Origin of the sequence: Flavobacterium sedimenticola, assembly GCF_030053345.1 — a bacterium.
In the GTDB taxonomy this organism is placed as follows: Bacteria; Bacteroidota; Bacteroidia; order Flavobacteriales; family Flavobacteriaceae; genus Flavobacterium; species Flavobacterium sedimenticola.
The window spans coordinates 57,672-115,342 of record NZ_JASGBP010000008.1 but is presented as its reverse complement, the minus strand read 5'-3'; the positions used below and the strand labels follow the sequence as shown (position 1 = coordinate 115,342).

The 57,671-nt window shown below is 40.6% G+C and carries 57 protein-coding genes and 1 pseudogene (2 of these 58 cut by a window edge); 10 read left to right on the top strand and 48 right to left on the bottom strand.

Annotation, left to right across the window (positions count from 1 at the left end):
- The 40 genes and pseudogenes from QHT84_RS11780 to rpsL form a co-directional block, all read right to left on the bottom strand.
- A protein-coding gene (locus tag QHT84_RS11780) for a CTP synthase (protein ID WP_283239760.1) crosses the window boundary here: on the bottom strand, positions 1-483 show its 5' end (the start). 1,134 nt of this gene lie to the left of the window's left edge; the window shows 483 of its 1,617 coding nt (coding positions 1-483); its start codon is at positions 481-483; its stop codon lies beyond the left edge, outside the window.
- Between the two features lie 155 nt (positions 484-638).
- Entirely contained in the window at positions 639-866 is a 228-nt protein-coding gene (locus QHT84_RS11775) for a DUF3820 family protein (RefSeq protein WP_283239769.1), read from the bottom strand.
- Between the two features lie 2 nt (positions 867-868).
- Positions 869-1,273, bottom strand: a complete 405-nt coding sequence (locus tag QHT84_RS11770) for an OsmC family protein (protein ID WP_283239759.1) — start codon at positions 1,271-1,273, stop codon at positions 869-871.
- Positions 1,273-3,303 carry a LysM peptidoglycan-binding domain-containing protein gene (locus QHT84_RS11765; RefSeq protein WP_283239758.1) on the bottom strand — a complete coding sequence of 677 codons (2,031 nt, stop codon included), beginning with the start codon at positions 3,301-3,303 and terminating at the stop codon, positions 1,273-1,275. Before QHT84_RS11765 ends, QHT84_RS11770 begins: the two co-directional genes overlap by 1 nt.
- Positions 3,304-3,399: 96 nt before the next feature.
- Positions 3,400-4,929 carry a glutamine-hydrolyzing GMP synthase gene (gene guaA, locus QHT84_RS11760; RefSeq protein ID WP_283239757.1) on the bottom strand — a complete coding sequence of 510 codons (1,530 nt, stop codon included), beginning with the start codon at positions 4,927-4,929 and terminating at the stop codon, positions 3,400-3,402.
- Positions 4,930-5,020: 91 nt separating this feature from the next.
- Entirely contained in the window at positions 5,021-6,361 is a 1,341-nt protein-coding gene (locus tag QHT84_RS11755; RefSeq protein WP_283239756.1) for a peptide-N-glycosidase F-related protein, read from the bottom strand.
- 138 nt (positions 6,362-6,499) lie between these two features.
- The gene (eno, locus tag QHT84_RS11750) at positions 6,500-7,792 is read right to left on the bottom strand and encodes a phosphopyruvate hydratase (RefSeq protein WP_283239755.1); all 1,293 of its coding nucleotides are present in this window, start codon (positions 7,790-7,792) and stop codon (positions 6,500-6,502) included.
- A 316-nt stretch (positions 7,793-8,108) separates the two neighbouring features.
- Positions 8,109-9,230 (bottom strand): glutamine-hydrolyzing carbamoyl-phosphate synthase small subunit, encoded by a 1,122-nt coding sequence (carA, locus tag QHT84_RS11745; RefSeq protein WP_283239754.1) that lies wholly within the window; start codon positions 9,228-9,230, stop codon positions 8,109-8,111.
- Between the two features lie 484 nt (positions 9,231-9,714).
- A pseudogene (rplQ, locus tag QHT84_RS11740) lies at positions 9,715-10,176 on the bottom strand (50S ribosomal protein L17); the annotation flags it as partial.
- A gap of 63 nt (positions 10,177-10,239) precedes the next feature.
- Positions 10,240-11,232, bottom strand: coding sequence for a DNA-directed RNA polymerase subunit alpha (locus QHT84_RS11735; RefSeq protein ID WP_131476276.1), 993 nt, complete (start codon positions 11,230-11,232; stop codon positions 10,240-10,242).
- A 21-nt stretch (positions 11,233-11,253) separates the two neighbouring features.
- A complete protein-coding gene (rpsD, locus tag QHT84_RS11730; protein WP_283239753.1) occupies positions 11,254-11,859 on the bottom strand; it encodes a 30S ribosomal protein S4 in 606 nt (201 codons plus the stop codon).
- 81 nt (positions 11,860-11,940) lie between these two features.
- A complete protein-coding gene (gene rpsK / locus QHT84_RS11725) occupies positions 11,941-12,324 on the bottom strand; it encodes a 30S ribosomal protein S11 (RefSeq protein ID WP_133533891.1) in 384 nt (127 codons plus the stop codon).
- An 8-nt stretch (positions 12,325-12,332) separates the two neighbouring features.
- Complete coding sequence (gene rpsM, locus QHT84_RS11720; protein WP_283239752.1) at positions 12,333-12,707, bottom strand: 30S ribosomal protein S13; 375 nt, start codon at positions 12,705-12,707, stop codon at positions 12,333-12,335.
- A 2-nt stretch (positions 12,708-12,709) separates the two neighbouring features.
- On the bottom strand, positions 12,710-12,826 hold the full coding sequence (gene ykgO, locus QHT84_RS11715; RefSeq protein ID WP_002987490.1) for a type B 50S ribosomal protein L36: 117 nt from the start codon (positions 12,824-12,826) through the stop codon (positions 12,710-12,712).
- Positions 12,827-12,836: 10 nt separating this feature from the next.
- A complete protein-coding gene (gene infA / locus QHT84_RS11710; RefSeq protein WP_026725626.1) occupies positions 12,837-13,052 on the bottom strand; it encodes a translation initiation factor IF-1 in 216 nt (71 codons plus the stop codon).
- 5 nt (positions 13,053-13,057) lie between these two features.
- Positions 13,058-14,401, bottom strand: coding sequence for a preprotein translocase subunit SecY (gene secY / locus QHT84_RS11705; protein ID WP_283239751.1), 1,344 nt, complete (start codon positions 14,399-14,401; stop codon positions 13,058-13,060).
- An 11-nt stretch (positions 14,402-14,412) separates the two neighbouring features.
- Positions 14,413-14,865 (bottom strand): 50S ribosomal protein L15, encoded by a 453-nt coding sequence (rplO, locus tag QHT84_RS11700; RefSeq protein ID WP_283239750.1) that lies wholly within the window; start codon positions 14,863-14,865, stop codon positions 14,413-14,415.
- Positions 14,866-14,879: 14 nt separating this feature from the next.
- Positions 14,880-15,062: a 50S ribosomal protein L30 gene (gene rpmD, locus QHT84_RS11695; protein WP_121312865.1), complete on the bottom strand. Its 183-nt coding sequence runs from the start codon at positions 15,060-15,062 to the stop codon at positions 14,880-14,882.
- A gap of 12 nt (positions 15,063-15,074) precedes the next feature.
- Positions 15,075-15,599 (bottom strand): 30S ribosomal protein S5, encoded by a 525-nt coding sequence (gene rpsE / locus QHT84_RS11690; RefSeq protein WP_283239768.1) that lies wholly within the window; start codon positions 15,597-15,599, stop codon positions 15,075-15,077.
- Positions 15,600-15,602: 3 nt separating this feature from the next.
- Positions 15,603-15,956, bottom strand: a complete 354-nt coding sequence (rplR, locus tag QHT84_RS11685) for a 50S ribosomal protein L18 (RefSeq protein ID WP_283239749.1) — start codon at positions 15,954-15,956, stop codon at positions 15,603-15,605.
- 11 nt (positions 15,957-15,967) lie between these two features.
- A complete protein-coding gene (gene rplF / locus QHT84_RS11680) occupies positions 15,968-16,510 on the bottom strand; it encodes a 50S ribosomal protein L6 (protein WP_283239748.1) in 543 nt (180 codons plus the stop codon).
- A gap of 14 nt (positions 16,511-16,524) precedes the next feature.
- The gene (gene rpsH / locus QHT84_RS11675; protein WP_283239747.1) at positions 16,525-16,923 is read right to left on the bottom strand and encodes a 30S ribosomal protein S8; all 399 of its coding nucleotides are present in this window, start codon (positions 16,921-16,923) and stop codon (positions 16,525-16,527) included.
- Between the two features lie 141 nt (positions 16,924-17,064).
- Positions 17,065-17,334: a 30S ribosomal protein S14 gene (gene rpsN, locus QHT84_RS11670; RefSeq protein ID WP_283239746.1), complete on the bottom strand. Its 270-nt coding sequence runs from the start codon at positions 17,332-17,334 to the stop codon at positions 17,065-17,067.
- 3 nt (positions 17,335-17,337) lie between these two features.
- Positions 17,338-17,889: a 50S ribosomal protein L5 gene (gene rplE / locus QHT84_RS11665; RefSeq protein ID WP_283239745.1), complete on the bottom strand. Its 552-nt coding sequence runs from the start codon at positions 17,887-17,889 to the stop codon at positions 17,338-17,340.
- A gap of 2 nt (positions 17,890-17,891) precedes the next feature.
- Complete coding sequence (gene rplX / locus QHT84_RS11660; protein ID WP_283239744.1) at positions 17,892-18,206, bottom strand: 50S ribosomal protein L24; 315 nt, start codon at positions 18,204-18,206, stop codon at positions 17,892-17,894.
- 11 nt (positions 18,207-18,217) lie between these two features.
- A complete protein-coding gene (gene rplN / locus QHT84_RS11655; RefSeq protein WP_007803649.1) occupies positions 18,218-18,586 on the bottom strand; it encodes a 50S ribosomal protein L14 in 369 nt (122 codons plus the stop codon).
- Between the two features lie 2 nt (positions 18,587-18,588).
- Entirely contained in the window at positions 18,589-18,846 is a 258-nt protein-coding gene (rpsQ, locus tag QHT84_RS11650) for a 30S ribosomal protein S17 (protein ID WP_283239743.1), read from the bottom strand.
- 19 nt (positions 18,847-18,865) lie between these two features.
- A complete protein-coding gene (gene rpmC, locus QHT84_RS11645) occupies positions 18,866-19,057 on the bottom strand; it encodes a 50S ribosomal protein L29 (protein ID WP_283239742.1) in 192 nt (63 codons plus the stop codon).
- A 13-nt stretch (positions 19,058-19,070) separates the two neighbouring features.
- On the bottom strand, positions 19,071-19,496 hold the full coding sequence (gene rplP, locus QHT84_RS11640) for a 50S ribosomal protein L16 (RefSeq protein WP_283239741.1): 426 nt from the start codon (positions 19,494-19,496) through the stop codon (positions 19,071-19,073).
- A 19-nt stretch (positions 19,497-19,515) separates the two neighbouring features.
- Positions 19,516-20,262 carry a 30S ribosomal protein S3 gene (gene rpsC / locus QHT84_RS11635; protein WP_131476293.1) on the bottom strand — a complete coding sequence of 249 codons (747 nt, stop codon included), beginning with the start codon at positions 20,260-20,262 and terminating at the stop codon, positions 19,516-19,518.
- Between the two features lie 8 nt (positions 20,263-20,270).
- Positions 20,271-20,681, bottom strand: coding sequence for a 50S ribosomal protein L22 (rplV, locus tag QHT84_RS11630; RefSeq protein WP_283239740.1), 411 nt, complete (start codon positions 20,679-20,681; stop codon positions 20,271-20,273).
- A gap of 6 nt (positions 20,682-20,687) precedes the next feature.
- The gene (gene rpsS, locus QHT84_RS11625) at positions 20,688-20,966 is read right to left on the bottom strand and encodes a 30S ribosomal protein S19 (protein WP_007136562.1); all 279 of its coding nucleotides are present in this window, start codon (positions 20,964-20,966) and stop codon (positions 20,688-20,690) included.
- A gap of 10 nt (positions 20,967-20,976) precedes the next feature.
- Positions 20,977-21,801 (bottom strand): 50S ribosomal protein L2, encoded by an 825-nt coding sequence (rplB, locus tag QHT84_RS11620; RefSeq protein WP_283239739.1) that lies wholly within the window; start codon positions 21,799-21,801, stop codon positions 20,977-20,979.
- 5 nt (positions 21,802-21,806) lie between these two features.
- Entirely contained in the window at positions 21,807-22,097 is a 291-nt protein-coding gene (gene rplW, locus QHT84_RS11615; protein WP_283239738.1) for a 50S ribosomal protein L23, read from the bottom strand.
- Positions 22,098-22,104: 7 nt separating this feature from the next.
- Entirely contained in the window at positions 22,105-22,734 is a 630-nt protein-coding gene (gene rplD / locus QHT84_RS11610) for a 50S ribosomal protein L4 (RefSeq protein ID WP_283239737.1), read from the bottom strand.
- Entirely contained in the window at positions 22,734-23,351 is a 618-nt protein-coding gene (gene rplC, locus QHT84_RS11605; protein WP_283239736.1) for a 50S ribosomal protein L3, read from the bottom strand. The genes rplD and rplC overlap by 1 nt, the downstream gene beginning before the upstream one ends.
- Positions 23,352-23,472: 121 nt before the next feature.
- Positions 23,473-23,778, bottom strand: coding sequence for a 30S ribosomal protein S10 (gene rpsJ / locus QHT84_RS11600; RefSeq protein WP_026710316.1), 306 nt, complete (start codon positions 23,776-23,778; stop codon positions 23,473-23,475).
- A gap of 11 nt (positions 23,779-23,789) precedes the next feature.
- Positions 23,790-25,934 (bottom strand): elongation factor G, encoded by a 2,145-nt coding sequence (gene fusA, locus QHT84_RS11595; RefSeq protein ID WP_283239735.1) that lies wholly within the window; start codon positions 25,932-25,934, stop codon positions 23,790-23,792.
- Between the two features lie 10 nt (positions 25,935-25,944).
- Positions 25,945-26,421: a 30S ribosomal protein S7 gene (gene rpsG, locus QHT84_RS11590; RefSeq protein ID WP_283239734.1), complete on the bottom strand. Its 477-nt coding sequence runs from the start codon at positions 26,419-26,421 to the stop codon at positions 25,945-25,947.
- A gap of 24 nt (positions 26,422-26,445) precedes the next feature.
- Positions 26,446-26,826, bottom strand: a complete 381-nt coding sequence (gene rpsL, locus QHT84_RS11585) for a 30S ribosomal protein S12 (protein WP_035129761.1) — start codon at positions 26,824-26,826, stop codon at positions 26,446-26,448.
- 181 nt (positions 26,827-27,007) lie between these two features.
- Here rpsL and QHT84_RS11580 point away from each other — a divergent pair, with 181 nt between their 5' ends.
- The 6 genes from QHT84_RS11580 (at position 27,008) to rlmB (ending at position 35,475) form a co-directional block, all read left to right on the top strand.
- Positions 27,008-28,675 (top strand): BamA/TamA family outer membrane protein, encoded by a 1,668-nt coding sequence (locus tag QHT84_RS11580; RefSeq protein WP_283239733.1) that lies wholly within the window; start codon positions 27,008-27,010, stop codon positions 28,673-28,675.
- Between the two features lie 97 nt (positions 28,676-28,772).
- Positions 28,773-31,949 (top strand): SusC/RagA family TonB-linked outer membrane protein, encoded by a 3,177-nt coding sequence (locus QHT84_RS11575; RefSeq protein ID WP_283239732.1) that lies wholly within the window; start codon positions 28,773-28,775, stop codon positions 31,947-31,949.
- A gap of 10 nt (positions 31,950-31,959) precedes the next feature.
- The gene (locus QHT84_RS11570) at positions 31,960-33,408 is read left to right on the top strand and encodes a SusD/RagB family nutrient-binding outer membrane lipoprotein (protein ID WP_283239731.1); all 1,449 of its coding nucleotides are present in this window, start codon (positions 31,960-31,962) and stop codon (positions 33,406-33,408) included.
- Positions 33,409-33,418: 10 nt separating this feature from the next.
- Positions 33,419-34,144, top strand: a complete 726-nt coding sequence (locus tag QHT84_RS11565; protein WP_283239730.1) for an immunoglobulin-like domain-containing protein — start codon at positions 33,419-33,421, stop codon at positions 34,142-34,144.
- A gap of 18 nt (positions 34,145-34,162) precedes the next feature.
- The gene (locus QHT84_RS11560) at positions 34,163-34,663 is read left to right on the top strand and encodes a lipid-binding protein (RefSeq protein ID WP_283239729.1); all 501 of its coding nucleotides are present in this window, start codon (positions 34,163-34,165) and stop codon (positions 34,661-34,663) included.
- A 68-nt stretch (positions 34,664-34,731) separates the two neighbouring features.
- Positions 34,732-35,475 carry a 23S rRNA (guanosine(2251)-2'-O)-methyltransferase RlmB gene (rlmB, locus tag QHT84_RS11555; protein ID WP_283239728.1) on the top strand — a complete coding sequence of 248 codons (744 nt, stop codon included), beginning with the start codon at positions 34,732-34,734 and terminating at the stop codon, positions 35,473-35,475.
- A gap of 129 nt (positions 35,476-35,604) precedes the next feature.
- Here rlmB and QHT84_RS11550 read toward each other — a convergent pair whose 3' ends face one another.
- Positions 35,605-36,369 carry a rhomboid family intramembrane serine protease gene (locus tag QHT84_RS11550; RefSeq protein WP_283239727.1) on the bottom strand — a complete coding sequence of 255 codons (765 nt, stop codon included), beginning with the start codon at positions 36,367-36,369 and terminating at the stop codon, positions 35,605-35,607.
- 228 nt (positions 36,370-36,597) lie between these two features.
- Between QHT84_RS11550 and QHT84_RS11545 the strand changes: the two genes are divergently transcribed.
- Positions 36,598-37,875 (top strand): replication-associated recombination protein A, encoded by a 1,278-nt coding sequence (locus QHT84_RS11545; RefSeq protein WP_283239726.1) that lies wholly within the window; start codon positions 36,598-36,600, stop codon positions 37,873-37,875.
- 10 nt (positions 37,876-37,885) lie between these two features.
- Here the strand turns inward: QHT84_RS11545 and QHT84_RS11540 are convergent, their stop codons facing one another.
- The 3 genes from QHT84_RS11540 to radC are packed head-to-tail and all read right to left on the bottom strand — an operon-like array spanning position 37,886 to position 40,029.
- Complete coding sequence (locus QHT84_RS11540) at positions 37,886-38,653, bottom strand: hypothetical protein (RefSeq protein WP_283239725.1); 768 nt, start codon at positions 38,651-38,653, stop codon at positions 37,886-37,888.
- Position 38,654: 1 nt separating this feature from the next.
- Positions 38,655-39,338 carry a YjjG family noncanonical pyrimidine nucleotidase gene (locus tag QHT84_RS11535; RefSeq protein ID WP_283239724.1) on the bottom strand — a complete coding sequence of 228 codons (684 nt, stop codon included), beginning with the start codon at positions 39,336-39,338 and terminating at the stop codon, positions 38,655-38,657.
- Between the two features lies 1 nt (position 39,339).
- Positions 39,340-40,029: a RadC family protein gene (gene radC / locus QHT84_RS11530; protein ID WP_283239723.1), complete on the bottom strand. Its 690-nt coding sequence runs from the start codon at positions 40,027-40,029 to the stop codon at positions 39,340-39,342.
- Positions 40,030-40,079: 50 nt separating this feature from the next.
- On the opposite strand from radC, the gene QHT84_RS11525 reads away from it, so the two are divergent.
- Positions 40,080-40,688, top strand: coding sequence for a DUF1287 domain-containing protein (locus QHT84_RS11525; RefSeq protein WP_283239722.1), 609 nt, complete (start codon positions 40,080-40,082; stop codon positions 40,686-40,688).
- Positions 40,689-40,696: 8 nt separating this feature from the next.
- Here the strand turns inward: QHT84_RS11525 and QHT84_RS11520 are convergent, their stop codons facing one another.
- Positions 40,697-42,052, bottom strand: a complete 1,356-nt coding sequence (locus tag QHT84_RS11520) for a UDP-N-acetylmuramate--L-alanine ligase (RefSeq protein ID WP_283239721.1) — start codon at positions 42,050-42,052, stop codon at positions 40,697-40,699.
- A gap of 2 nt (positions 42,053-42,054) precedes the next feature.
- The gene (locus QHT84_RS11515) at positions 42,055-42,756 is read right to left on the bottom strand and encodes a tetratricopeptide repeat protein (protein WP_283239720.1); all 702 of its coding nucleotides are present in this window, start codon (positions 42,754-42,756) and stop codon (positions 42,055-42,057) included.
- Between the two features lie 366 nt (positions 42,757-43,122).
- Between QHT84_RS11515 and QHT84_RS11510 the strand changes: the two genes are divergently transcribed.
- On the top strand, positions 43,123-48,156 hold the full coding sequence (locus tag QHT84_RS11510; RefSeq protein WP_283239719.1) for a T9SS type A sorting domain-containing protein: 5,034 nt from the start codon (positions 43,123-43,125) through the stop codon (positions 48,154-48,156).
- Between the two features lie 262 nt (positions 48,157-48,418).
- Positions 48,419-54,367, top strand: a complete 5,949-nt coding sequence (locus QHT84_RS11505) for a GEVED domain-containing protein (RefSeq protein ID WP_283239718.1) — start codon at positions 48,419-48,421, stop codon at positions 54,365-54,367.
- A gap of 71 nt (positions 54,368-54,438) precedes the next feature.
- On the opposite strand, the gene QHT84_RS11500 is transcribed toward QHT84_RS11505, so the two are convergent.
- Entirely contained in the window at positions 54,439-56,589 is a 2,151-nt protein-coding gene (locus tag QHT84_RS11500; protein WP_283239717.1) for a S46 family peptidase, read from the bottom strand.
- Between the two features lie 216 nt (positions 56,590-56,805).
- Positions 56,806-57,671, bottom strand: the 3' portion of a protein-coding gene (gene obgE, locus QHT84_RS11495) for a GTPase ObgE (RefSeq protein WP_283239716.1). The gene runs 169 nt beyond the window's last position; only the last 866 of its 1,035 coding nucleotides appear in the window; its start codon lies beyond the right edge, outside the window — the gene reads right to left on this strand; its stop codon occupies positions 56,806-56,808.

Genomic DNA, 57,671 nt, shown 5'->3' with positions numbered 1-57,671 from the left:
CGATTCGATATACGGTAACGACTCAATATCGCCGACCGTCCCGCCGATTTCGGTAATCACTATATCGTAGTCGCCGGTTTTCCCCAACAACTGCATGCGGTCTTTAATCTCGTTTGTAATATGCGGCACTACCTGAACCGTCTTTCCTAAAAACTCACCTCTTCGCTCCTTTTCAATGACCGAAAGATAAACCCTTCCGGTCGTTACGTTGTTGGCTTGTGAAGTCGGCACATTCAGGAAGCGTTCATAATGACCCAAATCCAAATCGGTTTCCGCTCCGTCATCGGTTACAAAACATTCCCCATGCTCGTAGGGATTCAATGTTCCCGGATCGACATTGATATACGGGTCAAATTTTTGAATAGTCGTTCGGTAGCCTCTGGCCTGAAGTAGTTTGGCCAAAGAAGCGGCGATGATTCCTTTTCCCAAAGAAGAAGTCACACCGCCGGTAACAAAAATGTATTTTGTTTGTGTTTGATTCATTGCAAGTAAGTTGTTGTGTTGTTGTTGTAAAAAACGAGGCAAAAGTACTGATTTAATTTGAAGATTTGAAAATTTGAAGATTTGAAAATTATTTTTTCTGTAGATTAGAAGCGACTAATGCATCTTCAACTTTTCAAACGAATTCATTTTCAAATTTACTTTGGAAATTGCTTTTTGATATTGCGGATGAGCGGCTCTAAACCATTTAACTTGAGCTCTTGCACCAGCTTGAGTTGCTCGCCTAAGGCACCTTTAGGAAATCCTTTTTGAGCATACCAAACCAAGTAGTACTCGGGTAAATCAATAAGATAATACCCTTCGTATTTGCCGAAAGGCATCTTGCTATGAGCGAGTTTGATGAGGAGTTTTTGTTGGTCGTTCAAAATTACTTCCAATTAAACACGATTTCACGTTTAATATCCGGATGCAAACTGTAATGCACAGGACACGTTAAGGCGGTTCTTTCCAAGATCGTTTTGGTTTTATCATCAGCCGAAATACTCATATGAAAAGTCACATGAATTTCTGAAATCCTTCGGGGTTCGGCAGCCATGACTTTAGTAACTTCGGCCGTCGAACCGGAAAAGTCGACCCCTAAATCGCGCGCTTTAATTCCCATAACGGTAAACATACACGATGCCAAACCATTCGCTACAGTATCGGTTGGTGAAAATGCTTCTCCTTTTCCGTTGTTGTCCAGAGGCGCATCCGAGATAATTACACTTCCCGATTGAAGGTGTTCAGAAGACGTTCTTAAATCTCCTAAATAAGTTACTTTAGAGGTAGGCATTATTGGGCTTCTTTTATGGTTAAATCGATATCGTAATTCAATATGTAAATTCCGTTATTGGAATAGCCATACGTGGCGTTCTGAACATAATCAAATTTGTTTTCGATTTGTTCGGAAGCATCCGTTTGAATGGTTTCCTCGAATGTCTTTTCTTGAGACAAACGGAGCAAGGTATCAAAAGTCACATCAAAACCTCGGATGGCATATTGATTCGGAATAATTTTGTTGAGTTTTTTGTATTTGACATCAAACTGATTGGCTTCTTCCGTATCATTCGGTCGGGACAAGGAAGGATACAACAATTTCAATTTGGTTAATCGCGTCAACGAAATCTCCTCGAAATCCAAAGTCTCGTTTGGCTCCATAATCACCAATTGCAATGCATAATCCTTTTGCGCCGCTAACATGGCATTGGTTGCTGCTAAAATCATTCCGGTGCTTTCGGAAGCCAATACCACATAATTCATCTTATCTTTCTGAAGATGGATACGCAAACTGTCGGCCACAAAAGTACCTTTGGCGCTTAAACCTACGATTTTGGTTTCGCTTTGCATTTCTTGCAAGTACTGTTTTACACTGCCTTTTTTGGCGTCGACAACCGCTACAATATTACCGCCTTTAGTTTTCATAAATTGAAAAATGGCACTTCGCATCTGATCCACAGAAGGCATCGATTGGTATAAGTTCGTGTACTTCTTCCCTAACTCTTTTGACAAAGGAGAAATTACCGGTGTTTTGTTGGGTTCTAATAATTCGGCTAACCGCTCAACATTTGCTTGGTAAAACGGTCCGATTACGGCGTCTTTCACAGCTAAATTATTTTGTTGCACCAAAGTTGCCACGCTGGAGGTATTTTTGGTTTCCTGTGAATCCAAAATGGTAATATCTACATTAAGTCCCAACACTCTGGCCGAATCAATAGCCATCAAAGCCCCCGAATAGAAATCGAGAGTCATGTTGAGAAACTTATCTTTTTTCAACCGGGCTTGAGTTGAATTTACTGTATCACTCTCAATCTTACTGATATTAAAGGGTAAAAGTAATGCGAGTTGTTTCCTCGCATTAGTATTAATCTTTTTCAGTAAATTACCTTGCTCCTTTTTGGGGACATTGGCTTTCTCAATCATCGGTACCCTGAGAATCATACCCAATTTAACGCCTTTCTTGAGTTCGGGGTTTAACTGAATCAATTCCGATTCCGAGATACCAAAATCATTGGCGATACTTTGTATGGTTTCTTTGGGTTTAACCACATATTCCTGAAGGTATTTTTTGCCCGAAGACGGATTTACATCTTTCGGCTTTTCAGTAATCGGATTCGCAGAAACCACCGGTTTCACCGTAGCAGCAGCCGGTGCATTACCCGAAACCACCAACTTCATCCCTATGGGAAAATCATTGACTATCCCGGGATTGAGACGTTCCAATTCCTGAATGGTCATCCCGTACTTCTTAGAAACACCGTATTTGGTTTCCTTCGGTTCTATGATATGATACGCGACATTTCCTCTCTGAGCCTCTTCTTTGACTTCGGTACTAACCACCGGTTTAGGGGTTTCTTTCACTACTTCTTTTTGAACGACAGCAGACGGAGTGACAGCGCCGGAACCGGAAGGAATTTTTATGGTTTGCCCGATTTTCAAACCGTCTTTCAACAATTCGGCGTTGGCTTCTTTCAAGGCATCAACCGACACACCATATTGTCTGGAAATACTATACAATGTTTCTTTAGCGACTACCAAATGAGTCGTTGGGTTTTGAGATGGTTTGGGTTGTGTTTGGGCGGCAACAGCCGGCTTTGCCTCGGCAGCCGATGGCGGAATTAACAAAACACTATTCAACTGAAGTCCGTTTTGGGAATCCGGATTAAGCTTGTAAATATCAAATGGAGTAACCTTGTATTTCTGGGCTATCAGAGTGATTGTTTCTCCTTTGGCCACGGTATGCTTGAGGTATTTGTCTTGTTTCGCCGAAGAAGATACTACGGTTCCCAAAACAAAAAGCAGTGAGAAAATAATTCGGTTTTTCATAAACATGCGATTTATTCGACGTATAAAGGTAGCAAAACTTTTGAATTGCCACCTTTTAAACGCTTTTTTTCATTAACTATTTAGTGTTAACAAAAACTATTCCCATTCTATAGTGGCGGGTGGTTTTGAGCTGATGTCATACACGACTCTGTTCACCCCTTTCACTTTATTAATAATTTCATTGGAGATTTTCATCAAGAAGTCATACGGCAAATGCACCCAATCGGCGGTCATTCCATCGGTAGATTCTACAGCTCTAAGTGCAACTACTTTTTCATAAGTACGCTCATCACCCATAACCCCGACACTGTTTACCGGCAACAAAATGGCTCCGGCTTGCCAAACTTTATCATATAAGCCATGTGCTTTTAATCCTTCTATAAAAACAAAATCCACCTCTTGCAGAATTCTTACCTTCTCCGGCGTGATATCCCCCAAAATGCGAATGGATAAGCCCGGGCCCGGGAAAGGATGTCGGCCTAAAAGTTCCGGATCAATCCCTAAGGTTTTACCCACCCGTCGTACTTCATCTTTAAAAAGCATGCGCAAAGGTTCTACAATTTGCAATTTCATAAAATCGGGTAAGCCGCCTACATTGTGATGTGACTTGATGGTCGCACTAGGTCCTTTCACCGAGACCGATTCGATGACATCGGGATAAATGGTTCCTTGCGCCAACCATTTAACATCTTCTATACGATGGGCTTCATCATCAAACACTTCTATAAATACCCGACCAATAGTTTTGCGTTTTTGTTCAGGATCTTCAATACCAGCCAAAGCACTTAAAAAACGCTCTGAAGCATCTACGCCTTTCACATTCAAGCCCATGTCTTTGTATTGATGCAAAACATTTTCAAACTCGTTTTTGCGCAGCAGCCCGTTGTTAACGAAAATACAATACAGGTTTTTACCGATAGCCTTGTTTAACAAAACGGCTGCCACGGTCGAATCAACACCACCCGACAAGCCCAGAACCACTCTGTCGTTCTTCACTTTTTCTTTCAATTCCTTGACACAATCCTCCACGAAAGCATTAGGAGTGAAGTTTTGCGGTACTTCGGCTATTTTGACTAGAAAATTTTCTAAGATTTGCTTCCCGTCGGTAGAATGATATACTTCGGGATGAAATTGAATGGCATAGGTTTTTTCACCTTCAATACGATACGCTGCATTCGCCACGTCTTTGGTACTGGCCAATAAAACACCGTTGGTGGGTAATTGTTTGATGGTATCACTGTGACTCATCCAAACCTGACTGTTCAATGCGACCTCCTCAAAAAAAGGCTCATCATCTTTAATGAAGGACAAATTGGCTCGGCCATACTCGCGTATGTTACTCGGAGCCACTTCGCCGCCGTTGAAATGAGCCAAATATTGGGCGCCATAACAAACCGCCAACAACGGCATTTTGCCTCGAATTTGAGATAAATCAGGATGAGGAGCATCTTCAGCTCTTACAGAATAAGGACTACCGGATAGGATAACCGCTTTGTAGGTCGATAAATCATCGGGAACATGATGAAAAGGGAAAATTTCACAAAAGATGTTTAATTCCCTTACGCGGCGTGCAATCAGTTGGGTGTATTGCGAGCCGAAATCTAAAATAAGTACGTTGTGTTGCATGTGCAAAAGTACTATTCTCGATTGAAAATAAAAACAGTAAAAGAAGATTCTTAGCAAGAAACTTCTTTTACTGCTATCGGAAAGTTTAAAACTATTCTTTTACTATTTTTTTGGTGATTTCTTCATTGTCAGAACGCACTTTTAAAACGTAAATTCCATTGGAGTACGCAGCCACATCAATTGACGTTTGCGTTTGTTCTACTGATTTGGAAACCAATAACCTGCCTTGCATATCGTAAAGCGACACCAATTTCATCACAGTGTTGGCGCTAATAGTGAGTTCGTTTTTGGCCGGATTGGGGTAGTATTTAAAATCTAATACCGTGAAATTTTCGGTTCCCAAAGTAGTATTTTGTCCCTGAAGATACAGCGAAACGGGAATATAACCTTGTTGTCCCACAAAAACGGCATCGGGTACCGAGATAACAAACGAATGATCTCCTGCCGCCAGGTTTCCTAAACTAATTTGACGAATAGGAATGACCGAACCGGGACACCAATTACTAAAAGATTGCCATTGTGCCGGTGTTCTCGGAGTAGAACCGTAAATCCCGTTGGGTTGGGTATTGTAAATCCGATACGGCTCACAGGTAGGTTCTCCCGGGCGATAGGATAAAACCTGATTGCCGTCGAAAGAGATATAATGCCATCTTCGGTTGTATTCCTCTCCACCTGAGTTGGCACCATGATTGGAAGTGATTAAGTAAAAGGAAGCATTGTTGATGGCTGACGGCACATTGAAATTAATGGTTCGTACTGTAGTGCCGATAGCATCCGAAGCACCGGCCGCATAGTTGTTCAGATCTTTTTTAAAGTTTAACGGCAATACAAAAGTATCATTGGGAACCGTAGTAACATCATTGGTGGCGAATTCTAATGTCCCGAAAAAAACATCATTTCGCCCCGCACATCCGGCCACCTGAGTGTTGGCAGCATACGGCACTCCGAAAACCTCTAATTCTATCCAAAAATCGTAGACGGAATTCAGATAACTATCCTTTAAAATCTTGGCCACGTTATCCACCGAAAAGGTATACGGAACCGAACTGGGTTCAATATTTTTATTCATAAACGGTGTGATGAATCGGCCCAACTCTATGCGATTAGTAGTGTTGGGATTGTATATCTCAGCTCCTTTGGGCACTAACGCCAAATTCACATTTCCGATACGGTCATAATTATCACAAGCCGCCGATATCAATACATTAAGCGTCAGTGTGCTGCCTATTTGATCCAATACCTCTTGCGTGAGTTTTTTGGTAAACAAATCATTTCGCAATCGAATGACATCGGGTTCTGTAGGTTCATTTACCAACGCAGCGTAACCATCATAAAACAGTACGTTGTCGTAAATCAGTATGGTCGTAGTTTGTGCTTTAGCGGTAAGCCATAATCCTAAAAAGGAAAGAATCAAAAAATAGTGTTTTCTCATTATGAAGTAGTGTGTTGTTATGTGTGTAAAAATAGTAAAAGTTCGCTTACCTTATCCTTCAATTTTCTGGAAATCAACAAAAAACACCCGACAGGTTAAAACCTATCGGGTGTCAACAGCATCCTTATCGGAATGAAATTACTTTTGTTTAAACGCTTTTACGCCCGGAAAATAAGCCGTGTTGGCTAATTCTTCCTCAATACGCAACAACTGGTTGTATTTGGCCATACGGTCGGAACGCGATGCCGAACCGGTTTTGATTTGACCACAGTTTAATGCCACGGCTAAATCGGCTATCGTATTGTCTTCGGTTTCTCCGGAGCGGTGTGACATCACGGAAGTGTAACCGGCATTGTGCGCCATATTTACGGCAGCGATGGTTTCAGTCAACGTTCCGATTTGGTTTACTTTTACCAAGATAGAATTGGCAATACCTTTTTCAATTCCGGTAGCCAAACGTTGCACATTGGTTACAAATAAATCGTCGCCTACTAATTGTACTTTATCGCCTATCAATTCGGTTAAATATTTCCAACCTTCCCAGTCGTCTTCATACATCCCGTCTTCGATAGAAATAATTGGATAATTTGCCGCCAAAGAAGCCAAATATTCGGCTTGTTCTTTGGAAGTTCTTACTTTTCCGGTAGCGCCTTCGAATTTGGTGTAATCGTATTTTCCGTCTACATAAAATTCAGATGCGGCACAGTCTAAAGCAATCATTACTTCGTCGCCAAATTTATAGCCTGCATTTTCCACTGCTTTTTTAATGGTATCCAAAGCATCTTCCGTTCCGCCGGCTAAGTTAGGCGCGAAACCACCTTCATCCCCTACGGCTGTCGACAAATGTCGGTCGTGTAATACTTTTTTCAGGTTGTGGAAAATCTCCGTTCCCATTTGCATGGCGTGGGTAAAAGTTGATGCTTTTACCGGCATAATCATAAACTCTTGAAACGCAATCGGGGCATCGGAGTGCGAACCACCGTTGATAATATTCATCATCGGTACCGGCAAGGTATTGGCAGAAACACCGCCAACGTAACGGTATAACGGCAAACCTAACTCATTTGCAGCGGCTTTGGCTACAGCCAAAGAAACGCCTAAAATGGCATTGGCTCCTAAATTGGATTTATTGGCAGTTCCGTCTAAATCAATCATCAATTGGTCGATGTGGTTTTGCTCAAAAACCGAAACACCCATTAATTCCGGAGCAATTTTAGTATTCACATTCTCCACCGCTTTCAAAACTCCTTTCCCCATGTAGGCTTTGCCTCCATCTCGCAACTCCACGGCTTCATGTTCTCCTGTGGAAGCGCCACTAGGTACTGCAGCACGACCCAAAACGCCGTTTTCGGTTACTACATCTACTTCAATAGTTGGATTTCCTCTGGAGTCCAGGATTTGTCTTGCGTGTACTTTGATAATAATACTCATATTGTATACTATTAGATTTTGTTGTTAGTTTTTACATTTATCACAAATATATTCCATCTTTTTTTAGGAATTTGACAATTCAGCCGAATGTTATTAACGCAAACGATTTAGTATTGTCACTTTTATCAGACTGAGCTCCGCCTGTACTGAGCGTAGACGAAGTATCAAGTCTTGGAGCGAATGGTTCGGGTATTTTTGTTGTCCCTATTCCCGCTTTTCGTTTCCCTCTTTTGTTTTGTCCTTCGACTCCCGAAGCCTCGGGACAGGATGACAAAACAAAAGGATGTCCACTACAATCGGGGCTAGTGAGGCAAGCTTAAACCGTTTGTAAGCTTTTGGCTTTTTGAATATTGGCTACAAACTCATCGAACAAATATTCGGCATCGTGTGGTCCGGGACTGGCTTCCGGATGGTATTGCACCGAGAAACACGATTTCGATTTCATGCGCATGCCGGCCACCGTATTGTCGTTGATGTGATAGTGCGTGATTTCTAAATCAGGATGTTTTTCTAATTCTTCACGGTTTACGGCAAAGCCGTGGTTTTGCGAGGTGATTTCCCCTTTACCCGTTAGGATATTCATTACCGGATGGTTGATGCCGCGGTGACCATTGAACATTTTGTATGTCGACACCCCGTTGGCCAAGCCGATAATTTGGTGACCGAGACAAATCCCGAAAACCGGCCTGTCCGACGCAATCATTTGTTTGGCGGTTTCGATGACCTCGGTCAGCGGTTCCGGATCGCCGGGTCCGTTAGACAAGAAATAACCATCGGGATTGAAGGCTTTTAAATCTTCAAACGGCGTGTTGTACGGAAACACTTTAATGTAGCAGTCGCGTTTGGCCAAGTTGCGCAAGATGTTTCTTTTGATTCCTAAATCCAAAGCGGCTATTTTATAAGTGGCCGTTTCATCTCCGAAAAAATACGGTTCGGTTACCGATACTTTGGAGGCCAACTCTAAGCCTTTCATATCGGGCACTTTCGCCAACAACGTTTTTAATTCTTCAATCGGCGTTCCGTCGGTGCAGATGACGGCGTTTTGGGCACCATTGTCACGGATGTAGCTTACCAAAGCACGGGTATCTACATCGGATAGGCAAATTAAGTTTTGTTTTTCGAAATAGTCGTAAAGGTTGCTTTCCGAATCGGGACGCGAATGGGTAAAACTGAAATTTTTACACACCAAACCGGCAATCATGATGTTGTCGGCTTCGACTTCGTTGGCATTAACACCATAATTCCCGATGTGTGGGTTGGTGGCGACCATGATTTGGCCGAAATAAGACGGATCGGTAAAGATTTCCTGGTAGCCGGTCATTCCGGTGTTGAAACAAACTTCGCCAAAGGTTTTTCCGGAGATTCCGATGGATTTACCGTAAAAAATAGTACCGTCGGCGAGTAGTAGTAAGGCTTGTGGTCTTGTTGTGTATTTCATATTGTAAGTTGTGTGTTGTAAGTTGTGTGTTATGTGTTATGTTGCAGGTTTCGAGTTGCGGGTTTCGGGTTGTTAGTTTGATTTGTTAGTGACAAAATTAATTTATTGAACACTCATATTAAAATGGAATTATTAAAGTTTATAAACATTCCCTTAGATTCCCTTTTAGCCCCGATGGACGCATCTACCGTGTAGTGCAAACAGCGGGAAAATGGTATGCTGATAAATCCCGAGCCGTTCGCTTCTAGACTTCTGCTCTGTTCCAAACAGTACAAAAAAAAAGGATAAACAAAACTGTTTATCCTTTATATTTAAGAGTGGGCTACCATTAGGCTTGCTCTTCTTTAGATTCTTCGTCGGTCGCCGGAGCTTCCGGAGCTTCTTCTGCAGGTGCTTCCGCTACCGGAGTTTCCTCAACAACCGGAGTTTCTACTACTTCTGCAACCGGAGTCTCCTCTACTGCGTCTTCTACTACCGGCGCCGGCGCTTCTGCTTTAGGTGCAGCCGCTACAGGAGCTGAAGTAGTCGATTTTTTAGCACGACGGGTTCTTCCTTTTTTCTCTTCTTTTTTACCTCCGTTGTATAGTTCGTTGAAATCAACCAACTCGATCATACACATATCAGCGTTATCTCCCAAACGGTTTCCTAACTTGATAATACGGGTGTATCCTCCCGGACGGTCACCTACTTTCGCAGCAACTTCTCTGAACAATTCGGTTACAGCATACTTGTTTCTGATGTAAGCGAAAACGATACGTCTGTTGTGTGTAGTATCTTCTTTTGACTTTGTTACTAAAGGCTCAACGAATTGTTTAAGCGCTTTAGCTTTAGCAACTGTGGTGATAATACGTTTGTGCTCGATAAGAGAACAAGCCATATTGGCCAACATAGACTTTCTGTGTCCGGTTTGTCTGCTTAAGTGATTTACTTTTTTTCCGTGTCTCATGACGTACTTTTTTTAACCTTCATCTTGCTACGATCCGCTTTGGAGAGCAAAATATGAAGTAATTTATTCTTTATCTAGTTTATATTTGCTCAAGTCCATTCCGAAAGTCAGGTTTTTATTAGCCACCAACTCGTCTAGTTCGGTTAGTGATTTTTTACCGAAATTACGGAACTTCATTAAGTCGTTTTTGTTGAAAGATACAAGATCTCCGAGTGTGTCAACTTCGGCTGCTTTCAAACAGTTTAAGGCTCTTACTGACAAGTCCATATCGACCAATTTGGTTTTCAACAGTTGTCTCATGTGTAATGATTCTTCGTCGTAAGATTCTGTTTGAGCGATTTCGTCAGCCTCTAGTGTTATTCTCTCATCGGAGAACAACATGAAGTGGTGAATTAAAACTTTAGCAGCTTCAGTTAAAGCATCTTTCGGGTTGATAGAACCGTCAGTTTTGATTTCGAAAACTAATTTTTCGTAATCGGTTTTTTGCTCTACACGGAAGTTCTCGATAGCGTATTTTACATTTTTTACCGGAGTAAAGATAGAGTCTGTAAAAATGGTACCGATAGCTGCGTTTTGTTTTTTGTTCTCTTCTGCAGGAACGTAACCACGACCTTTCTCGATGGTTAATTCCATGTTCAGATTCACTTTACTGTCTAAGTTGCAGATGACCAATTCCGGGTTTAACACCTGGAAACCGGAGATGAATTTTTGAAAATCACCGGCGGTAATTTGGTCTTTTCCGGAGATGGAGATGGATACTGTTTCATTATCTACATCTTCAATTTGACGTTTGAAACGTACTTGTTTTAGATTTAGGATAATTTCAGTCACATCCTCAACTACACCGGAAATGGTAGAAAACTCATGCTCTACACCTTCGATACGAACCGAAGTGATGGCATAACCTTCTAACGCAGAAAGTAAAACTCTTCTTAGTGCATTACCAACGGTCAATCCGTATCCCGGTTCTAAAGGTCTGAATTCAAACTTACCTTCAAAATCGGTGGAATCGATCATGATAACTTTATCGGGCTTCTGAAAATTAAATATTGCCATAATTTAGACTACTGTCAATTATTATTTGTTGTACAACTCTACGATTAATTGTTCTTTGATATTTTCAGGAATCTGAAGTCTTTGCGGTACAGAAACGAAAGTTCCTTCTTTAGTATCGTTGTTCCAAGTAATCCACTCATATACGTGAGAAGAATTAGCCAAAGAACGCTCGATAGCTTCAACAGATTTAGATTTTTCACGAACAGCCACTTTATCACCGGCTTTTAAGTGATAAGAAGGAATGTTAACTACTTCTCCGTTAACGGTAATGTGACGGTGCGAAACAATTTGACGAGCGGCTCTTCTTGACGGAGCGATACCCATTCTGTACACTACGTTGTCTAAACGCGCTTCGCATAATTGTAACAAGATTTCACCGGTTACCCCGTGAGAGGCAGCTGCTTTCTCGTACATTTTACGGAATTGACGCTCTAAAACACCATAGGTGTATTTTGCTTTTTGTTTCTCCATCAACTGAACGGCATACTCGGATTTTTTACCGCGTTTTTTTGCCATTCCGTGTTGTCCCGGAGGGTAATTTCTTTTTTCGAAGGCTTTATCGTCTCCGAAGATTGCTTCGCCGAATTTACGGGCGATTTTTGTACTAGGACCAGTATATCTTGCCATTTTACATTGTTTTAAGACAGGGATTATGAATTCAGGTCGTATCCTTCGATAATCCGGGTTCTGTCTAGGTTATACTATAAATTATACTCTTCGTCTTTTAGGAGGACGACATCCGTTGTGCGGCATTGGAGTTACGTCGATGATTTCGGTAACTTCAATTCCGGAGTTGTGGATAGAACGGATAGCAGACTCACGCCCGTTCCCCGGTCCTTTCACATACACTTTTACTTTTTTAAGTCCAGCTTCTAACGCCACTTTCCCACAATCTTCAGCGGCCATTTGTGCGGCATACGGAGTGTTCTTTTTAGAACCTCTGAATCCCATTTTACCGGCAGAAGACCAAGAGATAACTTCACCTTTTTTGTTAGTTAACGAAATGATGATGTTGTTGAAGGTTGCATTAATATGAGCTTCACCTGTTGACTCAACGATAACTTTACGTTTTTTTGCAGTTGTTTTAGCCATACTATTTATTATTTAGTTGCTTTTTTCTTGTTAGCAACAGTTTTTCTTTTACCTTTTCTTGTTCTAGAGTTGTTCTTAGTTCTTTGTCCTCTTAGCGGAAGACCAGCTCTGTGACGGATTCCTCTATAACATCCGATATCCATTAAACGTTTGATGTGTAGTGACACTTCTGAACGAAGCTCACCTTCAATTTTGTAGTATGACACAGCGTCACGAATCGCTCCGATTTCGTCGTCATTCCACTCTTGAACTTTTTTATCTTGGCTAACTTGAGCTTTTTCTAAAATCTCAATAGCTCTGCTTTTACCGATTCCGAAGATGTAGGTTAAAGCGATAACTCCTCTTTTGTTTTTTGGGATGTCTACCCCTGCTATTCTTGCCATAATTATCCTTGTCTTTGTTTAAATCTAGGATTCTTTTTATTAATCACGTACAATCTGCCTTTGCGACGTACGATAATGCACTCGGCACTTCTTTTTTTAACTGATGCTCTTACTTTCATATTAGTAGCTTTAGTATCTATAAGTAATTCTTGCTTTAGACAAATCGTAAGGGCTCATTTCCAATTTCACTTTGTCACCAGGTAACAATTTGATATAATGCATACGCATCTTTCCTGAGATATGAGCAATTACTACGTGTCCGTTTTCTAATTCCACACGAAACATGGCATTGGACAATGCTTCAATAATGGTTCCGTCTTGTTCTATTGCTGATTGTTTTGCCATAAAAATTAAGCTACTGCTTTTCTATTTTTACCACTTTTCATCAATCCGTCATAGTGTTTATTCAATAAATAAGAATTTATTTGTTGAATCGTATCAATGGCTACACCTACCATGATGATAAGTGAAGTTCCACCGTAGAACATTGCCCAAGATTGTTGCACATCAAGACTAACCACAATTGCCGGGAACACAGCAATTAAAGCTAAAAATAACGAGCCAGGGAATGTTATAAGCGACATGATTTTGTCTAAGAAATCGGCTGTTTCCACACCCGGTTTCACACCCGGGATAAAGCCGCCGCTTCTTTTTAAATCATCGGCCATTTTGTTGGTCGGAACTGTAATTGCAGTGTAGAAGAATGTAAAAATCAAAATCAACAATGCAAATACAAGATTGTACCAAAAACCAAACATATTACTAAATGTACCGGCAATAGACTGAGACGTTTCAGATTTTGAAAGCCCTGCTAAAGCGGCCGGAATAAACATAATAGCTTGTGCGAAGATGATTGGCATAACTCCGGCAGAATTCAGTTTTAACGGAATCCACTGTCTGTTACCACCCATCATATCTTGTTCGAAATCCCCGGCTGTGGTACGACGTGCGTATTGCACCGGAATTTTTCTAACCGCCATTACTAATAGTACACAGGCTATAATTACCAATAACCAAACAATGATTTCAAGTACTAGCAACATCGGACCACCGTTGTTGTTGGTTACTTTAGAAGTAAATTCTTGAAACAATGCTTGCGGTAATCTGGCAAGGATACCCACCATAATTAAAAGGGAGATACCGTTACCAATACCTTTGTCCGTAATTTTCTCTCCTAACCACATGGCGAAAATAGTACCTGTAGTCAAAATCAATACGGAAGAGAAAAGGAATTGGAAAGAATCGAATCCTAACAGGAATGCATTTTGAGGCAAGGTATTGTACAAGTTATAGATATAACCCGGACCTTGTACCAAAGTAATAGCGATGGTTAACCAACGCGTGATTTGATTCAATTTCTTTCTACCGCTTTCGCCGTCTTTTTGCAATTTTTGCAAGTACGGAATAGCAATACCCATTAACTGAACAACAATTGAAGCCGAGATGTAAGGCATGATACCCAAAGCGAAAACCGAGGCTTTAGAGAACGCTCCACCGGTAAACATATCCAGTATTGATCCAATACCGTTGTCTGTTTGGCCGGCTAAGTTTTCTAATTGCGTAGCATCAATTCCGGGTAAAGTAACGTGCGCTCCAAAACGGTAAACTAACAATAGACCAAGCGTAACCAAGATTCTATTCTTAAGTTCTTCTATTTTCCAAACATTATTTAATGATTCAAAAAATTTCTTCATTGTTTTTCAGATTATAATGTTACGGCTTCTCCTCCGGCAGCTTCGATAGCCGCTTTTGCAGTTGCAGTAAATTTGTGAGCAGTTACTTTTAATTTAGCTTTTAATTCTCCTCTTCCTAAAATCTTTACTACCTCATTTTTAGTAGCCAAACGGTTTTCCACCAATACTGTAAAATCTACCGTATCTGTTACTTGACCGTTATCCACCAATGCCTGTAGTGTATCAAGGTTTACGCCTTGATATTCCACACGGTTGATGTTTTTGAAACCAAACTTAGGTACACGTCTTTGAAGTGGCATTTGACCTCCTTCAAAACCAATCTTTTTAGAATAACCTGAACGAGATTTAGCTCCTTTGTGACCACGTGCCGCAGTACCCCCTTTTCCGGAACCTTCTCCTCTACCTACTCTTTTATTTTGGTTGTGTGTTGAACCTTCAGCCGGTTGTAAGTTACTTAAATTCATAACTAGATGATTTATTATTTAACTTCCTCAACGGAAACTAAGTGTTTAACTTTATTTATCATTCCAAGGATAGCCGGATTTGAATCATGCTCCACAACTTGTCCCATTTTACGAAGACCTAAAGCCTCTAATCCTCTTTTTTGTGTAAGAGGACAGTTGATTTTGCTTCTAACTTGTTTTACTAATAATTTAGCCATAATTTCCTTGAATTAACCTTTAAAAACTTTCTCTAAAGAAATACCTCTTTGTTTGGCAACAGTAGCGGCACTTCTCATTTGTAATAAAGCATCAAAAGTTGCTTTAACCACGTTGTGAGGGTTTGATGAACCTTGAGATTTAGACAATACGTCGTGTACTCCTACTGACTCTAATACCGCACGTACCGCACCACCGGCAATAACTCCGGTACCGTGAGATGCAGGCATTAAATATACAGCTGCTCCACCAAATTTCCCTTTTTGTTCGTGTGGTACTGATTGACCACTCAAAGGAATTCTAACCAAATTTTTCTTAGCATCTTCTACTGCTTTAGCAATAGCTTCCGATACGTCTTTTGATTTTCCTAATCCGTGACCTACCACACCATTCTCATCACCAACTACTACAATGGCAGAAAAACCGAAAGCTCTTCCTCCTTTGGTTACTTTGGTAACACGATTTACACTCACCAAACGATCCTTTAATTCAAGACCGCTCGGTTTTACTAATTCTACATTTTTGTATTTAGACATAATATATTAGAATTTAAGTCCAGCGGCTCTTGCGCCTTCTGCTAATGATTTAATACGACCGTGGTACAAATAACCTCCTCTGTCGAAAGTTACTTCAGTAATACCTGCTTTTAATGCTTTTTCAGCAACCAGTTTTCCAACTTCAGCAGCTACTTCTACGCTCGTTCCTTTTGAATTGGCTTCTTTATCTCTTGATGAAGCGGCTAATAAAGTCACTCCGTTCACATCATCGATAAGTTGTGCGTAGATTTCTTTATTACTTCTGAAAACAGATAATCTTGGTTTAGCAGCAGTACCGCTAACAATCTTTCTGATTCTGAATTTAATTCTTTGTCTTCTTTCAGTTTTTGTTAATGACATAATGCTAATTTTTACGCTGATTTACCTGCTTTTCTTCTTAATACTTCACCAACAAACTTAACTCCTTTTCCTTTGTAAGGTTCCGGTTTACGGAAGCCTCTGATTTTAGCAGAAACTAAACCTAAAAGTTGTTTGTCGTGGGATGTTAATTTAACGATTGGGTTTTTCCCTTTTTCAGAAATCGTTTCCAATTTTACTTCAGGAGCTACTTCCAGAACGATGTTGTGTGAAAAACCTAATGCTAAATCTAATTTTTGACCTTGGTTAGAAGCTCTGTAACCTACTCCTACCAATTCTAATTCTTTTGTAAAACCTTCAGACACTCCTACAATCATGTTGTTGATTAAGGCTCTGTAAAGTCCGTGTTTTGCTCTTTGATCTTTATAATCAGAAGATCTCTCAACGATGATTTGACCTTCTTCAACTTTAACGGTTACATCTGAGTAATCTTGTGAAAGTTGACCTAATTTTCCTTTTACAGTAACTGTAGTTTCGTTAACTTCAACAGTTACACCTGCAGGAATTGAAATTGGATTTTTACCTATTCTTGACATTGCTTAACTGTTTTTTAGTATACGTAACAAATTACTTCTCCACCTACATTTAATTGCTTCGCTTGTTTTCCGGTCATTAAACCTTTAGAAGTAGAAACGATAGCAATCCCTAATCCGTTAAGGATTCTAGGTAATTTAGCAGCACCGGCATACTTACGTAAACCCGGCTTACTGATTCTTTGGATGTCTCTGATTACGGACTCTTTGGTATCTTTATCATACTTCAAAGCGATTTTGATGGTACCTTGAACAGTACTGTCATCAAATTTGTAACTCAAGATGTATCCTTGGTCAAATAAAATTTTTGTGATTTCTTTTTTCAAATTAGAAGCAGGAATTTCCACCACTTTGTGGTTGGCTCTCACTGCATTTCTGATTCTAGTCAAAAAATCTGCAATAGGATCTGTATACATATTTATTAAATTTCGGCAACGGTTTTCAGAGAAACTATTTCGCTGAACCTGAAGCCATTAAACTCTAACTTAAAGCAGATAATCGCACGGTTCCCGGCAAAAATCCGGCAAATGTACAATTATCTGCTGAAATTCCAACTATTACCAGCTGGCTTTTTTTACTCCAGGGATTAATCCTTGGTTTGCCATTTCACGGAAAGTAACACGCGAAATACCAAATTGTCTCATGTATCCTCGAGGTCTTCCTGTTAATTTACAACGGTTGTGTAAACGAACCGGAGAAGCATTTCTTGGTAATTTTTGTAGCGCTTCGTAATCACCGGCTTCTAATAAAGCCTTTCTTTTTTCAGCGTACTTTGCAACCGTTTTAGCTCTTTTCACCTCACGGGCTTTCATTGATTCTTTAGCCATGTCTTAATTCTTTTTAAAAGGTAAACCTAATTCTGCCAATAGTGACTTTGCCTCTTTATCGGTTTTTGCAGAAGTTACAAAAGTGATATCCAATCCGGAGATTTTGTTCACTTTATCAATATCAATTTCAGGGAAAATGATTTGTTCTGTAACACCAAGGTTGTAATTTCCTCTTCCGTCAAAACCGGTAGCTTTGATACCGTTAAAATCTCTTACACGTGGTAAAGATGATGTAATCAATCTGTCTAAGAACTCATACATTCTCTCTCCTCTAAGCGTAACTTTAGCACCAATAGGCATACCTTTTCTTAATTTGAAAGACGCTACGTCTTTTTTAGAAATGGTAGCTACAGCTTTTTGTCCTGTAACTTTGGTTAACTCTTCCACAGCGTAATCCACTAATTTCTTATCGGATACCGCTGCTCCAACGCCACGGCTTAAAACGATTTTTTCCAATTTTGGAACTTGCATTACGTTTTTATAACCGAATTCTTCTTTAAGGGCAGCAATTACTCTGTCCTTATATTCTTGTTTAAGTCTGGGTGTATAAGCCATAACTATAATACTTGATTAGATTTTTTTGAAAATCTCACTTTCTTATCTCCTTCTGTTTTGATGCCAACTTTAGTCGCTTTTTTTGATTTTGGATCAATCAAAGCCAAGTTAGACACATGAATAGGAGCTTCTTTCTTAACAATTCCGCCTTGAGGATTTTTAGCACTTGGTTTCGTGTGTTTAGACACCATGTTTACTCCTTCAACGATTGCTTTGTTCTTCTCACGGTCAACGGTCAAAACTTTACCTTCAGACCCTTTGTGGTCACCGGCAATTACTTTTACTACGTCTCCTGATTTTATTTTCAGCTTTATCATCTTACTACGAATTAAAGCACTTCTGGTGCTAATGATACAATTTTCATGAATTGTTTTTCACGAAGTTCTCTGGCAACCGGACCAAAAACACGAGTTCCTCTCATTTCACCTGCCGCATTCAAAAGAACACAAGCATTGTCATCGAAACGGATATAAGAACCATCGGCTCTTCTCACTTCTTTTTTGGTACGTACAACAACTGCAGTAGATACGGCACCTTTTTTCACGTTTCCGTTTGGTGTTGCATCTTTAATTGATACTACAATTTTATCTCCAACAGAGGCATAACGACGTTTCGTTCCTCCTAAAACACGGATAGTCAAAACTTCTTTGGCTCCTGTGTTATCTGCTACTTTTAATCTTGATTCCTGTTGTACCATAATTACTTAGCTCTTTCAATGATTTCAACTAATCTCCAACATTTGGTTTTACTTAACGGACGAGTCTCCATGATTCGTACTGTATCACCAATGTTACAGTCATTCGTTTCGTCGTGTGCGTGAAACTTTTTGGTTTTCAACACGAACTTACCGTATAATGGGTGTTTTACTCTGGTTACTTGAGAAACAACAATAGACTTATCCATTTTGTTTGACGTAACAACACCAATTCTTTCTTTTCTTAAATTTCTTTTTTCCATCTTTTCAGCTAGCTTACAATTATTGTAACTCTCTTTTAGTTAATTCAGAGGCAACTCTGGCAACTGCTCTTCTGGCGCTTCTGATTTGTAGCGGATTAGCAATTGGGGAAATGGCGTGAGCTGATTTCAAATCAGCATACGCTTTTCTTAACTCAACAAGTTTTGCTTGTAATTCAGCTGCCGAAAGATTGATAATTTCTGATTGTTTCATACTAATTTTTAGATTATGCTTCGAAATCTCTAGCTACGACAAACTTAGTTTTTACCGGAAGTTTTTGGGCTGCCAAGCGTAACGCTTCTTTAGCAACCGAAAGCGGAACGCCGCCTACTTCAAACATGATTTTCCCCGGTTTTACAACAGCTGCCCAATATTCAACAGCTCCTTTTCCTTTACCCATACGAACCTCAAGAGGCTTTTTGGTGATTGGTTTATCCGGGAAAATTTTGATCCATAATTGTCCTTCTCTTTTCATATAACGAGTGGCTGCAATACGAGCCGCTTCGATTTGACGAGAAGTTAAGAACATTCCAGTTTCATGTACTGACTTAATTCCAAACATTCCATTAGAAAGCTCGTGTCCTCTTTGAGAAACACCTTTCATTCTACCCTTCTGTACCTTGCGGTATTTTGTTCTTTTAGGCTGTAACATTTTTCTTTACTTTAAAAATTTACTTTCTTTTACGAGGGCCCGGTTTACCGTTTGATTTTCCACCACGTGGAGCATCACTTTTTCCGCCACCTTGTCCGGCTTGTTTTTTATCCATGCCTACTAATGGAGAAAGATCTCTCTTTCCGTACACCTCACCTTTCATGATCCATACTTTGATACCCATTCTACCGTAAGTAGTATGCGCTTCACCCAAAGCATAATCAATATCGGCTCTGAAAGTTGATAGAGGAATTCTACCTTCTTTGAATTGCTCTGAACGTGCCATTTCAGCTCCGTTCAAACGACCTGAAATCAAAACTTTGATCCCTTCTGCATTCATACGCATTGCTGCAGCGATAGCCATTTTAATAGCTCTTCTGTATGAAATACGGCTCTCAATTTGACGAGCGATGCTAGTTGCAACTAAATAAGCATCTAACTCCGGTCTTTTGATTTCAAAGATGTTAATTTGAACCTCTTTGTCAGTAACTTTCTTAAGTTCTTCTTTCAACTTGTCTACCTCTTGACCGCCTTTACCAATGATGATACCTGGACGAGCCGTAGTGATAGTAACGGTTACAAGTTTCAAAGTTCTCTCGATGATTACTTTTGACACACTAGCTTTTGATAAACGAGCGTGGATGTACTTTCTGATTTTATAATCTTCGGCGATTTTGTCACCGTAATCATTTCCACCATACCAGTTTGAATCCCATCCTCTGATGATACCAAGGCGATTTCCAATTGGATTTGTCTTTTGTCCCATACTGTTTATTAATTACTTTGTGTGTTATCTAATTGTCCTAACACGATCGTTACGTGGTTAGAACGTTTTCTAATTCTGTGTGCTCTTCCTTGTGGAGCCGGACGAAGTCTTTTCAACATCATACCGCCGTCTACACGGATTTCTTTAACGAATAAGCCTGCTTCCGCAACATTACCTTCAGCATTTTTCTGTTCCCAGTTGTTGATGGCTGATAATAATAATTTTTCTAATTTGCGTGAAGCTTCTTTTGAGCTAAATCTTAAAATATTTAAAGCTCTTTCCACTTTCTGACCTCTTACCAAGTCTGCTACTAAGCGCATTTTTCTAGGTGAAGTAGGGCAGTTATTCAATTTAGCAAAAGCCAAAGACTTGTTAGCCTCTTTTCTTGCGTCTGCTGCTTCTCTTTTACGAACTCCCATTTCTTCTTATTTTTTACCTTTATTTTTAGCTCCAGCATGACCTCTAAAAGATCTTGTTGGTGAAAACTCTCCTAATTTGTGTCCTACCATGTTCTCGGTTACATACACCGGAACAAATTGACGACCATTGTGAACTGCGATAGTTTGTCCTACGAAATCCGGAGTAATCATAGAAGCGCGAGACCAAGTCTTAACCACACCTTTATTACCACCGGCAATATTTTCCTGAACTTTTTTATCTAATTTATAGTGAACGAATGGTCCTTTTTTTAATGAACGTGCCATGTCTATCTAATTATTTCTTTCTGCGTTCTACAATATACTTGTTGCTCGGGTTAACTTTAGAACGAGTTCTGTACCCTTTAGCTGGTAAACCTTTTCTAGAACGTGGGTGACCTCCAGATGAACGTCCTTCACCACCTCCCATTGGGTGATCAACCGGGTTCATAGCTACTGGTCTTGTTCTTGGTCTTCTTCCTAACCATCTGCTTCTACCTGCTTTACCAGATACAATCAATTGGTGATCAGAGTTAGAAACCGCTCCGATAGTTGCTGAACACGTCAACAAGATTAATCTTGTTTCTCCTGACGGCATTTTAATAGTAGCGTATTTCCCGTCTCTTGCCATTAATTGAGCAAATGTACCGGCAGAACGAGCGATAACCGCTCCTTGACCCGGACGTAACTCGATACAAGAAATTACAGTTCCTAGAGGAATTTTGCTCAATGGCAAAGTATTTCCGATTTCAGGTGCTGCATTTTCTCCTGACACTACAGTTTGACCTACTTGTAAACCGTTTTGAGCAACAATATATGTTTTCTCTCCGTCAGCATACCATAATAACGCGATAAACGCTGTTCTGTTTGGATCATACTCGATTGATTTCACTGTCGCAGGAATTCCCACTTTAGTTCTTTTGAAATCAATAATACGATACCTTTGTTTGTGACCACCGCCTGTATAACGCATGGTCATTTTTCCTTGACTATTTCTACCTCCTGAGCTTTTTATCGGTGCTAACAATGAGCGTTCCGGCTTATCAGTTGTGATGGCGTCAAAACCATTCACGACTCTAAATCGCTGGCCCGGGGTAATAGGTTTTAATTTTCTAACTGACATTTGTATTAGATATTAGTATAAAAATCTATTGTTTCTCCTTCTTTTACTTGTACAACTGCTTTTTTGTAAGCACTTGTTTTTCCGGTAATCAAACCACTTTTTGTATATTTCGTGGTTCTATCAGCTCTGTAGTTCATCGTATTCACAGACTCCACAGAAACACCGTAAGCAGCTTCAACTGCTTTTTTGATTTCTACTTTGTTTGCTTTTCTGTCAACCACAAAACCAAAACGGTTGAAAACCTCACCTTCTTTGGTGATTTTTTCTGTGATTATAGGCTTAATTATGATACTCATGACCTGATTATTTGCTTAAATTTTCAACAATTCCTTCTAAAGAACCTTCAGAAAGCACTAAATTATTTGCATTTAAAATGGCATAAGTGCTTAATTCTGAACTAGTTACAACACTAGAAGCCTTTAAATTGCGTGACGACAAATATACGTTTTTATTTATATCACCCAACACAAACAACGATTTTTTGTTTTCTAACCCTAAAGCTTTCAAAACATTAATGAAATTTTTAGTGTTTGGCGTTTCAAAATTGAAGTCTTCTACAACCACCAAATTAGACTCTTTTGCTTTTAATGAGAAAGCCGACTTGCGCGCTAATCTTTTTAAGCTTTTGTTTAATTTGAATGAGTAGCTTCTTGGTCTTGGACCGAAAACCGTTCCACCCCCTTTAAACAAAGGACTCTTTTTGGATCCTGCACGAGCAGTTCCTGTACCTTTTTGTTTTTTAATCTTGCGCGTACTACCGGTTACTTCATTGCGCTCTTTGGCTTTGTGAGTACCTTGTCTTTGATTAGCTAAGTATTGCTTAACATCAAGATATACTGCGTGATTGTTTGGCTCAATGCCGAATACCGAGTCAGAAAGTTGCACTTTTCTTCCGGTATCTTTTCCGTTGATATCTAAAACTTTTACTTCCATTACTTCTGAATGATTACGTAAGAGTTTTTGTGTCCAGGAATTGCTCCTTTTACCACAAGTAGGTTCTTTTCAGCCACTACTTTTAAAACTCTAAGATTTTGTACTTTTACATTATCACCACCCGTTCTTCCTGCCATACGCATTCCTTTGAATACACGTGATGGATAAGAAGATGCTCCAACAGATCCCGGTGCTCTTAAACGGTTGTGCTGACCGTGAGTCGCTTGTCCAACACCACCAAAACCGTGACGTTTTACAACTCCTTGAAAGCCTTTCCCTTTTGAAACACCTTGTACATCAACAAATTCTCCTTCGCTGAATACCTCTACGGTGATGTTATCACCTAACTTATACGCTTCCTCAAATCCTTGGAATTCAACGACTTTTTTCTTAGCAGAAGTACCCGCTTTTTTAAAGTGACCTAAATCAGCTTTAGTAGCGTGTTTTTCTGATTTGTCATCGAAACCAAGTTGAAGAGCTTCATACCCGTCAACCTCTTTGGTTCTGACTTGGGTAACGACACAAGGCCCAGCTTCGATTACAGTACAAGGAATGTTTTTCCCGTTTTCATCGAAAATGCTTGTCATGCCGATTTTTTTTCCAATTAACCCAGACATATTAAACTATTTATAATTATTATTTGTTTACTTTTTTTTTAAAATCTGTATTAAGAATTAAGTATTAAGTACAAAGACAAAATCTTAATACTTAATACTCAATACTTGATACTCTTTATGATCACACTTTGATTTCTACTTCAACGCCGCTTGGCAATTCAAGCTTCATTAAAGCATCGATAGTTTTCGAAGAAGAACTATAGATATCCAATAATCTTTTGTATGAACTTACCTCAAACTGTTCTCTCGCTTTTTTGTTTACGTGCGGAGAACGCAATACAGTAAATATTTTTTTGTGCGTAGGTAACGGAATAGGACCTGTTACAACAGCACCTGTGCTTTTCACAGTTTTTACGATTTTCTCAGCTGATTTATCAACCAACATATGATCGTAAGACTTCAATTTTATTCTGATTTTTTGACTCATCTTGTTAAAAATTAAGCGTTACCTTTTGCTTTTTTAATTACTTCATCCGAAATATTGGAAGGAGTTTGCTCGTAGTGAGAGAATTCCATTGTTGATGTTGCTCTACCTGAAGACAATGTTCTTAAAGTAGTAACATAACCGAACATTTCAGAAAGTGGCACATTCGCTTTGATGGTTTTAGCACCGGCTCTGTCACCCATGTCATTTACCTGACCTCTTCTTCTGTTCAAATCTCCTACGATATCACCCATGTTTTCTTCCGGAGTGATTACTTCGATTTTCATGATTGGTTCTAAGATTACGGCGCCTGCAGCTTTTGCTACTTCTTTGTAACCCATTTTAGCAGCCAATTCGAAAGAAAGTGCATCCGAATCTACCGGGTGGTACGATCCGTCCAACAAAGTAACTTTCAAACTATCTACGGCATAACCGGCTAAAGGACCTTGCTTCATAGCTTCTTTAAATCCTTTCTCAACAGCAGGAATATATTCCTTAGGAACGTTACCTCCTTTTACCTCATTAACAAACTGTAAACCGATAAACCCTTCGTCTGCAGGCTCTAAACGGAATACGATGTCACCAAACTTACCACGTCCACCGGATTGCTTTTTGTATACTTCTCTGTGTTGTGCCGCTTTGGTAAACGCTTCTTTGTATTCTACTTGTGGTTCCCCTTGGTTTACTTCCACTTTGAACTCACGTTTCATACGATCTACCAAGATGTCTAAGTGTAACTCACCCATTCCCGAGATGATGGTTTGACCTGAAGCTTCATCAGTTCTAACGGTAAACGTTGGATCTTCTTCTGCTAATTTAGCCAAAGCCATACCCATTTTATCTACGTCAGCCTTGGTTTTAGGCTCGATAGCGATACCGATTACCGGATCAGGGAATTTCATAGATTCAAGAATGATTGGGTGCTTTTCGTCACACATGGTATCTCCGGTCTTGATATCTTTAAATCCAACAGCAGCTCCGATATCACCGGCCTCGATATACTCGATTGGGTTTTGCTTGTTAGCGTGCATTTGATAGATACGAGAGATACGCTCTTTTTGACCTGAACGGGTGTTCAAGATGTAAGAACCGGCATCCAAACGACCTGAGTAAGCACGGAAGAACGCCAAACGACCAACATAAGGATCGGTAGCAATCTTAAATGCCAAAGCCGCGAAAGGCTCTTTTACGTCAGGACGACGAACGATTTTGGTTTGATCTTCTTCCAACAAGTCAGCATCATCAGGATGGATTCCTTCGATACCTTCTTTGTCTAACGGAGAAGGCAAATATTTACATACAGCATCCAACATAAATTGAACACCTTTGTTTTTGAATGATGAACCGGCAATCATCGGAATGATAGCCATATCAATAGTAGCCGCTCTTAATGCATTGTTGATTTCTTCCTCTGTAATAGAGTTTTCATCTTCCATGTATTTATCCAATAGATTCTCATCGTACTCAGCTACTGCTTCAATCAAGATAGAACGGTACGCTTTCACTTCGTCTACCATGTCAGCAGGGATGTCAACGATATCAAAAGTAGCTCCTTGCGTAGCGTCATGCCAAACAATAGCTTGGTTTTTCACTAAGTCAACTACTCCTTTGAAATCGGCCTCATCACCAATAGGTAACGTGATAGCCACTGCATTTGATTTTAACATATCGCGAACTTGCTGACACACATTCAAGAAGTTAGCTCCTTGACGGTCCATCTTGTTCACGAATCCCATACGAGGCACTCTATATTGGTCAGCCAACCTCCAGTTCGTCTCAGATTGAGGCTCAACACCATCAACCGCAGAGAACAAGAAAACCAATCCGTCCAATACACGTAACGAACGGTTTACTTCTACCGTAAAGTCAACGTGTCCCGGGGTATCGATAATATTAAAGTGGTATGGTTTTGAATCCGGAGTCAATTTCCCTTGTACTGTTGGATAATTCCACTCACAAGTAGTTGCTGCAGAAGTAATGGTAATACCTCTTTCTTGCTCTTGTGCCATCCAGTCCATGGTAGCTGCCCCATCGTGAACCTCACCAATTTTGTGTGATTTTCCGGTATAAAATAAGATACGCTCAGTAGTGGTAGTTTTACCAGCATCAATGTGAGCTGCAATTCCAATATTTCTTGTAAATTTTAAATCTCTAGCCATTTCTTACGTATTAAAATCTGAAGTGAGAGAACGCTTTATTTGCTTCTGCCATTTTGTGAGTATCCATTCTCTTTTTAACAGCCGCACCTTCTTCTTTAGCCGCAGCTAAGATTTCAGAAGCTAATTTACCTGCCATTGATTTTTCATTTCTTTTGCGAGCGTAAAGGATCATCCATTTCATCGCCATAGAAATTTTACGGTCAGGTCTGATTTGCATAGGGATTTGGAAAGTAGCTCCACCCACACGACGTGAACGAACTTCTACGTGAGGCATTACATTGGTTAATGCATCTTTCCATACTTCTAATGCCGATTTCTCGTCATTATTCTTTTTAGTTTCCACGATATCAATAGCATCATAGAATACTTTAAAAGCAGTTGATTTTTTACCATCCCACATTAAGTTGTTTACAAAACGTGTTACTAATTGGTCGTTAAACCTTGGATCCGGTAAAAGAGGTCTTTTTTTGGCCTGTCTTTTTCTCATGTCTTTTCTTTAAAAGTTTTTAAATTACTTTTTGTCTTTAGGGCGTTTTGCACCATACTTAGATCTTCTTTGTAAACGACCGTTAACTCCAGCCGTATCCAAAGCACCACGAACGATGTGGTATCTAACTCCCGGTAAATCTTTTACCCTTCCGCCTCTCACTAATACTATCGAGTGCTCTTGCAGATTGTGTCCTTCTCCAGGAATGTAAGCATTCACCTCATTACCATTAGTCAAACGCACACGAGCCACTTTACGCATCGCTGAGTTTGGTTTTTTTGGTGTAGTAGTGTAAACACGCGTACAAACCCCTCTTCTTTGAGGACAAGAATCTAAAGCAGCCGATTTACTCTTCTTAGTGATCTGAGCTCTTCCTGTTCTTACTAATTGTTGAATTGTTGGCATAATTAAATACTAAATTTCTTTATGTTATTAAAATCCCCTTTTTTAGGGGTTGCAAATGTAGTAATTATTTTTATTGAAACAAATCGTAATTAATTAATTTTCAAACAAATTGTTTTTCCACCCGATTATCGGCAATAAAAAAGGTTTTTTTACGTTATTTTTGAGACAAACAAAATTTAAGTTGAAAAAATACTTTCTTCTCTTCTTTTTTATGCTTGCCGGCGGAAAGATTACTGCTCAAAATTTTTATCTGAAAATAGCCGGTTCAAACAGTCAAGAAACCAAAGTTATTGACAGCATCACTTACATCAAAAAACACCAAAACGTCAAATCGGTATTCAACGAAAGCAATATTGCAAATGAAAAGCTGATTAATGCAGGCTATATCGACTGTAAAACCGCAAGCTATCGTATAGAAAATGACAGCATTTATGCGTTTACTTTTGACCTTGGCGAGCCAATAAATTATGCGCGCATATATATAGGTATAGATTTGCAAAAAAACATTCCGGAATATTACTCACTGAAAAACGACACCGTAACACTTCCTTACCATCAAACAAGCGCTTTTTTAGAAGCCGTCCTCCGAAAATGCGAAAGCGATGGTTTTGCTACAACCAAAGTCAAATTAACTCACATCGAAAAACGCAAAAAACAGCTTGTAGCCGATTTGGAAATCAGTCAAGAGTTAAAACGCAACCTCAACGACATTGTCATCAACGGATATGACAAATTTCCGGCAGGACACAAAAAGAATATTCTTCGATTATACCGAAACAAAACGTTCAACCAAAGAAACCTGGAAAAGATTAATACCGACTTTGAAAAATTCAGATTTGTCAAGCAAATAAAATATCCTGAAATACTTTTTACCAAAGACTCCACAAAAGTTTTTGTGTATTTGGAAAAAGCAAAAGCCAATACTTTTGACGGCTATATCGGACTCACAAATGACGATAATAAAAATACCGTAGTGAGTGGTTATGTCGATTTGGTACTGAACAATGCTTTAAATTCAGGCGAAAGATTTTCGCTGTATTGGAAAAGTGACGGCCAAAACCAAAGAACATTCAATTTAGCCGTTGATGTTCCTTATATTTTTAAAAGTCCAATAGGAATAAAAACAGAGCTCAATATTTTTAAACAAGACAGCACCTTTCAAAACACCAGAACCGCCCTAGAAGTAGGTTATTTTTTTAACTACAACACCCGATTGTATCTGGGCTATCAATCAACCGAATCGAGCGACATTCAAAACACAAATTCAACTGTTTTAAGCGACTTTGAAAACACATTTCTAACAACCACTTTTGAATACACCGACTTCAAAACAGACGATCTTCTTTTTCCGGAAAAAACCAATAGCAGTATCAAATTAGGGACCGGTTCAAGAAAAACCACTTTGATAACGGATACTCAATTTTTTGTATCCTTAAACATAAAACACAATTTTTACCTGAATCCGAACAACATCATCAGTATCAAAAGCCAAAACAGCTACCTCAAAAGCAACAATTACATCACTAACGAGCTATATCGTTTTGGAGGCATTAATTCCATTCGCGGGTTTAACGAAAATAGTTTGCAAGGCAACCTGTTTACCTCTATCCTGACAGAATACCGCTATGTTTTGTCTCCAACCGTTTATGTACACTCGGTAGTCGATTATGCTTTACTACAAGACCGAACATTGAATTCCGACGAAAGCCTTTTAGGCCTTGGTTTAGGCTTAGGTTTTCTATCCAAAAACGGATTATTCAATTTGGTTTACGCCAACGGAAGTACAAAAAATCAGACCGTCAAGTTGTCTAATTCCATTGTCCAATTATCCCTGAAAGCTTACTTCTGAAATTTTACAACTTTAACGCTAAAATTAGTGAGTCATAATTAGGTTTTTTAAGATTTTTTTAAGACTTTTGATTAACTAATTATAACCAAATTAAATAATGAAAACAAAGTTAAATGGATTCTTAACGCTATTCATAGCGTTATTGGTGCAAATTTCATTTGCACAAGAGAGGGTGGTTAACGGAGTGGTCAAAGACGGCTCTGGTTTACCTATTCCTGGAGTGAATGTTCTTGTTAAGGGAACTAACACGGGAACACAGACTGATTTTGACGGAAAGTACTCTATCAAGGCTTCCTCAACTCAGGTATTGGTTTTCACCTTTATTGGAATGAAAACACAAGAAGTTGTCGCTTCAACAACACAACTCAATGTTACCCTTAAAGATGATGCTGTTGAACTTGAAGGCGTAGTTGTTACTGCCATGGGTATCAAAAGAGAGAAAAAAGCGTTGGGATATGCGGCCGCAACGATTGGTTCTGAACAGATTACCAGCGTCACCACCAACAACCCTTTAGAATCGCTCTCCGGTAAAATTGCAGGGGTAGATATTTCAGCTCCTAATCAACCTGGTGCCTCTTCTAAAGTTATTGTGAGAGGATTTGGTACAATTACAGGTAGTAACCAACCCTTGTATGTAGTTGATGGAACACCTATTAATTCAAACTTTTCTGGAAGCACCTCAACAACGAGGTCATATGATGGAGGTACTGCAATCAATGATCTTGATCCCAACAGCATTGACAAAATCACCTTTTTAAAAGGTGCTGCAGCAACTGCTTTATATGGTTCAAGAGCAGGTCGAGGGGTAATTATTATCACCACCAAAAAAGGAAAAAACCAATCTAAAATCAATGTTGATTACACTACTACAATTGAGTTGAGTGAAGTGGCACGTGTTCCACACTTACAAAATAGATTTGGCCAAGGATGGAATGGTCTTGGTTACTCTCAATTAGCTTCAGGCCCTGGTCCAAGTAACGAAAACGGTTCTTGGGGCCCTGCATTCAACGGAGAAATCAGACCATGGGGGACTGTTTACAACAATTCTCAACAAATAAAACCTTATTCAGTCCTTGAAGATAATTACAAAGACTTTTTTGAAATGGGCACGATGTACAACAACAGTGTCAATGTTAGTGGAGGTAGTGACTTTTCAGATTTCTCATTTGGATTTACTAACACTCAAAATGACGGGGTTATCCCTACAAATGCAGATTCATTCCAGAAAAGGGCTCTTACCTTTAACGGAGGTCTGAAAAATGAAAAATCAGCCATTAGATTAAGCTTAAACTATACGAATAGAGAGCAATATGCCGTAAATACCGGACAAGGTGATGAGGCAGGTGAAGGAGCAACTATGATACAGGAATTGCTGCAAATACCAAGAGACGTTAGTATTGTTGACCTACAAGATTATACTAATAACCCTTTCAATAACCCTAGCTATTATTTTACGCCATACGCAAGTAATCCTTACTTTGTAATAAATGAAAATTCAACCAAGCTAACGAGTCATAACTTCTTTGGTAATGTAAATTTGTTTAAAAAGCTCAATAATGAATTTTCTGCTACTTGGCAGATTGGCGGTAACGTAAGAACTGAAAATGTTAAAAGTTATGGAGCTATTGTAAACTACCTGCCTAATTCTGCACAAGATGAGGCCGGAACAATTCCGGTTGCCGGTGGTGTTACCGAAGGTAGTAGTACTAATACAGAGTTTGATACATATTTTAACTTAAATTATGATAAAAAATTCTCTGACAAATTAAGACTTACCTCGTTGATTGGTGTCAACTTCAATCAAAGAGAAGTTAATTCTCTGTTTGCCAGTGTGACAGGTTTAGATGTTCCTAACTATTATGAATTGTCGAATAGTCCAAATAGAATAGAAGTAGCTCAAGGCAATTCAATAAGAAGAACTTTTGGTCTATACGCACAAGCAGAATTATCATATATCGAAAAAGTATTCTTAACGTTGAGTGCCAGAAGAGATGTAACTTCCACTCTTCCGGTTAAAAATCAAACTTACTACTATCCTGCAGCTTCATTAAGTACTATACTCCTTGACAATGGCACACATTATTTCAAATTGAGAACAGCATGGTCGGAAGTGGCAAATGATACTGGTCCTTATCAAACAGAATCCTCACTTGTTAGTGGTTCTGCTGCAGCCAATTTTGGTGTAATTACTGCCCCTTTCGGAGGAGTTAATTACTACGAACTTGATGCTTTGCTGGGGAATTCTGAGTTAAAACCTGAACGAAAAACGGAATGGGAAGTTGGTTTTGAATCAAGTTTTTTTAAGAAAAGAGTTAATTTAGAATTCTCTTATTACATTAACAAAATTAAAGATTTAATTGCTTCTGCTCCTATTGACCCCTCTACCGGATACACAAGACAGACTGCAAATATCGGTGACTTACAAAACAGAGGTATTGAGATTGTATTAGGAATAACTCCGGTAAAAACCGATAACTTCACTTGGGATTTGAATTGGACTTTCTCCAAAAACCAAAATGAAATGACCAAAGTTATGGGAGGTGATAAGTTAGCATTGGCTTCTGCCTATGGCATCTCTTTCTTTGCTGAAGTAGGCCAACCGTTAGGCGCCTATTATGGCCGCGCACCGCTCAAAAACGATGCAGGACAATATGTCGTAAACCCTGATACAGGTTACTATGTTGTTTCTGAAGACCTCCAATATTTAGGGAACTCTCAAAGAGACTTTGTTATGGGATTACAAAACTCTATCAAATACAAAAATGTAACCTTAAATTTTGCATTTGATTGGAAACAAGGAGGTAAAATGTATTCTTACACCAAACGTTTATCAGGATTCGTTGGTAACGGTATCGAAACAACTTACAATGACAGAAATCCATTTATCATTCCTAACTCAGTAATTGATAATGGTGACGGTACTTACTCTGAAAATACTACTCCAATCAGTTTTGAAAACATCACAAACTTCTGGGGTAATACAACCAACAACCCGGGTATAGAAAAAGACCACTTAATAGACAAAACATTTATCCGCTTAAGAGATATAAGTTTATATTACAACTTAAAAGACAGTTTTGTTAAAAAACTTGGTTTAACTAAATTCTCTTTGGGAGTTTATGGTAGAAACTTGTTTATGTGGACTCCGGCAGACAACCCTTACATTGACCCTGAGGTAACTACTTATGGCAACGATTTGTTAAGCGAATTCGGCGAATTTGGAGCTAATCCTTCTCAAAGAAGTTATGGTGCAATTATGAAGCTTTCATTCTAAAAAACAAACTATGAAAAAAATATTTTTATTAATCGCAACTTTATCAATGTTTTCGTCTTGTAGTGATGAAGATTTTGACATCAACAGAGATCCGGACAATCTTAGTCCCGGAAGTATTTCTTTGAAAACACAACTTCCTGCAGGAATTGTCGGAGTAGCTGGTGCTCAAGGATCGTATTACGCCCTTGTAGGAGGTTTTTGGAGCCAGTATTGGACACAAAGTAATTCAGCTAACCAATACAAAGAGGTAGATGATTACTCTATAGGAACTGACGATTACACCGGTGGATGGACTGCCATGTATGACGCATTAGGGGATATCCGAAATGTAAAAAGGTTAGCTGCCAATCAAGAAAATTGGAATTATTACCTTATTGCCACTACCATGGAAGTGCATGCGTCACAAATCATGGCTGACATGTACGACCAAATTCCTTACACAGAAGCGAATAATGTAAATATCCTGACTCCGCATTTCAATACCGGTCAAGAGGTATATGACTTATTAGCCTCCGATTTACAAGATGCTTTATCTAAAGATTTATCAACATCTTCAGGTGATGCTCCGGGTACTGATGATTTAATTTTTGGTGGTAACATGTCTAATTGGACTGCTTTTGCCAACACTCTTTTACTCAAAGTATACATGAGACAAACCGAAGCTAGACCGGCTATTGCGCAAGCAGGAATTACAGCATTACTAAATTCAGGCGTTACTTTCTTGAATACCGATGCTGCTCTGGGTGGTTTTGAAAATGCGCCAAGCAAAAGTAATCCTTTGTATGAAAGCGACAGAAGACAATTAAATGTGGCTACCAATTTAAGAGCCAGTACTACTTTGTTCTCTTTCTTTACCGAAAACAACGATCCCAGAAAGGCAGAATACTACAATCCCGGAAATCCTTTAAATCAAGGTGATTTCAACAGCACTGTAGGGTCTTCATCTGTGTCTGTAGTTCACTTAGAGCCAACAACAGCAGTATATTTTATGAGCAAAGAAGAAAGTTTGTTCTTGCAAGCTGAAGCGTTGGAAAGATATGCTTCCGGAGTTGGAGCTAAAGCGAAATATGACGCGGGTGTTGTTGAATCATTCAACAAGTACGGCTTCGGAACCACAGGAAGCACATTTGTCGCGTCTGGCGGAGCATATGAGTATCCGGCAGCAGGAACATTTGCCGACAAATTAAAAGCTATCATTACTCAAAAATGGATTTCAGGATTCCCTGGAAACGGTTTCGAAATGTTCTTTGAACACAATAGAACCGGATATCCATCCGTATCACCGGTTCCCCAAAGTAATTCAGCTTATGTTCCGGGTACTTTTGCCTATTCCGTTAACGGAACTACAGGAGGACAGTTCCCTAAAAGAATGGTTTTCCCTAGTACAGTTACAACAAGAAACCCTAATGCACCGAGTTTGGTTGGTGTTATCCAACCTGTTTGGTGGGATGTAAATTAAAAAAAAGCATATGAAAAAAATATTTTTATTTTTAGTCGCAGGTCTTCTGACTGTTTCGTGTTCAGAAGATTCTACAGGAGATGTATCGAGAGTTACATACTATCCTGAATTAACCCTTATTGGAGATGAAGTCATTTATGTTCAAAAAGGCGGTAGTTTTACTGATCCGGGAATTACAGCCACTGAAGGTGGAGTAGATATTCCTTATACAACAACTGTTTCCGGCGATTTCAGAGGAGGCACAACTGTTGACACTAATGTAGTTGATATTTACCGCATCATCTATTCAGCTGTAAATCAAGACGGGTTTTCTGGAGCTGTAGCCAGAACCGTTATCGTTTATGAAAACAGTGATTTGACAACCAGTATAGCCGGTTTGTACAAGTCTACCGTAGTTCGTAATGGTGTGTCAAGTGCGCAATATACCAACATGGAATATGTTTTGGTATGGAGAAATACCGATGGTACCTACGGCATGTCTGACGGTATCGGCGGTTACTATGCCATTGGAAGGGCTTATGGTGTTGACTATGCTGCAGGACCCGTAACCATTACTGCCAATGATATTCCAACCAATAATTTTGCACCTATCCCCAGCTTTGGTGTGGGTGCCTTTGGAGGTGTTGCTGTAATGTCAGGTCTAACTGCTAACCCAAGTGCAAATACTTTATCGTATACCACTACTTGGGATGCCGGATTTACGTTCGTGGTTACGATGACTAAAGTTGTTTTATAATTTTAAATGATGAGAAAAATGAAAATTTTAAAAAATAGTTTATTCCTGAGCCTATTTCTGGCCTTAACACTCACTTCATGTGACGAAGGTGGAGATCCCAATCCGGGCGGAACTGCAACGCAAAAATTTGCCGGCGATTGGCATATTATTGCTCTTGAACCGGATGGAGTAACTCCTGCTTTTGGTGGTGATTACAACCTTTTTTCCACGTACAATGCATCTTCCAATGATGAAAACTTTTGGATTGATGACCATGACAGTTGGATGGAAATTAAAACCAAAGTTCAAGCGCTGGATTTCAATGCCCTTACTTTTGCCGGACAACCCGACTCTCCTGAGCTTTACACAGGCGGAACGGTAACTGTTACCAATGGTAAGATTTTGAAAAATGCTGCTGAATCTTTTGGCGGTCACGTAGTAGACAGTATCTACTTTGAAGCCGAATTCGATTGGGATCCCGGAACTGTATACAAGTTTGCCGGTCACAAAAGAACCGGTTTCTTAGAAGATGAATTATAAGAAATCTATCCGTTTGATAACCCTAAAACCACCGGCTTTCGCTGGTGGTTTTTTTATATCTTTGCGCCATGGATAAAGAAAATCAAATCTTCGGCATCAGAGCCATCATCGAAGCCGTAAACGCCGGTAAAGAAATTGATAAAGTTTTTTTGCAATCGGATGCGCATGGCGAACTGATGACTGAACTGCTCAAAACACTCAAAAAAAACAGTGTTAACTTTAGTTATGTTCCGGCCGAAAAATTAAACCGACTCACGCCTAATAACCACCAAGGTGCCGTAGCCACCATCGCACCTATCCGCTTTGTGAAGTTAGAAACGCTGGTCGAAAGCGTCATCGAAAGTGGCAAAACACCACTGTTCCTGATTCTCGACCAACTCAGCGATGCCCGAAACTTCGGCGCCATTATCCGAACCGCGGAATGCACGGGTGTGGATGGGATTATAGTACAAAAAACCGGATCCGCTCCCGTTAACGGCGATACCGTAAAAACGTCAGCCGGTGCGGTTTTCAACGTTCCGATTTGCAAAGTCGACCACATCAAAGACGCCATATTTTACCTGCAGGGCAGCGGCATCAAAACCGTAGCGGCTACCGAAAAAACCGAGGACAGCCTTTACACCACTTCCTTAAAAGAACCTGTTGCTATCATCATGGGCAGCGAAGACCGCGGCATCAACCCGTCGGTGCTGAAAATTGTAGACGAAAAAGCCAAACTACCCCTATTCGGCACCATTGGTTCGCTCAACGTTTCTGTGGCTTGCGGCGCGTTTCTCTACGAAGCGGTACGTCAACGACACGCCGCTGATTAAAGCATACGCTTATAAGAAGCGAAGGGTTTGGGAGCTATCAGTCTACCCTATTCCCGCTTTCCGTTACAATACAAAGTCCCGCTCAGGCGGGACTTTGTATTTTCGCTGCAATCGGGGCTAATAAGCCGGCTATTCGTCTGATGGGCTATCGTCGGTCGCTTTTTTATAATGGTAAATATAATGAACGCCGGCAGGTGGTGTTTCTTCAGCAAGCTCTTCCGGTTTGGGCGTATTGACAAAATTCCCGTGGGCATCAAAATGTTTCATAAACACATCGTTTTCCGGATTAAAATCGGGTTTCTCCCAATCGTACTGTATCGACTCTTTGTAATCGGGGGTTTTAAATACTACCGCAAAAGCAAAACCGGTGATGAGTCCGGCCAAATGACCTTCCCAGGAAATGGCGGCATCAACTTCGGGAAATACATACCAAACCATACCACCGTATAACAGCACTACCGTTAGCGATAACGCCATCAAACGATAGTATTGCGTCATCATGCCTTTAAAAAAAATAAAAGAAACCAATACGTAAATCAAACTGCTGGCACCAATATGAAACGAATCACGACCGATAATCCAAGTAATCAAACCCGAGAGCAATATCCCGTAAAACAACACCTTTAACGATATGTCGCGGTAAAAATAAATTAGCGCGGTGGTCAGTATAAACAACGGAATCGAATTATTGGTAATGTGATGTATATCGCCATGCAAAAACGGACTGAAAACAATGCCTTGCAATCCCGGCAGGGTTCTGGGGAATATCCCGTGTGAACTCAAATCGACAGGAAGACTGTGCTCTACCAAGAAAACCGTCCAAATGAGCATCAGCAACAAGCCGGGCACTATCCAAACCGAAGGCGTAAACTTAAAATGATGGTAATCGTTCATGAGTTTCTTTTAAAGCTATAGACTTGTCAAAAACACAGCCAAATTAAAAGTAATGCTAATTTGTCAGTTACAAGAACGAAAAATCCAAAAGATTGTCTTAGCCCCGATTGACAGCGCTACCGTGTAGCGCCAAAAGCGGGAAAAAGGGTTAAAAAATGCCCAACCGATTGGCTTCAACATTTCGACAAGCGCCATGGGACAATTAAAAAAATAGCCTAAATTTACAGCATGGAAGCACCTTTGGCCGAACGCATCAGGCCGCAACGTTTAGAAGACTATATCAGCCAATTGCATTTGGTGGGCGAAAACGGTTCGTTGACCCAACAAATAGCGCGCGGTATCATTCCGTCCATGATTTTTTGGGGGTCGCCCGGTACCGGGAAAACAACCTTAGCGCAAATTATTGCCAAACAAAGCCAGCGTCCGTTTTACGAATTGAGCGCCATTAACAGCGGTGTGAAAGACGTGCGCGATGTCATTGAAAAAGCAAAGCAAAGCGGCGGTTTGTTTACCGCCAAAAACCCGATTTTGTTTATTGATGAGATCCACCGTTTCAGTAAATCGCAACAAGATTCATTATTGGCGGCCGTAGAAAAAGGCTGGGTCACCTTAATTGGCGCCACCACCGAGAATCCGAGTTTTGAAGTGATTCCCGCATTATTGTCACGTTGTCAGGTATATGTACTGAATCCGTTTTCCAAAGACGATTTATTGGCGTTGCTCCACCGCGCCATGACGGAAGACAAAGTCATGTCGGCCAAAAAAATCCAATTAAAGGAAACCGAGGCGTTATTGCGACTTTCGGGAGGCGACGGACGCAAACTCTTAAATATTTTTGAACTGGTCGTAAACGCCAGCCCTGAAGGTCAAATTACCATCACCAACGACAAAGTATTGGAATTGGTACAACAAAACACCGTGTTGTACGACAAAACCGGCGAACAACATTACGATATTGTATCGGCTTTTATCAAATCGATACGCGGCAGTGATCCTAACGGTGCGGTGTATTGGCTGGCTCGCATGATTGAAGGTGGCGAAGACGTAAAGTTTATTGCGAGACGGATGTTGATTTTGTCGAGTGAAGACATCGGCAATGCCAATCCAACAGCATTCATTATGGCCAATAATACGTTTCAGGCGGTGTCTGCTATTGGCTATCCAGAAAGCCGCATTATCTTGAGTCAGTGCGCCATTTATTTGGCGACATCACCCAAAAGCAATGCCAGCTATATGGCGATTGGTGAAGCCCAGACTTTGGTAAAACAAACCGGCGATTTATCGGTGCCGATTCATTTGCGCAACGCACCGACCAAACTGATGAAAGAACTGGGTTATGGCGAAGAATACCAATATTCTCATAATTACGCCAATAACTTTTCGGAACAGGAATACCTGCCGGATGAAATTAAAAATACGGCATTATACCAACCCGGAAGCAATGCGCGGGAAAACGAAATGCGGACGTTTCTCAAAAACCGCTGGAAGGATAAATACGGGTATTAGTAACGGTTATTTAAAACTTCACGGCCACGCTTTCTGAAATAAGTTGATTGTCTTGATAGTATTCAAAAAACCAGCTATTCCCTTTGGCAAAGAAAACACCGTGTAGTTCCCCTTTGGTCGCGATAAAGAAATCTTTAACCGAAGTCGTATAGATTTTATACACCACTTTAGGTTCGGTGTTGATTAATTGGAATCCGTTGGTAATGGGTTGCGCATACAATGCCACGGAACTCGCAACTTGAAGCGGCTCGGCAACGGGAACTGAAGCGGAGGCAACCGATTTAACTTCGGCTACACCAGTTACGGCAACAGGATCGGCTGTTTTAGTCTCACTTTTGCCCATATACTGTTTCCCGTTATATTTGTAATTTATTCGGTCGAAGGATTTGAATGCTTCTCGCAATGCTTGATTGTACGCCACGTGGAAATCTTTTTCCCGACTGCTCCCGAAATCGGTTTCAAAAACAACTTTTTCAGTACAATCTTTCAATACCAATTTTATCTTGGTAGCAAAAAAACTATTATCTTCTGAAAGTGAAGCATACAGTATAGCGCAGCGATTTTGTGTGGCCTCGGCCGGTAAGGTATCGGTACTCAAAAACGATTTAAACCCGTATTTTTCGAGCAAAAGCTTGGATGTAGTATTCAATCTGTACTTATCGGCAACCTTTAAAAAATCAAATTTGGCCGGCACAATAACATATTGGTAATCATTGATGCTTTGAGCAAACCCAGCGAACGGCAACAAAAACAACAAACACAATAAAAGCTTCTTCATTTTATAAAATATTTTTTAATTCGGTTAAATGAGAAATGACCAAAATATCCTCTGTAGGGTGATTTTTTTTCTCGTCAAATAAGATGGCTTGCATGCCAAAATCCAGAGCCCCGCGAACATCGGCTTCGATGCAATCGCCAACCATCAACGCGTTTTCCTTTTGGACTTCAGCCAAAGATAAGGCAAATTCAAATATGTTCCGATGCGGCTTTTTGACTCCGGCCATTTCCGAATTGGTAATCGTTTTAAAATAAGAGGCTAAACCCGAATTTTTAATTTTCTTTTCCTGAACGGCAGCAAAACCATTGGTGATGATATGTAAATTGTATTTCGGTGACAAGTATTCCAAAATGTCAATCGCGCCGTCAAAAAGTTGGTTGTTTTCGGGCAAATATTCGATATAGTCGTGCGCAATTTGATTAATGGCCTCATCCGAAATACTGTAATTCATAGCATCAAAAGATTGCTTTAGCCTTTGATAACGCAATTCTTCATGTGTGATTTTATCTACTTGGTACAATTTCCAACACGCCTGATTGATGGGGGCATAAATTTCAATAAAGACCCGGGTATCAATAGTTGGGTGATGGTTTTTGAAGATTTTATCAAAAGCCAAAACCGAATTGGCATCAAAATCCCAAAGCGTATGATCGAGGTCAAAAAAAATATCGGTGATGTGTTTCATGCTAAAAAATCCCTTCGTCCTGAAAGCTCCAATACCCATTCTCGGTTATGATAACATGGTCGAGTACTTTGATATCGAGCTGATCTCCGGCAAATTTAAGTTTTTTAGTAATGTCTTTGTCGGCATCACTCGCCATTAATTTTCCCGAAGGATGATTGTGTGCCAAAATAATCGAAGTGGCGCCCTTTTCTAACGCGGTTTTGAAGAGCAATCGGATATCTACTACGGTACCGGTAATGCCGCCTTTAGACAGCTGTGCTTTGTAAATGACCTTATTAGAGTTATTGAGGTACAACACCCAAAATTCCTCGTGCGGCAATTCGCCAATGATGGGTTGCATGATTTCGAAAACCGCTTTACTCGACGTTATTTTTTGTAAATCGACAACGTCTTCCGCTCTGCGACGTCGACCTAATTCCAGAGCTGCCGCTATGGTTACGGCTTTGGCCTCACCTATCCCTTTAAATGACATCAATTGTTGGAGCGATACTTTTCCTAAAGCATTCAAATTATGATCAACACTGGCCAAGACTCGTTTGCTGAGCGAAACAGCACTTTCATTCCGACTGCCCGATCCAATCAAAATAGCGATGAGTTCGGCATCACTCAAAACAGCTTTGCCTTTAAGCATAAGCTTTTCGCGCGGCTTATCGTCTTCTGACCACTGTTTTATGGAAAAATTTTGCTCCAAAATAAATACTAAAAAGAAAGATTATTCGTTAGTTACTAAACCTTAAAAGTATGAAATGTTTTTGTTTTTCGCTAATTTTACTTACATTTTTAACTTGCAGTCAAAAAGAAAAAGACGAAACGGTTAGTCTTCCGGATTGTTTTGAAACCCGACTCTCGGTGGCAGCGCTATCCATCATTGATCCCGAGGTCGTGTATACGCCCAACTATGTGGCGATTCCTTATCCTAATGGCGATGTTCCGGCTAAAACCGGCGTTTGCACTGATGTGGTGATTCGAACCTACCGAAAACTAGGTATCGATTTGCAAAAGGAAGTACATGAAGATATGAAAGCCCATTTCTCGGAATATCCCAATCTTAAAAAATGGGGAATGTCAAAAACCGACACCAATATTGACCATCGAAGAGTACCTAATTTAGAAATCTTTTTTACCCGAAAAGGACAAAAGCTGGCCGTAACACAAAAAGCAGCCGATTACAAAACCGGCGACATGGTAACGTGGCTCATTAATGGAAAATTACCGCATATTGGGATTGTGACACACAAAAAATCACCCAACGGCAATCCGATGCTGGTGCATAATGTAGGCAATGGGCAAGTCTTAGAAGATTGCTTGTTTCGCTATCCTATTGTGGGGCATTTTAAATACCAAAAATAATTTGAAAATTAAGAAATCAACCCTTTCACCTCATCAAAGTTTAACCCGCCGTAATTTCCCGAACTCATCAAGAGTAAAGCCGAGTGGTTCAAATCATATGAAAACAAAAAGTCTTTAAACGCAGTGGGATTCGTATAAATAATCAAATCGTCTCTTTTGAAGGATTGTGCAATTTGATCGTAAGTGACTTCTTCTAATTGCTTAATTTTTACCGCATCGGGCGAATAAAAAACCACAGCCACATCAGCTGCATCGAGTGCTCCTTCGTATTCTTTGAGGAATTCGGCATTCAAACTACTGTAGGTGTGCAACTCTAAACAGGCTACCAATTTTCGGTCCGGATATTGATTTTTGACGGCTTTGGTCGTAGCCGAAACTTTACTGGGTGAATGGGCAAAATCTTTGTATGCCACTTTATCCTTACTTTCAGCTATTTTTTCCAAACGCTTGGAAGCGCCCTTAAAACTGGCAATGGCTTCGTAGAAATCGGCTTCGTCGACACCCATATTTTGGCAAATCCATTTGGCACCGGCCAAATTGTTGAGATTATGCGCTCCGAATACTTCAATAGGCATCAGTCCTTCGGGTGTATCCAACAAGGTGACACCATCTTTTACCGTATAACTTGGTGTTTGATACGGAATACGGCGTATGGTATTCGTTGAGGATTCAGCTACTTTTTTGACATTTACATCTTCTTCGTTATACACTAAAATGCCGCCTTTGGTAATTTGATTGACAAAAATTTCGAATTGCGCTACATAATTTTCAAATGTGGGAAACACATTGATATGATCCCAGGCAATTCCGGAGAGCAAAGCGATGTTGGGTTGGTACAAATGAAATTTCGGCCGGCGATCAATAGGTGACGACAAATACTCATCACCTTCCAAAACGATAAAATCGTTATCGTGCGTCAGATGCACCATAGTATCAAAACCTTCCAATTGGGCCCCCACCATATAATCGACTTCGATATTATGATAATGCATCACGTGTAAAATCATCGAAGTAATGGTAGTCTTGCCGTGTGAACCGCCAATAACCACTCGGGTCTTGTTTTTGGATTGTTCGTATAAAAACTCGGGATAAGAGTAAATTTTGAGTCCCAACTCCTGTGCTTTCAGCAATTCGGGATTATCGGCTTTGGCGTGCATGCCGAGTATAACAGCTTCGATATCGGAGGTAATTTTCTCGGGAAACCAACCCATTTCGTTTGGCAGCAATCCTCTTTTTTCCAAACGCGTTCTGGAGGGTTCAAAAATGGCATCGTCGCTACCGGTAACATGATATCCTTTATGGTGTAAGGCCAAGGCTAAGTTGTGCATGGCTGCACCGCCAATGGCTATAAAATGTGTTCGCATGATTATGGATTCGTTTTTTCTTTATAGGTTTCCAACAGTAATTTGGCTTTTTCAGGTTGGTTCATTTTGTGTTTGTACAAATTAGCCAACTTTTGATAGGTTGTTTTAGAACCTCCTATCTCAATCGCTAATTTATAATTTCGCTCGGCTTCTTTATAGCGGTTAAAATATTCAGCGATACGTCCCTTGGCCAAATAAAAATCGACCGGAGATATTTTTGCCAATTCGTTGGCATAACGCTGGGCTTTCTTTTCGCTTCCGCCAACGATACCCGGTAATTGAAGATACAATTCGATTAATGCCCATCGGGCTTCGATGTGATTTGGGTTGAGTTGGATGGCTTTTTCAAAACACCCTTTGACGTCGTCAATCATTCCTAAAGCTTTGAATTTACTCGACTCTTTGGCCTTCATCCCCAAACATCCGCCGTATTTGTAATGATAATTTGCTTCTGTGGGTTTCAACGCAATTAACTTGCCGTAGTACTCCATTGCCTTATCCCATGATTTGTTATTCCCTTCAATATCACCCAGATATTCTAAAGCGGTCAAATGATTCGGGGTTTCTTTGATAACATTTTCCAAAATGGGTTTAGCCGAGGCATAGTTCCCTTGCACAAACAACTTTTTCCCAATTTCAAAATCAGACTGAGAAAACAGAAGTATGGGACAAATCATTAGTATTTGAAAAATCAGTTTCTGCATACACAACAGCCAAATTTAGCGAGAAACAAATATAAACATTTAATCGAATTTATTTCGACTTAAAAATGAGTCCATTTTCAGGCATATGAAGTTCTAAAAAGGAATAGCATTGATAGTAATTATAATCTTCGCATTCACTTTTTCTCCATGAATGGTAAAAAACTATCGTTGAACTACATCCTTTTTTTTATCATAAAATACTGTTTTTAAGGCTTTTATGCTTAGTGATGATAAAAAAATCATAAAATACAAGCAAAAAACTGCACTTCATCGATTTTTGAGGTAGAACACCTAAAAATATACCTGTCAGGAAGTAGGCAGTTTAATTTTGTATACAGTATTAACGAGTTTAAAATTCATCGCCCTATGAAAAAAAACTACTTACTATCGAAACATAAATCTACATTAGAATTATTTTTTTCAAAAAAATACATCCTACTCCTTGTTGCGCTTTTACTTTTGCTAAGTGAATCTTCGTCGGCTCAAACAGCAGGGCCCAACAATCCTGCCAGTGGTACCTTCATAGCCGGTGCCAATGTAGATTGGAATACGCCCGGAAACATCACCAATACCGCAGATACTAACTATGCCACAGCTGTTTTTGCAGCTGCCGGAAACACAGACAACTTACAAGGAAGCAACTATGGGTTTTCAATACCCGGTAATGCTATTGTTAACGGTATCGTAGTAACGGTAAACCGCAGAACCAGCGCCACGAACGGAGGAAGAATCACAAAAGACAATTTGGTAAGTTTGGTAAAAGGCGGTGTAGTAACCGGAAACAACAAAGCCACAGCTACAGCTTACGGTACTACTTTTGCGGTAGCCACTTATGGTTCTGCCACTGATACTTGGGGAACTACTTGGACACCTGCCGATATTAATGCGGCCAATTTTGGCGCTGTGATTTCGGTAAATGCAAACAACAGCCTAACGGCTACCATCGACTATATCCGAATTACTATACATTATACCGTTATAGGATTTACTCCGTCTTCTGGTTGTGTGGGTTCCAATACAGCTGTAGTAATTACCGGAAACTATATTGCAGGCGCTACTGCTGTTAACTTTAACGGAACAGCTGCCACTTTTGTGCAAAACAGTTCTACTCAAATAACAGCTACTTTACCGGTCGGGGCGACCACAGGAACGATTTCTTTGACCACGCCCCAGGGAACGGGAACTTCTTCTACTAATTTTACAGTAAATCCGCTTCCTGTGGTGGATGCCATTACAGGAAACACGACTGTATGTGCCGGTGCTTCAACTATACTCTCCAATTCAACCTTGGGTGGAAGTTGGAGTTCTGCTTCACCAGCTGTTGCTACCGTTACTACTTCCGGAGAAGTAACCGGTTTGATTGGCGGAAATACCATTATCTCTTACACCTTCACTGACAGCAATGGTTGTTCAAATTCGGCTACAACCACGGTAACTGTTAATGCCGCTCCTGCCGTTTCCGCACCAAACAGTGTATGTGTGGGAGGAACTATACAACTCTCTCCAAGTAACGGAGGTACATGGATTAGTAACGACATCACCAAAGCGACCATTGACAATACCGGTTTGGCCACCGGAATGGATTATGGTAGTGTAACATTTACTTTTACGGACGATGTAACGACTTGTTCCAATACAACCACAGCGGTATCGGTTCCGCAACCCATGTCGATTAGCTCACAGCCTGCCGCCAGTCAGACCATTTGTGAAAACAGTTTGGTCTCGCTTTCGGTTACCGCTTCCGGAGACAATTTGTCTTATCAATGGTTCAAAGGCGCCACAGCTTTAGCAAACGGAGGAAACATTTCGGGAGTAACCACTCCAACCTTAACATTCAATTTAAGTACACCGGCTAATTCCGGTTCCGATTATTACTGTGTTATCAGCAACGGTTGTGATACCGATTTAAATTCCGATTATGCTGCCGTAATCGTTAATGAGCAAAGTGTAGGCGGAACTGCCTCCATTTCGTTACCTAATGTAACACCGGTAGTGAGAACCACAACAGTGTGTCACTTTGGCTCAGGAAGCGTGTATTTAAGTGGTCATACGGGAACTATCATTCGTTGGGAATCGACCACAAACGGCGGGGCCACTTGGACACCTATTGCCAACACCACTACCACTTTAAATTATACAAACATTACGCAAACTACCTTTTTCAGAGCCGTAGTTCAAAACGGGGCTTCTTGTAATTTGGCGTACTCTTACATAGCGTTGATTGATGTGATTCCGAATATCAAACCTTCTCCGGTTACAGCTACTCCTCAAACCATTTGTATTGGAGGCTCTTCTGTTCTATATTCTGAAAGCGGATTTGCCACCAGTTCTTATTTGGCTAACGGCGGAACGTTTAGTAACGCCAATCCCGATAATTGGTTGGTTGACGGATGCGGTAACTGTTTGAATGCCGGAGGAAGTAATACCACTGAGGGCCCGTTCCGATTGAGTGCTACCAATGGCGGAACGTATTCGGGTATCGATTATGCTTCGATTGGAAAATTTGCCATCGCTAACGGAAACTACAATTCGGTTATGCAAACCCCTATATTCAATACGTTTGGATTAACTTCCGCTACTTTAAGTTTCAATCATGCATTTAACCTGCAAGCCGGTGCTTCCGTCTCCATTGAATTGTCTTTAGATGGCGGAACAACTTACAGCATCATATTAGCCTCCTACACCGGCCCGAGTACCAGAAGTCCGTACAATGCTTTTCCGAATCAAACCATTGATTTGAGCAATTATATTGGACAAGCGAATTTGAGAGTTCGATTTGTATACAACGGAACCGTAAACAGTTCATGGGCAATCGACAACATTTTAATTCCCGAAACACCATCAAATTTGACCACACAATGGGTGGACTCTATCACCGGACAGGTCATCAGTAATACCTCATCTGTATCGGTAACGCCTACAGTTACCACAACCTATGCCGTAACTTCCTATTTGAATGGCTGTACCAGTTATGGTCCTGATGGAACTACCTACATCACAGTAACTGTTAATCCGAGACCGACCGCTAATATTGGTCCTGACCAAACGATTTGTTTAGGAAATCCCGCTACATTCAGTGTGGCATTAACCGGAACAGCTCCATGGAGTATCACTTACAGCAACGGTGCTACCACTACTACCGTTAACAACATCACAACCAATCCATATATCTTTAATGTAAACGGCATTACCGCTAACCGAACCTTCACGATTACTGCCCTAAGTGATGCGCGTTGTACAGCAATAGCCTCGGACATCAGCGGCTCAGCTACGGTAACCGTATTAAACGGCACTCCGGGCTTGTGGACAGGTTTAGTGAGCACGGATTGGTTTGATTGTAAAAATTGGGCCGGAGGAATGCCGTCGGCCACGATTGATGCTCAAATCCCCGCCGGTGCTGTGAGAATGCCGGTTATTGATCCCTCAACCTCGAGCTTTGCTGCTTTATACAGTAACATAGCCAGAGCGCGTGATGTTATTATTGCCAACTCGGCTAGCTTGACCATGTCGGCCGCATCTAATTCTGATTTGTATGTCAGCAGAGATTGGAAAAACAGCGGCACTTTTGTGACTGGCATCGGAACTGTAACCTTCAACGGTGCGACGACCAATCAAATTCAAAATATTAATGTGGGTATTAAAACCAATGAAACGTTCTATAATTTAACATTGAATACTTCCAACGGTGCTAAAGGTGTTAGTGTCGTTGATAATTTTCAATTAACTGTAAGCAATAACGTATTGCTGTTGAGCGGTGACTTACGCTTTACCGGAGAAGCCCAGTTGGTTCAAAGCGGAACGGCAGCCAATCCGTCATCAGGAACCGGTAAAATATTAATCGATCAACAAGGACACAAAAGCAGCTTCCATTACAACTATTGGTCTTCACCGGTAACTACAAGCGGAACCAATTATACGATAGGCTCTGTTTTAAAAGACGGAACTGATTCGGCTGCCAATCCATTTAACCCAAGTACGATTAATTTCGGAAACGGCGTTTATTTTGCTGACGGTGCATTGACTTTCCCTATAAAAATAAGTACCAGTTGGATGTATAAATACACCAGTATTGATACTTCATATGCCGGCTGGCAGTATGTAGGCACTACAGGAACCATCAATCCCGGAGAAGGATTTACCATGAAAGGACCAACCGGCACCCCTCCTTTTAATGTGGGTCAAAACTATGTATTTGCCGGTAAACCAAACAATGGAAACATCAATCTCAATATCGCCTTAAACCAAAGTTACTTGGTCGGTAATCCGTATCCTTCTGCTTTGGACGCAGAAGAGTTCATCAAAGACAACATTAAAGACGGTCCGGGTAGAGCGGCAAGCAATATCTTTAACGGCTCATTGTATTTTTGGGATCATTTTGGCGGACAATCGCATGTCTTGAATCAATATATTGGCGGTTACTCTACTTTTACTTTGATGGGCGGAGTAGTGGCCATTTCAAACGATCCTTTAATTAATGCTAATGGAGCACAGGGCACCAGAGCCCCAAAAAAATATATCCCTGTAGGTCAGGGCTTCTTCATCGGTACCGGTTCGAACAGTGCAATGATGTCTAATAACCCTAACCTAAGTACACCGGTTACCGGCGGAACCATTTCTTTTAAAAACAGTCAAAGAGCCTTCAAGGCAAAATCGAGTACTCAATCTATATTTTTCAGAAATGGTGAAGCGGTTCAAACCGAAGAAATCGAAGAAGATTTACGTCAAAAAATAAGATTGCAATACCAATCGCCGTCTCAAAAATTCAGACAAATTTTAGTTGGCGCCGATGAAAACACTACCGATTTATTCGATATTGGTTATGATGCGCCCATTATTGATCTGAATGATGAAGATTTGTATTGGAACAATAGTGATATTAAAATGACTATTCAGGCGGTACCTGATTTTAATGACGATCAAATTCTGCCTTTAGGAATCAAAACGGCTTCGGAAGGTTTGAGTACCATTAAGATTGAAACATTGGAAAATGTAGCTGAATCGACTAATATTTATATCTACGACAATCAAACCGGAATTTATCACGATATCCGAACTACTAATTTTGAAATTTCACTTCCTGTTGGGGAGTACAACGACCGCTTTTCGGTACGCTTTTCGACACAATCACTCGGTCTGAATACTGCTGCAGAAAACACTCCAATTATTTTCTTTACAAACACCGACAGTAGTCTGAATATAAAAAATAAAAGCGAGACATATACGATACTATCGGTTTCGTTATTCAACTTGTTGGGCCAAAAAATAAATACCTATAGTGTCAACAGTTCGAATCAAGAATATATTAAAATCCCAGTTGAAAACATGGCTGAGGGAGCTTATGTGGTTAAAGTTACCACGGATTCCAGTAAAACTTTCAGTCAAAAAATTGTAAAAAATTAAAAACCAACTAATTATCGTAAACTTCAAAGGAGAGCCAACTGCTTTTCAACGATACTTTTTTGAGTTTTATAACTAAAATGTAACTTTATTTTGCTTTTTTAGTAAAAAAAAGAAGATTTATATTAATATTAATAATAATTTATAAAACAAAAAATATACGCAATAAGTTTTCAACAATTTAACTATATATTGATTATCTATTCAATAATTATTTAATTTTGATAGATATTTAATAATTGTGAATTGAAATTTGAGAAGGCTTATGAAAAACAATTACTTAACCCAAAACAATAGTTCTTTCACCAAAACAATACTAATCATTTCTTATGTATTGTTAGCGACTATTAACACCACAACAGCACAAACCACTACTGTTTATACTTATACAGGGAGCGCACAAACTTGGACTTGCCCGCAAGGGGTAACATCCATAAAAGTTGAGGCTATAGGTGGCGGTGCCGGAGGAAGATCCTCTGCAAATACAAACGGACACGTTGGTGGCGGTGGCGGTGGCGGTGCCTACGCCAGAAGAAATGCAATCACCGTAGTACCCGGAACCATTTATACCATTTCAGCAACCTCGATAGGAGCAGGCGGTGCCGCAAATACTGCCGGTGGTACTACTTCTGTAACCATAAACGGTGTAACCGTAACAGCAGCCGGAGGCTCTGTGGGTACTGCCAGCGGTACCGGGACAATTACCGGAGGAACCGGAGGAACTGTAGCCGCAAGCTTGGGTGATGCAGGAGCTGTTTTTGCCGGAGGTAATGGAGGAAGCGGATTAGGAAGTGGTAGTGCCGGAGGTTCGGGTTCGGGAGGAGGCGGTGGTAGTGCTGCCGGTTCAAGCGGAGCGGGAAATAACGGTGGAAATGCCACTACAACTGCGATACCGGGTAATGGAGGGGCTGCTGTAGCCAGTTACGGTGGCGCCGGTGGCACCGGCGGAAATAACACTGCCGGTGGAAATGCTACCGGAAACTATGGTGGCGGTGGCGGAGGAGCCGGACACAAAGGTAATGCAGGAGGCTCAGGACAATCAGGGGCTATTGTGATCACTTTTACTTGTCCCACTTTGACAACAGCTTTAGCGGGAGCAGACCAAACCTTAACAGCTTGTGTCACTTCAACCACCTTAACGGGAAATACCCCGGCAAACGGCACAGGCACTTGGACCGTAATATCGGGAACAGCAACAATTACTTCACCAAACTCGCCGACTTCAACCGTAACAGGTTTGGCGTTAGGCACTTCGGCTACTTTGCGATGGACAATTTCTAACGGGTATTGCGGCTCTTCCTTTGACGATGTTGTCATTACGACCGCATACGGCTCAAGCTGTTTGAGTTATTGTGCCGCAGGAGGAAACACAGCGGCCACATCTTACATTTCAAATGTTACCCTCAATACAATTAACCAGAACAGTTCGGCATGGAATGGCTATGTAAATTATTACCCGACTGTTTCTACCAACGTAATACAATCGAACACTTACACTATTAGTGTTACTATTTGGAATCAAACTACTTCACAGAAGAATATTTCAGCATGGATTGATTGGAATTTAAACGGTGTTTTTGATGTTGCCACAGAAACTGTCTTATCAACAACATCGACAGTAGCTTCGGCCCAAAGCGTAACGTTGAGCAATACTTTTTCCGTTCCCGGAACAGCAGTAGTCGATGCTTCTCGATTGAGGGTTGAATTGGCTTTCAATGCCGAAGGAGCTGCCGCTCCGTGTAATACCAATAGTTTGACTGATGTTCAGGATTATAAAGTCAACGTACAACAAATTTTGCCTTGTGCAACTCCTACAGCACAACCGACTTCTTTGATACTCACAGCAGGAGGAACAACTGTTTTAGGTACTTTTACAGCCGCCTCGCCTGCTCCCAACTATTATTTGGTCGTGGTGAATACCACAGGAGCCACCCCTACTCCGGTAAACGGAACCACGTATACAGTCGGCGGAACTATTGGAGCCGGAAACACAGTAGTAGATATTGATGGCAACAATTCGTTTACAGCAACAGGGCTTACCATAAGCACTCAGTACTATTTCTTTGTTTTTTCTTTTAACGGCTCTTGTACCGGCGGTCCTTTGTATTTAACCGCTTCCCCACTCAGTGGAAACACCACTACCTTAGCCACTAATTATTGTGTTCCGACCGGAAATTTGAATTGTACAACCAACGGAGATTATATCGCCAACGTAACTCTTAACACACTAAACAACAGCACTACTTGTGCGGCTACCGGTTATACTAACTTCGCCCCTACAGGCTCACAAACTACAACCGTTACCCGTGGCAACACCTACAACTTGAGTGTAGGCACCGGTATCGGAAATAAAAAACACGGATTAGCGGCTTGGATTGATTTTAATCAGAATCAGGTTTTTGATGCCACAGAATATTTCACGTTCGGAAATGGTGTTATTGCCAATTCTACCAATACCATTGCGGTTCTTGTTCCTGTCGGTGCCACATTGGGAACCACCCGAATGAGAGTCCGATACGGAAGACAAACCAACATAACTTCATCATCAAGTTGCACCATGAGTGGTACTTACGGAGAAACCGAAGATTATACCATTACCATTGCCGATCCTATAGTTTGTGTGGTGCCAACGGCACAACCAACGGCTTTGATTTTGAATTCAACAGGAACAACCATTGCCGGAAGCTTTACGGCACCGAGTCCGGCTCCCGATAATTATTTAGTAGTTATCAACACCACAGGTGCAGTGCCATCACCGATAAACGGAACCAATTACGCCATTGGAGGAACGGTTGGTGCCGGAAATACGGTAGTGGATAACGATTCTAACGTTACTTTTGTGGCCTCCGGCTTATCAACCACAACCACATACTATCTATTTGTATTTGCCTACAATTCTGCCTGTTCCGGCGGACCAACTTACAACACCACAAGCCCGTTGAACGGTTCAATAGCCACGATAACCTCCAACTATTGCACACCTTCTGTAAGCAGTGGGCAACAGAGCCTAGGATACTTTTCTGAAGTGAGTTTTGTGGGTACTTTAAATGACGTTTCGAATTATTCGACTTATTCTTCCAGCCCGTTAGGCTATCAAGACTTTACCAACCTGACCAATTTGGCTCGACAAGCTCAAGGAGAAGGAATTAACATCTCCGTTCAGGCTTTGAATTCCTCTTTTATGAAAGCTTGGGTTGATTGGAACAAAGACGGAGATTTTACCGATACCGGAGAACAAGTGTACAGTACCGGCGGAATTTCCACTTATTCAACTACTTTTGGATTTATCATTCCGGCTTCGACGCCTGTCGGAAACTACCGAATTCGAATTCGATTGAACAGCCGCGATTTTACGTTTCCTTATGACGCGAATTCGACTGACAATTTTACTTCTTGCGGCAATATCAATTATCCGGGAGAAACAGAAGATTATTTGTTTACTGTTGTTGCCAGTTGCAGCGCTATAGTTTCAACTGTTACCGATGGAAGGACTTGTGGCAGTGGAACTGTTGTGTTAGGGGCTTCCAGTACTTCGGCAGGAGTAACTCAGTACCGATGGTACTCAACTCCTACCGGTTCTACTTTAGTCGGAACTTCAGCAACAGGAAGTTGGACAACGCCTTCCATCAACTCAACCACAACTTATTATGTTACGGTTTACAATGGCTGTGAATCTTTAACCAGAACTGCCGTTAGTGCTGTTATCAGTCCGATACCTTCGCTAACCTATTCTCCAACGAATCCAACCGTATGCGGCGAAGATTTCGTCCTCAACCTTACAGCTACCGGTGATATGGAAGAAGTGTATTTGATTGACGAGAAGTTTAGCAGTGGATTGGGTACTTTTACGAATACCAACATCCTCTCTACAACAGAGAATACCAATTCACAATGGCAAAACAAAACAAGTACGTTCGTACCGACACCTGTAACCAATTATAATGTTTGGTTCCCGGCCATATCGAGTGGTGTTAACGGAAATGGCTTTGCTTTTACCACTTCTGATGTTGGCGGTGTGACAATTCACAATCAAATGGCTTCCGCCACAGTGAGTTCGAGTAGCTTTGTTAATCTGACCTTGTCGATGCGATTATTTTATTCGCGTTATTACGAAGACGGTCAGTATTTAACATACGATTACGTCACGATAGATGTTTCCACAAATGGCGGTACCAATTGGACCGAAATAAAAAGGTATACAGAAGACGTTGGAATCGGAACACGATTTGAAACAGTTTCATTCGATTTATCGGGCTACATTAATCAGACTAATTTAAAAGTCAGAGTACGGTATTATGGTGAATGGTGTGATGGTTTGGCCGTAGACGACATCAAACTATACGGCTATCGCCCAATTGGAACGGCTTTAAGCTGGACCAGCTCCACGCCGGTTGCGGCCTTTACGGATGCGGCTTGTACCATTGCCTATGTTTCGGGAACACCGGCCGTAAATGTTTATGTTAAACCAACCTTTACACAATTGGAAAACAGCATGTATACCTTTACTGCCAATGCAACTTTGGCTAATGGCTGCACTACAAGTCAAGTGATTACAGTAGTCAACAATTCTAAAATTTGGAATGGAACGGACGATTTGTGGGATGATGATGAGAACTGGAAACCACTGGGGAAACCTACATCCAGCAGCTGTATTATCATTCCGGACACGCCCATTGACCCTGTCATTTCGGGAACCAGTTATGATGCTTACGGAAAAAATATCACCATCAAAACAGGAGGTGCTTTAACTGTAAACACGGATAATAATATTACTATAACCGATGAAGTTACCATTAGAACGGGAGGTCTATTAGACATTAAGAACAGTGCTAATTTGATACAAATCAATGATGCTGCCATTAATTCGGGAAGTATTAAAATGACCCGAACTACACGACCTATAACCCGATGGGCTTACGTTTATTGGGGTTCTCCGGTAGCGGAGAATGTTTTTAGTCAAATTCCAAGTCAGTTTGATTTAAAATACAGATGGCAGTCGGGCACTTCAGCCGGAAGTTGGTTGAGTTTGGCCTCTACTTCGCAAGGACAAGGTTTTATCACCAGAGTGAGCAATATCGCTCCATTCAGCACCGGCACAGGAACCGTTGACTTTCCTTTTATCGGAACACCGGGTAACGGTGTGGTTAATGTACCTGTTGACAGTTTTGATTCGAGCTCAATGGTTGCAGGTAATACTGTACTACTAGCAAACCCCTATCCAAGTGCTATCAACGCGGCATCATTTTTAACCCATGCAAGCAATACGGAATTGGGCGGAACCTTATTCTTTTGGACTAATGTAACGCTATATTCCGGAACCGGACCCTATAACGTTTTAGATTATGCTAGTTGGAACTTATCCGGCGGAGTAGGAACCGCACCATCTACAGATCCTTCCAATACCGGTTTAAAACCCAACGGTAAAATTGCCGCGGGGCAAGGATTTTTTGCCCAAGTTTTTGCTGACGGAAATATCCTCTTTAACAACAGCATGCGTGTTCCGGATTTTAACAATCAGTTTTTCAGAATTTCCAATAACAGCAGTATTCCTGAAGACAACAGAATTTGGCTGAATCTTTATAACGATTCTACTTTCAGACAAATGATGGTGAATTACAAAGAGGGCGCAACAAATTCGTTTGACCGATTGTACGACGGATACAGTTTTACCAATAATGAAGTCAACTTATACTCTATTTTAAACAACAAATCATTAGTCATTCAAGGAAGAGCAGTACCGTTTGATGAAAACGACATTGTTCCTCTGGGAATTCGAATCACTTATGCCGGAACTTATACTGTTGCCATTGATGCAGTAGACGGATTGTTCTCGGGGAATCAAAGTATTTATTTGAGAGATAAATTCCTGACTATTGACCACAACTTAAAAGAAAGTCCGTATACTTTTACTACTGCTGCCGGAACTTTTGACAACCGATTTGAATTGGTTTATGTCACCAATGCGCTGGGCATTGATGATCCAACAGCGATTCATACTTTTGCTTCGATTTCCAACAATATCATCAAGATTGAATCGAGTGAAAACATCCAAACTGTTCGTCTTTATGATATATCCGGAAAACTGATAAACCGCTATCTCCCAACTTCTGCAACCCAACAACTTTCAGACCATTTTAATTATCCTAACGGAATATACATAGCCGAAATTACTTTGGAAAACGGAATAACGGTTAAAAAGAAATTGATGCATTAAATCAAATTTGATTTAACCCAACAAAAAAAGCCGACTGTTGCAGTCGGCTTTTCTTTTCTATGTGAATGTAATTACTTCACCAAAGTCATTTCGTCAACAATGTGTTTGGCACCCGAGAAATTCTCAATCACCCACAATACATAACGAATATCTACATTGATTGTTCTTTGCAATTTGCTGTCAAAAATAACATCTCCGGCCATTGCTTCGATGTTACCGTCGAAAGCCAAACCAATTAATTCTCCTTTACCGTTCAATACCGGTGAACCCGAGTTACCACCCGTAATATCATTATCGGTCAAGAAATTTACGTGAAGACTTCCGTCTTTATCGGCGTATCTTCCGTAGTCTCTTTTCTTGTTCATTTCAAGAACTTTAACCGGCAAATCAAACTCTTGGTCTCCTTTTTTGTATTTTTTTACTTGACCGTCAAGTGTAGTATAGTTGTTGATTTTGGCATCGTTGCGTTTGTCAGCCGGCAATGAACGTACTTTACCGTATGTTAAACGCAAAGTAGAATTCGCATCCGGATATTTAATCGTACCGATTTTAGATTCTCTCAAACCTTCTACTAACAAACGGAAAGAAGCACTGAAATCGTTTTGCGCTTTGGCAATTTCGTCTGATTTTGAATTAAAATGCGTAACCATGTCATTCGACAACACATACAACGGATCGTTATCTAACATCCCTTGACTTGGCACGGCCAAAAACGCTTTGATTCGGTCTAAAGACGTGAAAATACTCAAATCGAATGCAGCATTTACATATTTGGTGAAGTCACCGTTATTGTCGTCTGCAATCTTTTTTACGGCCGGAGCAATAGCGTATCCGGTTGATTTGCTGGCATACAATTTCAATTGAGCCGCCAATAAGTCTCTTTCAGCCGGAATGTGTAATTCTTTATACATTTCAACTGCCATTTCTTCAATAGCCGGAGCCAATTGAACACGTTTGGCGGCATCGGCTTTCACGTAAGCATCTAACTGCCTTCCCAACGTTCTTCCGATGGTTCCGAAAGAGGTGGTTCTGAACAATTGTTGCATGTAGTTATCGTGTCTTGACTTTTCGTTAGTTAACGCATAAAATTTATTGATGTTGGTCATTACATTCCCGTACTTGGCTTTGTTGGCCGGCTTGTTGGCCCAAGTATTGAATTTTGCTTCTTGTGCTGCTTTGGTTTTAGCGGTACCGAATTTGGTTAATGCATCAATCATCCCTTGACGGTTTTTCCAATAGTTAGCTGTAGAAGCATATTTAGACGCATACACCAAGTTCAAAGCGTCGCTTTGATCCATGTATTTTTTCATGTTATCCATACCGGTTTTAGCACCTTCAACCCATGCAGGATAAGCAAACTTAACGTTTTGCTCAATACCTCCGGCAGGCATCCAACGGTTGGTTCTGCCCGGGTAACCCAAAATCATGGCGAAATCATTTTCTTTTACACCGCTGATGTTAACCGGCAAATAGTGTTTCGGTTGTAACGGCACATTGTTTTCAGAATACTCAGCCGGATTTCCATCCTTATCGGCATAAACTCGGAACATAGAGAAATCGGCAGTATGACGCGGCCATTCCCAGTTATCGGTATCACCTCCAAATTTTCCTAAACTTTCCGGTGGCGTTCCTACCAAACGTACGTCTTTGTAATCTTGGTATACGAAATAGTAGAACTCATTACCTTGGAAGAACGAACGCACCGAAACGGTGTATTTTCCGCCTCCGTTGTTTTCTTTTTCGATAGCGGCAATTTCTTGATTGATGGCTTTTTCACGCTCGGCTTCAGTCATTGAAGCATTTACTTTAGCCAAAATTCTTTTAGTACAATCGTCCATACGCACAAAGAAACGCACAAATAAACTTGAAGGTTTAATTTCTGCTTTTCTGTTTTCAGCCCAAAAACCGTCTTTCAACAAATTTTTCTCAGCAGTTGACAATTCGGCAATGGCATCATAACCACAGTGATGATTGGTTAATACCAAACCGTCTTTAGAAATAATTTCTGCAGTACAACCGCCGTTAAACTGAACGATAGCATCTTTTAAGCTGTGGTTGTTGATACTGTAAATCTCTTCGGCTGTCAATTGCAAGCCCATTTTTTGCATGTCTCTGTGGTTCAATCTTTCGATAAACATCAAAAACCACATTCCTTCGTCGGCTTTAACACTTGTTGGCACAAGCATAATAGCGGCAATCAACGATAAAATAATTTTCTTCATTGTAATTTTATAAGTGTTACTGGTTTCAATGTTAATAGTCTATCTGAAAATTTATTTGTTACATCAAATATTCTATAAACGTTTGCGAAGATACTTTTTTTTTGAATTGAGATTCGAATCTTTGCATAAAACTACATCGTTTTAGTGAATTTTAACTTTATTTTTAGAAATGAAAAAGCCACCCTGAGGATGGCTGAACTTATTTTCGTAAACCGATTAAATTCCGTGACTGTTTTCGGGTTCGGCAGTATCTACATTAAGCATCTGCCACAATTTATCTTTCAATTCGGTTAAGCCCTGTTGGGCTACTGATGAAATAAACATATAAGGAACGTTTTTGAAATCTTTGTCCAACTGTTGCTTCATCTCCGCTTTCAATTCATCATCCAGCATATCGCTTTTGGAAATCACCAACAAACGATCTTTGTCGAGCATTTCCGGATTGTACCGACGCAATTCGTCTAACAAAATTTCGTATTCTTTTTTGATGTCATCGGCATCAGCCGGCACTAAAAACAACAAGGTTGAATTGCGCTCTATATGCCGTAAAAAGTAATGTCCGAGTCCTTTTCCCTCGGCGGCGCCTTCGATAATTCCCGGAATATCCGCAATTACAAACGATTGGAAATCACGATAGGCCACGATGCCTAAATTAGGCTTTAAAGTTGTAAACGGATAATCGGCAATCTTGGGTTTGGCGGAGGTCAATACTGACAATAAGGTTGATTTTCCGGCATTGGGAAAACCTACCAAACCAACATCGGCTAAAACCTTGAGCTCTAAAATAACATCGAGTTCTTGTGCCGGCATCCCGGGTTGTGCATAGCGTGGCGTTTGATTGGTTGCCGAGCGAAAATGCCAGTTTCCTAAACCACCTTTGCCACCATGTAACAAGATGCGTTCCTCACCATGTTCGGTAATTTCGAATAAAATCTCTTCGGTTTCTTTATCGCGCACCACGGTTCCCAGCGGAACTTCGATAATTTTATCTTCTCCGTCGTGACCGGTACTGCGAGAGCTACCACCGTCGCCACCGTGACCGGCTTTGATATGACGGGCAAATTTCAAGTGAAATAAGGTCC

Bases quoted from the DNA above. Each gene is read 5' to 3' on its own strand.
- rpsL (WP_035129761.1), bottom strand. From the start codon at position 26,826: ATGCCAACAATTCAACAATTAGTAAGAACAGGAAGAGCTCAGATCACT.
- rplC (WP_283239736.1), bottom strand. From the start codon at position 23,351: ATGTCTGGGTTAATTGGAAAAAAAATCGGCATGACAAGCATTTTCGAT.
- carA (WP_283239754.1), bottom strand. From the start codon at position 9,230: ATGAAATACACAACAAGACCACAAGCCTTACTACTACTCGCCGACGGT.
- rplW (WP_283239738.1), bottom strand. From the start codon at position 22,097: ATGAGTATCATAATTAAGCCTATAATCACAGAAAAAATCACCAAAGAA.
- rlmB (WP_283239728.1), top strand. From the start codon at position 34,732: ATGGATAAAGAAAATCAAATCTTCGGCATCAGAGCCATCATCGAAGCC.
- rpmC (WP_283239742.1), bottom strand. From the start codon at position 19,057: ATGAAACAATCAGAAATTATCAATCTTTCGGCAGCTGAATTACAAGCA.
- eno (WP_283239755.1), bottom strand. From the start codon at position 7,792: ATGAGTATTATTATCAAAGTACACGCAAGACAAATCCTGGACTCCAGA.
- QHT84_RS11520 (WP_283239721.1), bottom strand. From the start codon at position 42,052: ATGCGAACACATTTTATAGCCATTGGCGGTGCAGCCATGCACAACTTA.
- QHT84_RS11575 (WP_283239732.1), top strand. From the start codon at position 28,773: ATGAAAACAAAGTTAAATGGATTCTTAACGCTATTCATAGCGTTATTG.
- rpsK (WP_133533891.1), bottom strand. From the start codon at position 12,324: ATGGCTAAAACAACTGCAAAAAAACGTAAAGTTATCGTTGAGTCAACA.
- rpsS (WP_007136562.1), bottom strand. From the start codon at position 20,966: ATGGCACGTTCATTAAAAAAAGGACCATTCGTTCACTATAAATTAGAT.
- rpsH (WP_283239747.1), bottom strand. From the start codon at position 16,923: ATGTATACAGATCCTATTGCAGATTTTTTGACTAGAATCAGAAATGCA.
- QHT84_RS11770 (WP_283239759.1), bottom strand. From the start codon at position 1,273: ATGCCTACCTCTAAAGTAACTTATTTAGGAGATTTAAGAACGTCTTCT.
- rplX (WP_283239744.1), bottom strand. From the start codon at position 18,206: ATGATAAAGCTGAAAATAAAATCAGGAGACGTAGTAAAAGTAATTGCC.
- QHT84_RS11545 (WP_283239726.1), top strand. From the start codon at position 36,598: ATGGAAGCACCTTTGGCCGAACGCATCAGGCCGCAACGTTTAGAAGAC.
- rpsN (WP_283239746.1), bottom strand. From the start codon at position 17,334: ATGGCTAAAGAATCAATGAAAGCCCGTGAGGTGAAAAGAGCTAAAACG.
- secY (WP_283239751.1), bottom strand. From the start codon at position 14,401: ATGAAGAAATTTTTTGAATCATTAAATAATGTTTGGAAAATAGAAGAA.
- ykgO (WP_002987490.1), bottom strand. From the start codon at position 12,826: ATGAAAGTAAGAGCATCAGTTAAAAAAAGAAGTGCCGAGTGCATTATC.
- rplO (WP_283239750.1), bottom strand. From the start codon at position 14,865: ATGAATTTAAGTAACTTACAACCGGCTGAAGGTTCAACACACAACCAA.
- rplN (WP_007803649.1), bottom strand. From the start codon at position 18,586: ATGGTACAACAGGAATCAAGATTAAAAGTAGCAGATAACACAGGAGCC.
- rpsJ (WP_026710316.1), bottom strand. From the start codon at position 23,778: ATGAGTCAAAAAATCAGAATAAAATTGAAGTCTTACGATCATATGTTG.
- QHT84_RS11500 (WP_283239717.1), bottom strand. From the start codon at position 56,589: ATGAAGAAAATTATTTTATCGTTGATTGCCGCTATTATGCTTGTGCCA.
- rpsC (WP_131476293.1), bottom strand. From the start codon at position 20,262: ATGGGACAAAAGACAAATCCAATTGGAAATCGCCTTGGTATCATCAGA.
- rplF (WP_283239748.1), bottom strand. From the start codon at position 16,510: ATGTCAAGAATAGGTAAAAATCCAATTTCAATTCCTGCAGGTGTAACT.
- QHT84_RS11570 (WP_283239731.1), top strand. From the start codon at position 31,960: ATGAAAAAAATATTTTTATTAATCGCAACTTTATCAATGTTTTCGTCT.
- QHT84_RS11525 (WP_283239722.1), top strand. From the start codon at position 40,080: ATGAAATGTTTTTGTTTTTCGCTAATTTTACTTACATTTTTAACTTGC.
- rplD (WP_283239737.1), bottom strand. From the start codon at position 22,734: ATGGAAGTAAAAGTTTTAGATATCAACGGAAAAGATACCGGAAGAAAA.
- rpsD (WP_283239753.1), bottom strand. From the start codon at position 11,859: ATGGCAAGATATACTGGTCCTAGTACAAAAATCGCCCGTAAATTCGGC.
- rpmD (WP_121312865.1), bottom strand. From the start codon at position 15,062: ATGGCTAAATTATTAGTAAAACAAGTTAGAAGCAAAATCAACTGTCCT.
- rpsQ (WP_283239743.1), bottom strand. From the start codon at position 18,846: ATGGAAAAAAGAAATTTAAGAAAAGAAAGAATTGGTGTTGTTACGTCA.
- QHT84_RS11765 (WP_283239758.1), bottom strand. From the start codon at position 3,303: ATGAAAAACCGAATTATTTTCTCACTGCTTTTTGTTTTGGGAACCGTA.
- QHT84_RS11755 (WP_283239756.1), bottom strand. From the start codon at position 6,361: ATGAGAAAACACTATTTTTTGATTCTTTCCTTTTTAGGATTATGGCTT.
- QHT84_RS11735 (WP_131476276.1), bottom strand. From the start codon at position 11,232: ATGGCAATATTTAATTTTCAGAAGCCCGATAAAGTTATCATGATCGAT.
- QHT84_RS11515 (WP_283239720.1), bottom strand. From the start codon at position 42,756: ATGCAGAAACTGATTTTTCAAATACTAATGATTTGTCCCATACTTCTG.
- guaA (WP_283239757.1), bottom strand. From the start codon at position 4,929: ATGCAACACAACGTACTTATTTTAGATTTCGGCTCGCAATACACCCAA.
- rplE (WP_283239745.1), bottom strand. From the start codon at position 17,889: ATGGCTTATACACCCAGACTTAAACAAGAATATAAGGACAGAGTAATT.
- QHT84_RS11560 (WP_283239729.1), top strand. From the start codon at position 34,163: ATGAAAATTTTAAAAAATAGTTTATTCCTGAGCCTATTTCTGGCCTTA.
- rplB (WP_283239739.1), bottom strand. From the start codon at position 21,801: ATGTCAGTTAGAAAATTAAAACCTATTACCCCGGGCCAGCGATTTAGA.
- fusA (WP_283239735.1), bottom strand. From the start codon at position 25,934: ATGGCTAGAGATTTAAAATTTACAAGAAATATTGGAATTGCAGCTCAC.
- QHT84_RS11540 (WP_283239725.1), bottom strand. From the start codon at position 38,653: ATGAAGAAGCTTTTATTGTGTTTGTTGTTTTTGTTGCCGTTCGCTGGG.
- QHT84_RS11510 (WP_283239719.1), top strand. From the start codon at position 43,123: ATGAAAAAAAACTACTTACTATCGAAACATAAATCTACATTAGAATTA.
- QHT84_RS11535 (WP_283239724.1), bottom strand. From the start codon at position 39,338: ATGAAACACATCACCGATATTTTTTTTGACCTCGATCATACGCTTTGG.
- QHT84_RS11565 (WP_283239730.1), top strand. From the start codon at position 33,419: ATGAAAAAAATATTTTTATTTTTAGTCGCAGGTCTTCTGACTGTTTCG.
- QHT84_RS11550 (WP_283239727.1), bottom strand. From the start codon at position 36,369: ATGAACGATTACCATCATTTTAAGTTTACGCCTTCGGTTTGGATAGTG.
- rplP (WP_283239741.1), bottom strand. From the start codon at position 19,496: ATGTTACAGCCTAAAAGAACAAAATACCGCAAGGTACAGAAGGGTAGA.
- rplR (WP_283239749.1), bottom strand. From the start codon at position 15,956: ATGTCATTAACAAAAACTGAAAGAAGACAAAGAATTAAATTCAGAATC.
- QHT84_RS11505 (WP_283239718.1), top strand. From the start codon at position 48,419: ATGAAAAACAATTACTTAACCCAAAACAATAGTTCTTTCACCAAAACA.
- rpsG (WP_283239734.1), bottom strand. From the start codon at position 26,421: ATGAGAAAAAGACAGGCCAAAAAAAGACCTCTTTTACCGGATCCAAGG.
- rpsM (WP_283239752.1), bottom strand. From the start codon at position 12,707: ATGGCAAGAATAGCAGGGGTAGACATCCCAAAAAACAAAAGAGGAGTT.
- rplV (WP_283239740.1), bottom strand. From the start codon at position 20,681: ATGGGAGTTCGTAAAAGAGAAGCAGCAGACGCAAGAAAAGAGGCTAAC.
- infA (WP_026725626.1), bottom strand. From the start codon at position 13,052: ATGGCAAAACAATCAGCAATAGAACAAGACGGAACCATTATTGAAGCA.